The organism is Ruegeria jejuensis (genome assembly GCF_041537905.1).
GTDB lineage: Bacteria > Pseudomonadota > Alphaproteobacteria > Rhodobacterales > Rhodobacteraceae > Ruegeria_C.
In genome coordinates this window covers 1-55,655 of sequence record NZ_JBGRUO010000027.1, presented here as the reverse complement: position 1 = coordinate 55,655, position 55,655 = coordinate 1, and the positions used below count along the sequence as shown (strand labels likewise).

Here is a 55,655-nt window from a genome sequence, read left to right as displayed (position 1 = left end):
GCTTCCGAAAGGCAGTCCGCGATCCAGTCGATACGTTCTTTCAGTTCCAGTTCAGGAAGCCGCGCCATGACGCTTGCCTCGAACCTGTCTCGCTCAAAACGCGTGGACGCGCTCTCGAAAAGGCCTGCGAGGTAGGCGACCTTGTCGGCATTGAACAGCTGATCCTTCAGCGAAAAACCCTGTGCCATGGCTCAGATGGTCGCGTTGACGTTGCCACCATCAAGCAGGATGTTCTGCCCAACGATGAAGCCCGCATGCTGCGAACACAGGAAGGCACAGGCGGCCCCGAACTCTTCGGGCTTGCCGTCACGCCCGGCGGGGATCGAAGACTGGCGGGCAGCACGCGCCTGATCAAAGGATATCCCTTCCCGCGCGGCGGTGGATTGATCCAGCGCATCGATCCGGTCGGTGGCATGGCTGCCGGGCAGCAGGTTGTTGATATTCACCCCATGGGATGCCACCTGCCGTGATGTCCCGGCGACATAACCGGTCAGCCCGGTGCGGGCCGAATTGGACAGGCCCAGAATGGCAATCGGTGCCTTGACCGATTGCGAGGTGATGTTAACCACCCTGCCCCAGCCCTTGTCGATCATGCCCGGCAGCAGCGCCGTCATCATCGCAATCGGCGTCAGCATATTGGCATCCAGCGCTTTGAGGAAATCCTCACGTCCCCAGTCCGACCAGAGCCCCGGCGGCGGGCCGCCCGCATTGTTGACGAGGATATCCACACCCTCAGCTGCCGCGATCACCTGCGCCTGACCCTCGACGCTGGTTACATCGCAGGCGACGGTGTCCACCGACACGCCATGGGCGGTGCGGATCATCTGCGCCGTCTCTTCCAGCGCCTCTGCGCCACGCGCGTTCAGGACGAGATCGACGCCCGCCGCAGCCAGCGTCTCGGCACAGGCGCGGCCCAGCCCCTTGCTGCTGGCGCAGACAAGCGCACGTTTGCCCGCAATTCCAAGATCCATCATTCTCTCCTTATGCCAGATCGTTCGGACCCTACGTCACCTTGAGGAGCGTTGATGAAAATGCCCGCAACCTGACCTATCTGTGCCACATTCTCGCACTAGCCAACATGTAGTGTGAAAGTTACCAGTACGAATCCTTGTTCGAGTAGAAGACCCGTTATGCATCTGACCATCAACAGCCCTGTTCAATCTCTTCTTGTCTACCCTGCCGACGCCTTCACGGTGATCGAGGGCGTCAATCAGGGGGATGCGCTGTCTCCCGCAGATGATCTGGTTCTGGACGATGTCTACCGGTTGCATCCGAGTGGCGAACAAGACCGGCTTGCGATGCATCTCGACCATGATGGCGGCTTCACCGTCGCGCTGGATACCAGGCTGGGGCAACCCGGTGGCACAGTGCATCTGGACAGCGCCCTGAGCCTTGTCTCGTCCGAGGGGATAAGCGTCGATGCGGTGCTGCTGGTCGAGGTTGATGCCGCCGGACTGATCGCTGAAATCTATCTGCTTCCCCTGACCCCCTTGCGCACGCAGAGCACGTATACGCTGGTGGGCGTGAACCGCCGCGCGGCGCGCGAGACGCTGGCGCGGGTGCCATCGATCGCGTTCACACGCGGCACCCATATCACGCTGGCCACCGGCGCGCAGGCGCGGATCGAAACGCTCAGAGCCGGTGATCGCGTCCTGACCCGTGACCAGGGTCCGCAGCAGGTGCTCTGGGCGGGCCGCACCACAGTGGGCGCTGTTGGCGATAACTCCCTGGTGATGATCCGCAGCGGTGCGTTGAACAATGAAAACGATCTGATCGTCAGCCCGAACCACCGGTTGGCCGCCCCGCAGCGCACGGATGCGCCCGAAGCGCTTGTCAGCGCCCGCCATCTGATCGATGGCGAGTCTGTCTTTGCAATCGAAGGTGGCCGTGTCGAATATTATCAGATCCTCTTCGCGCGCCCGCATCAGGTCTATGCCGAAGGGATCGCCGCCGACCTGTTGCCAATCGACCCGCGTGTCAAACCCGCCCTGCCACATGACCTGCCGGATCAGGTCAGCCTGCTGCTGCATGCCCGCAACAGACGCGAGCAGGACATGGCACAGGCGCTGCTGCACCGGCCCGATGCCATGGACCTCTTGCGCCGCGCCGCTATCGGCTGACCTGGCACTGATCCAAAGTCCGGCGCTATCGGCACCTAACAAAAGAACTCTTCCCGCACGATCTTGCCCCCGGCCACGTGATAGATGGCAACCTCGCGCCGGTCGAAAGATTCGCCGGTATCCTTGCGCTTGCCCCGAGCCTCGTAAACCACCGCGAACCGGTCGTCGCCATGCAGGAACGGCCCCATGACGCTGCCCATAGAAACCTCGGTCGCACGCGCACGCCATTCATGTTTGCTGCGGATCGCATCAAGGCCGCGCAGCGTGCGGCCAAACCCCCAGGCATCAGCGGCATCGACCGATACCGCCCCCGGCGCATAAAGCGTTTCCAGGTTGCTTTTGCAGCTATTGCGGCGGCAGCCCGAAACCAGTTCTTCGGCGATTTCCTGCAATGTCATGTCACTCTCTCCGCCGCAAATGTTCACTTAATGTTCTCATAGCTGATCTGCCTGAGTCGGTAAAGCGGTGGATCGTGGAATCGACTGCAAAAAGCCGCGCGCGGAGCCTTTTTCTTGCACCCGGTCAGAGCGTCACCTATACGCCCGCTCATGTTGGACACCGCCACAAACCGCCCCGCTCTGCCGCCCGAGATCGCGCGCCGCCGCACATTTGCGATCATCTCGCATCCGGATGCGGGCAAGACCACGCTGACCGAGAAATTCCTGCTCTATGGTGGTGCCATCCAGATGGCTGGCCAAGTGCGCGCCAAGGGCGAGGCGCGGCGCACGCGCTCCGATTTCATGCAGATGGAGAAAGATCGGGGCATCTCGGTCTCGGCCTCGGCCATGTCCTTTGACTATGGCACCTTCCGGTTCAATCTGGTGGACACGCCCGGTCACTCGGATTTCTCGGAAGACACCTATCGCACCCTGACGGCGGTGGATGCGGCAGTAATGGTGATCGACGGCGCGAAGGGCGTGGAAAGCCAGACGCAGAAACTGTTCGAGGTCTGCCGGTTGCGCGATCTGCCAATCCTGACCTTCTGTAACAAGATGGACCGCGAAAGCCGCGATACGTTCGAGATCATCGACGAGATTCAGGAAATGCTGGCCATCGACGTGACGCCCGCCGCCTGGCCGATCGGCGTGGGCCGCGACTTCATCGGCTGTTACGACATGCTGCGCGATCGTCTCGAACTGATGGACCGCGCCGACCGCAACAAGGTCGCCGAAAGCATCGAGATCAACGGGCTCGATGATCCGAAACTGGCCGAACACGTCCCCGCGCACCTGCTGGACAAGTTGCTGGAAGAGGTCGAGATGGCGCGTGAATTGCTGCCCAAACTCGACCCGCAAGCGGTGCTTGAGGGGCATATGACACCGATCTGGTTCGGCTCGGCCATCAACTCGTTCGGGGTCAAGGAACTGATGGAGGGGATCGGGGATTACGGCCCGCAACCGCAGGTGCAGACCGCCGAACCACGGCAGATTTCACCTGAAGAAACAAAGGTTTCCGGGTTTGTCTTCAAGGTGCAGGCCAACATGGACCCCAAGCACCGCGACCGGGTGGCCTTTGTCCGGATGGCCAGCGGCCATTTCAAGCGCGGCATGAAGCTGACCCATGTGCGGTCGAAAAAGCCAATGGCAATCTCAAATCCAGTCCTGTTTCTCGCGTCCGACCGCGAACTGGCCGAAGAGGCCTGGGCCGGGGACATCATTGGCATTCCCAACCACGGCCAGCTGCGCATCGGCGACACGCTGACCGAGGGCGAGGCGCTGCGGGTGACCGGTATTCCCTCCTTCGCGCCGGAACTGCTGCAAGGTGTGCGCGCAGGCGATCCGATGAAGTCCAAGCATCTGGAAAAGGCCCTGATGCAATTTGCCGAGGAAGGTGCCGCCAAGGTCTTCAAGCCCTCGATCGGATCGGGCTTTATCGTGGGCGTGGTCGGCGCGCTGCAATTTGAGGTTCTGGCCAGCCGGATCGAGATGGAATACGGCCTGCCCGTCCGCTTCGAAAGCTCGCAATTCACCTCGGCCCGCTGGGCCAGTGGCGACAAGCAGGCGTTGGACAAGTTCATCAACGCCAACAAACAGCACATCGCTTATGATCATGATGGCGACGTGGTCTACCTGACCCGCCTGCAGTGGGATATCGATCGGATTGAGCGCGACCACCCCGACGTGCGCCTGACCGCAACAAAAGAAATGATGATCTGAGGGCTTTGGATTTGCGCTGCCAACGGGCCTGTGCAATGACAAGAAATGCGGCGCGTTTACGTGACATATGAGGGCGGATTGTCCGCCATGCTGGAACGGTATAACGGCCGCCGCAAGCCGTTCTCGCCGGAGGCGGACCTGCCTCCTCTCACGGCGGATTTGACCGCGCTCACCCACCAGCCCGTAACCGAGGATGATGCCCGCCATAATCCGAAGAATGAGTCCGTCTGGGCAGTCAAACGCCGGGCCCTGGCACGGGAGTTCGTTGGAAACAGCCAGCTTGCGCTGCTGAACGGCCTGCTCATTTCACTCCTGCGAAAATCCAGCGCGCCCGATCACGCCCCTGCCCTGTTTCAAAGGCTTTGGAACGAACAGCACACCCACCTGATCGACGCGCTTGATCTCAGATGGAAGATATCCTCGGTCAACGCCTTTGCCGATCATGGCGTCAACGACACACAGCGCCAGGTCGGTCAGGCGCTGCGCATGCTGTTCGGCGTCATGAAGCTCTATGAATTCGAGCGTCTCTACAGTGGCGTCGCACCAACCAAACCTTTTGGCTTCCGCAGGAAATCCAGGCGCGCCCTGCCGTTATCCATGGGTACCTATTCGCTGCAGAACGGCGGTCTAGACATCAACATTCTGACGCCGGTCTGGGAGCTGGCGCTGACCGATGCCACGATGGCCCCACTGGTCGATCACCTGATGAACCGGTTGAACGATGATCCGGCGACCGTGTTCCGGCGACTTTCCTATATGCGGCAAAAGATTCAGGACAGAAGCTGAACCGCTTGCTTTACCACGCTTTAGCGCCGACTGGGATCGTCCCGGTCGAGGATTTTCTGACCGGCTGAGCGGAGCAATTGCTGCCGCCTCAATCGCCATCCATAAATACCGACGCTAAACTACGGGCCGCAGATTTGCGTCGGGCTGGGGTGCGGCCAAACCTGCAAGCATCAGAGACGGCAAAGTGCCAATGCAGCCTGCGCGGCAGCGACGAAAGAAAGGATGACCTAGGCGGCAAAGCCGGTTAGCTCTCGGGGCATGGACGATGACGCGATATACCCTGACGGCTTCATAAGCCTGCTGCAGAGCTTTGAGCGCAAGCTCGAACCCTATAAGGGGGTCGAGGCCGTGTTGCCCGATCCGGATGTCGATCTCGACCAGTTTCACCGCGACCGCGTGAAAGCCCCGGTGCTGCCGTCTTCGTTCGATCACCGATATGAGGCGGCGCGGAAATACCAGATTCTTCTGCAGGAGTTCGACGGAAACAGCATCCTATGGGCGGTGCATGCGATGTGCATCGCGGTTCTGCGCCGCCGCGACCCGCCCGACGCGGTGCGCCGCCTGTTCCTGCGGATCTGGCGCGAAAAGGGCGACCAGCTTGTGCAGGAGTTGCCGATACGCTGGCTGATTTCGGCCGCGACCACCTTTGCCGATCAGGGCGAAACCCCGGAGCAACGGGCGGGCGGGATGGGCCTGTCGGTGCTGTTTGACATGATAAAGCTGCATGACAGCGAGCGCCGCGTTTCAGGCTGGCGCAACGACATGGCCTTTCCGCGCCGCGACGGCGGGCTGCGCCACAAGTTGGCCTTCGGGATGGAGGGGTATTCCCTCATCAGCGGCGATCTGGACCGCAACATGCTGGCACGGCTCTGGCGACTGGCCGAGGCGGATGACGCGCTGCGCCCATTGGGGCTGCATCTGCTCGGGCGTGTTGTCTCTGACCCGAACACGGTCTTTGCGCGCGTGCGCGACTACCGGGGCGAGAAACCCCTGGCCGAGGCCCCGACCGACAGTTGGGCCGTCTGCACGACCACCGATGCGCCTACACCGGACATCCTGCGCTTTGTCGCCCATCATCTGGAACTGGGCGCAAAACGGGTTCACGTCTATCTCGACGATCCCCATTCTCCGGCTTTCGATCATCTCGACCCGCACCCGCAGGTCGCCGTGATCAGATGCGACGAGGATCATTGGCGCAGGTTCGGGCATGGGCGCCCTTCACGCCCGCTTATCCGCCAGAGCGCCAATAACGACCTGGCCTATTACGCCTGCGATGCGCATTGGCTTTGTCATCTGGAAGTGGATGAGTTCCTGTGGTCCGAAACCCCCATCTGCGACAGTCTGCGCGCCCTGAGCGGCGATGTGCACTGCGCCCGCATCCGCCCGCTGGAGGCGCTGTCCGGAGACGGGTCAGCATTCAAGGCTTCGGTGCCGCAGGGACCCGACCGCGCTGAACTGACCGCCCGCGCCTATCCCGACCATGGCTGGATGACCCATGGCGGTCTGGTAAGCGATCCGACGGGCAAGCTGTTTGCGCGCACCGGGTTGAAGAACATCAATTTCAGGATACACCGCTTCTATGACGCGGATGAGCGGCCGCTAGCCTCTGTCGAGCTTGATGGTATGAATATTTGCAACCTGGCCTCGGCGCAGCGCGATGCCTGGGTGAACAAGATCAGCGAGCGCCTGAGACAGGCGCCGCGTCGGCGCAACATGTCGGCGGAAGCCGCGCGGAAATCCGTGCATGAACAACTCAGAACCCTTGAAGCCGAAAATGGCAGGGCCGGATTGGAGGGGTTTTACGACGAAGTCTTCGCCACAACCCCGGCAACCCGCGACCGGCTGCGGCATCTGGGCCTGATCCGGTATCGGGACCTGAACCTGGATCACGCGGTACAGACACATTTACCCAAAGGGGACCAAACCCGCAGCGATTTCTAACGGATGTATTATCGGTTTGAGCGAGACGAAAGAAATGATGACCCCACCACTGCCATGCCCCAGCCTGCGCCAGATGGGGCCGCTGGCCGCTTGCCAGAAGCGGAGACTCCTTCAACATGTCTGAGGGCAAGGACAGCTGGGGCGTTGTCACCACGATCAGGGCACCGGCAGAGGACATCTTGAACTTCGCCGCCTATCATATCGAGCTTGGTGCGAAGATCATCTATATCCATCTCGACACGCCCTGCCCCGAGGTCATGGACCTGCTGCGCGCGCATCCCAGGACACGGGTGACGGTCTGCTCTGAAAACTACTGGCGAAAACGGATCGGCAAAAGCAAGCGCCCGGCCACCCATCAGTTCCGCCAGTCGCTCAATGCGACACGCGTCTATGGCACCCGGCCTCGGGTGGACTGGCTGGCGCATATCGATGTGGATGAGTTCCTCTGGCCAGACGCGCCGCTGGGTGACGCCCTCGGCGCGCTTCCGCGTTCCGTCAAGGGGGCGCTTGTGCGCCCGAATGAACTGATTGACGGCGACGGCACCCAGTTCAAAAGCTATATCCCGTCGGGCTCCGAGCGCGGCCCACTGGTCCAGCGCCTCTATCCCGAATTCGGATATTACCTGAAGGGCGGATTTCTCAGCCATGTGGTGGGAAAGGTGTTTGTGCGCACGGGGTTCGACAACATCCGGATCGGCCTGCACAGCTATGTCATAGACGGGAAACGCAATCCGGACATGATCGAGCTTGAGAATGTCGTGCTGTGCCATCGCCATGCAACAGGATGGGATGACTGGCTTGGGCATTATCGCTACAGGCTGGAAAACGGATCGTACCGCGCTGATCTTTCGCCCGCGAGATCGCGGGAGAAGGGCGGCGTCACATTGCATGAGTTGCTGAGCGCGCTGGAAGAAGAAGAGGGTGAGGCGGGCCTCCGGCGGTTCTATGATGAGGTATGTGGCGATACCGACCGCTTGCGCAATGCGCTGGCCGCCGAAGGGATGCTCAATACCCGCGATCTAGGCCTTGACTGGAAGCGACGGAAACATTTCCCCGGCTAGTTGCGGGATTGCTGCGCCACAGAGGACAATCCCGCCCGTGTCAGGTGCCGCAGCTTGTTTGTTTGACGCTCGCTCGCCTTTTTGTTATCCCCCGCGCAAGCCGTTGCGCGCGAACTGCGCTGGTCATCCGGACCCGGCACCCAACGTAAGACGCGCGGGCCAGGTTTAGTGTCCGCATATATCGGACGCATATGACAAAGTTTAACGATCTGAACCTGAACCCGAAGGTCCTCAAGGCTATTGCCGAGGCGGGCTACGAAACCCCCACCCCGATCCAGGAAGGCGCGATTCCCGCAGCCCTTGAAGGGCGCGATGTTCTGGGCATCGCCCAGACCGGCACCGGCAAGACCGCCAGCTTCACGCTGCCGATGATCACGCTGCTGGCGCGCGGACGCGCACGGGCGCGGATGCCGCGTTCCCTGGTGCTCTGCCCCACGCGGGAACTGGCCGCACAGGTGGCCGAGAACTTCGACACCTATGCCAAGCATGTCAAACTGACCAAGGCGCTGCTGATCGGCGGTGTCTCGTTCAAGGAGCAGGATGCCCTGATCGACCGGGGCGTTGATGTGCTGATCGCCACGCCGGGCCGTCTGCTGGACCATTTCGAGCGCGGCAAGCTGCTGCTGACCGGCGTGCAGATCATGGTGGTGGACGAGGCCGACCGGATGCTCGACATGGGGTTCATTCCCGATATCGAACGCATCTTCTCGCTGACGCCCTTCACCCGTCAGACACTGTTCTTCTCGGCCACCATGGCGCCCGAGATCGAGCGGATCACCAACACCTTCCTCAGCGCGCCCGCGCGGATCGAGGTGGCGCGACAGGCCACCGCCTCGGAGAATATCGAACAGGGCGTGGTGATGTTCAAAGGCTCGCGCCGCGACCGCGAGGCCAGCGAAAAACGCAAGCTGCTGCGCGCCTTGATCGATGCCGAGGGCGAGAAATGCACCAACGCGATCATCTTCTGCAACCGCAAGACGGATGTGGATATCGTCGCAAAATCGCTCAAGAAATACGGCTATGATGCGGCGCCCATCCATGGCGATCTGGATCAGAGCCAGCGGACCAAAACACTGGACGGCTTCCGCGATGGGTCCTTGCGGATTCTGGTGGCCTCCGACGTGGCGGCCCGCGGGCTGGATGTGCCCAGCGTCAGCCATGTGTTCAATTTCGACGTGCCCGGCCACCCCGAGGACTACGTGCACCGGATCGGCCGGACCGGCCGCGCGGGCCGCGACGGCAAGGCGATGATGATCTGCATCCCGCGCGACGAAAAGAATCTGGGTGCCATCGAAAAGCTGGTCCAAAAGGACATTCCGCGTATCGAGAGCCCCCTGAAAACCGAGGCCCCGAATGCCAAGGAAGAAACGGCCAAGCCCGAAACAGAAAAGGTCGCGGAGAGCGAGTCGCGCAGCAAGGAGCGCAGCTCTGACGCCAGAAGTAAGAGATCCGGTGATGGCAAAAGCCGCAGCCGCAGCCGCGATCACAAGGGGCGTGACAAGGTTGTCGGCATGGGCGACCACATGCCCAGCTTCATCGCATTGAGCTTTGCGGAACGGCGCGACCAATCGGTGGCCTGAGCGTCACCTAAATTGCCAGAACCAGAACAAGTATAGACAGCGCGAGAATGCCGATCCCGGCGATCTCGCGGCGGCTGATGCGTTCGCGAAAGAACAGCGTCGAGGCAAGGATACTGAAGGCCAGTTCGACCTGGCCCAACGCCTTCACATAAGCCGCGTTCTGCAGGGTGAAGGCCAGAAACCAGCAAAACGACCCGCCCATGCTGGTGAGCCCGACAAAAACTCCGGTCCGGCGCGTCTCCCAGACCGCCCGCAACTCGGCCCGGTCCCGCCAGGCCAGCCACAGCGCCATGCCGATCATCTGCAGGCTGGTAACCGCCGCCAGCGTGACACCCGCACGAAAGGCCGGATCGAGATCGCCCAGATCCAGCGAGGCGCCGCGATAACTGACCGCCGAAAAGGCGAACAGGATACCCGAGCCCAAGCCCAGCACCGAGGCGCGGTTGCTCAGATGTCGCCACCAGGGCCCGTCGCCACCGGGCGTTTTTGACAACAGGAACACTGCCGCAAGCCCCAACAGAATGGCCGCAAACCCGCCCGCGGACACGCTGTCACCCAGGATGATCAGCCCAACCAGCGCGGTCTGGATTACTTCGGTCTTCTTAAAGGTGATGCCAACCGCAAAGTTGCGCTGTTTGAACAGCGCCACGACACAGATCGTGGCCAGGATTTGCGCCGTACCGCCAATGGCGGCAAACATCCAGAACCGCGCCGAAAGCGCCGGCAACGGCGTGTCGGTGATCGCCAGATAGGTCACAAGGCCCAGCACCACCAGCGGCGCGGAATAGGCAAAGCGCGCAAATGTCGCCCCGGCAGGCGTCAGCCGCACGGTGCTCAGGGTTTTCTGCAGCATGAAGCGCACGGTCTGAAACAGCGCGGCCACGATTGTGACGGGAATCCAAAGGCTCATGCCGACCCGTATGGCGTGAAATCAGCCCTTCGGCCAGAGCGGATGCGGCACCGGGTCCTTGGCCCGCAGGAAATAACGGCGAAAGATATCGCCATAGGAGCGATAGACATAGGCCTCGTTACTGGCCTGATACCGGTCGCGTGCCTCTTGGTACAGCGCGGGTAATTGATACCACGCGGCCTTGGGGTTCATGTGATGCACCACATGCAGGTTGTTGTTGAGAAACAGCAGGGCGAGCGGGCCCCGATCCTCGATGATCACCGTGCGGCCCCGCGCCTTTTCATGGGCGCGGTGTTCCAGAAAGGTGCGGATCTTGAGCAGCGACAGCCCCATATAGGCCGAGATCAGGTAGGCCCAGACCGGCATCGGCGACAGCACCACCAACCACAGGACGAGTGCGACCCCCGGCAGATGCTGCGCCCATGCACGCCAGATCGCGCCATCGCCTCGCAGCGCAGCGCGCCATTCATCGGCAAGAAACACGGCCTGCCCAAGAGCGGGACCAACCAGCATCCGCCCCAGCAGCGTGTTATTGACCCCGTACAGAACCTTCAGCCAAGCAGGCAGCGTCACCCACCTAGACGGGTCCAGATAGTTCGATTCCGGGTCGTCATAGGGATCGGTCAGATTGGCGTCGCGGTGATGGGCCAGATGCAGGTCGCGAAAGCGGTTATAGGGGATGCACAGGTTCAGTGGCAGCGCCATCAGCGCCTCGTTGAGTGCCTGCCTGCGAAACGGATGGCCGTGCAGCACTTCATGGGTCAGCGAAGCGTGGAACGCCACCAGAACGCCCGCCGCGAGGATGGCCAGCACCGGTGACCAGGCCGAGAGCCAGAAAACCGCCGCCACCCAAAGCAGATAACAGATCACGATCAGGCCAAACGTGCCCCATTCAGGCTTCGTGGCCGCACGCGGGTCAGACATTGCGACCCCACCGGATACCGGCCCAGACCCGTTCGTAAAGGATATACATGGTCAGCCCAATCGCTGTGTTCACAAGGGCCAATGTGCCACCCACAGCTGCCGACCCGGTGGCGACCAAACCTACCAGGGTCATCATGGCCAAACCCATCAGGTTCCACACCAACGCCTTCACAACAGATCGCTGTCGCGTCTCCATTCCGTTCTCCGTACCCAATTTCTTGTTTTGTGCAGAAAGGCTACAGGTTGGGCGCGGCGTGGAGAATTCTGAATATGATTAACATTTATCTGCGAGCGTGATATTTATCACCATATGGTTGATAAAATCGACAAACGCGACCGCGCTGCCCAGTTCAGGCGCCGTCTGGCCCGGGCGATGGAGGAACGCCACGTCAGTCAAAGCGCGCTATCCCGGTGGATTGGCGTTGATCGCTCGACAATCTCGCAACTGCTCACCGATGAGGGCGCGCGCCTGCCCAACGCACATGTGGTGGGGGCCTGCGCCACCGCACTCGGGGTGTCCTCGGATTGGCTGCTGAGCCTCTCGGAACGGCCCGAAAGCGCGGCCGAGTTGCTGGCCGGTGCGCTTAGCCTGACCGAAGCGCCGCGCGCGTTGGTGGATGAGCGCATCTTCCAATGGCATCAGGAAACTGCGGGGTACAAGATCCGCCATGTGCCCGCCGCCCTGCCCGACATGCTGAAAACGCGCGCGCTGCTGGAATGGGAATATGCCCCGCATCTGGGCCGGACCGCCGATCAGGCCATCGGGGCCTCCGAGGACCGGCTGAGTTTCATGCGCCGCGCCCAATCGGATTATGAGATCGCGCTGCCGCTCTATGAGTTGGACAGCTTCGCCAGCGCCACCGGCTATTACGAAGGCCTGCCCGCAGACATCCGACACCAGCAGATCGACCGCTTTCTGGAGCTATGCGAACAACTCTACCCGCGCCTGCGTCTTTACCTGTTCGACGCCAAGCGGCTTTATTCAGCCCCGATCACCATCTTCGGCCCGCTGCTTTGTGTGTTCTATGCTGGCGGACATTATCTCGCCTTCCGCGACCGTGACCGGATCGAGACCTTCACCACCCATTTCGACACCTTGATCCGCGAAGCCGAACTCACCGCCCGCCAGTTCCCGGATCACCTGCGCGCGCTCCAGAAGGGCATAAAAATGTGATATGAAACCGGCCCTCACATAAGGTTTCGCGTCGTCCGAAATGCGGCTAATTCCGCGCAGCAAGCGTCAAGCAAACTGCTTCAGATAGACCCAGCTTCGACCATGTAATTGTTGGCCGTGCACATCGCCGCGTCGTCCGAGGCAAGGAACAGCACCATCCGCGCGACATAGACAGGATCGATCAAATCGGGAAGGCACTGGCGTTTGCGATGCGCTTCAAGCCCTTCGGGTGTTGCCCACAGCTCCTTCTGGCGTTCTGTCATGATCCAACCCGGGACCACGGTGTTCACGCGAATGCGGTGGTCGCCAAGATCCCGTGCCATCGTGCGGGTCAGCCCATGGACGGCGGCCTTGGCCGTTGTGTAGGCCGGAAAGCCGCCCCCCGCCTCCCACCATGAATTCGACCCCATATTGATGATCGAGCCACCTCCATTTGCGATCATTCCGGGTGCGACGGACTGGATCGCGAAGAACATATGGCGGATGTTGGTGGCTTGGCGTTCGTCCCAATATTCTGGTGTCACATCCTGCCAGACATGGCGATCGTCGCGGGCGGCATTGTTGACCAGCACATGAGCAGAACCGAGACGCTCGGTCAGTTTCTCAAGGGCCGATTGCATCGCAGCGATATCGCGGAGGTCACAGATTTCGTACTCGACACCTTCGGCGCGCTTCGCCAATGCGGCGCTATTGGTTTCGTCGAGATCGAGGAAACCGACCCGAGCGCCTTGTGCGGCAAATGCCGAGACGATTTCGGCGCCGATGCCTTGGGCACCGCCAGAAACGATGACCGTTTTGTTTTTCAGACTGGGATAAACTGCAAATTCTGGCATGGGTTTCCTGACCTTGGAAGCAAGGGACGTTTCGACCACTTGGAAATCAGGGGACCGGAAAGTGCTCTTGTTAACTACTAGGCCCGCGCGCGATCCCGGGCAATGGTTTCAACCTCCTCGTCAATCAAAATTGATCAGGCAAAAGGTATTTGAACGGCTGCCAGTTCGGCCTGAGACCGACATCGCGCAGATTGTTTTTCGACATGAGGATCGCCTAGACCTGCGGGTCGGGGTTCACCGTATGCCCGTCAACAGCGATCACCTGACCGGAGACCATACGTGCCGCATCCGAGGCCAGAAAGACCGCCATGTCGGCGATGTCGCGCCCCTCAATGAACCGGCCCATCGAGGTGCCCGAGGCATAGCCCTGATAAACCCGATCGCGGGTCATGCCCTTGGCCTGCGCTTCACGGGCAAGCACCTGCTCCATGCGCGGGCCTTCCACCGCGCCGGGACAGATCACGTTGGCACGGATGCCGTGGGGGCCAAGCTCCATCGCCAGTGTTTTGCCCAAGCCCACAACCGCCCATTTCGACGCCGCATAAGGTGCCCGCCTTGGGTAGCCATATTGCCCGGCCGTCGAGGCGGTCAGCAGCATGACACCCGACCCTTGCGCCTTCATCATGGGCGCCGCGTATTTGGAGCAGAGGAAGACACCGTCCAGATTGACCGCCAGGCAGGCGCGCCACTCCTCAAGCGCCACATCCTCGACCAGGGCGGTTGGCCCGGCAATCCCGGCATTGGCGCAGAGCACGTCCAGACCACCCCAATGCGCGGCGATGTCATCGAACATCGCGGCAATTGCAGCCTCATCCGACACATCGAGCCGGGTTGTCTGCCAGTCCGACGGGCACTCTCCCAGTGCCTTGCTATCCAGATCCGCAACCCAGACCTGCGCGCCCGCCGCCGCAAAAGCGTCGGCCACAGCGCGCCCGACGCCCGAGGCACCAGCGGTGATCAGAACCCGCTGGCTCATCCCGGCTTCCGGATCGCGCTGCCTGCCCCTTCTGGATAGGGCAGATCCGCCTGCGCCTGCGCGACCTTGGCCATCGCCGCCTCGATCGCGGCGGATGGCGCGCAGGGCCGCCGTGTCTCAAGATCGACATGCAGCAGGAAGCTTTCGCCCGTGGCCAGCAGGGTGTCGCCCTCATACATCCGGTGGAACAGATGCAGTTTCTTGCCCTGCCCCAGCAACATCTGCGTGCGGATCTCGATCCTGGCACCCGCACGGGTCTCGTCGAGATGCCTTATGTGAGTTTCGGCGGTAAAATAGCTACCGCCCGAAGCGATGTAATCCGCGTCACAGCCGATCAGTTCCATGAACCGGTCGGTGGCATTGGCAAAGGCGTCGAGGTATCTCGACTCGGTCATGTGGCCGTTATAGTCGGTCCAGTCCAGCGGCACCGCGCGCGACAGCGTCAGGATCGGCTGCGACGGATCTTCAATCTCATCGACATGAGCGGACATCGCCGATTTGATCCGCTGGTCATGTCGGTTCAGCACCTCACCCGCGCCCCAGTTCTGATGCTTGAGCGCGCGCATCATGCCCACAAGATTGTTGTCGCGGATGCGTTCCAGATGGCGAATCTCGTGATGACCCGACTGCGCGTCGGATTGTTCGGCGATCAGATCGACCAACTCATCGGTGAACTCGGGCACATCCATCAGTTTGGTCCAGGGCCATTCCAGAGCCGGGCCGAACTGCGCCATGAAATGCCGCATCCCGGCCTCACCACCGGCCACGCGATAGGTCTCGAACAGACCCATCTGCGCCCAGCGGATGCCAAAGCCCATACGGATGGCCTCGTCGATCTCATGGGTGGTGGCGATCCCGTCCTTGACCAGCCAGAGTGCCTCGCGCCAGACGGCCTCCAGAAAGCGGTCGGCAATATGCGCGTCGATCTCTTTTTTCACATGCAGCGGGTAGAGGCCCAAGCCGGTGAGGATGTTCTTGGCGCGTTCAATATGGCCTGGATCATTCGCCGGAGAGGTCACCAATTCGATGAGCGGCAGCAGATAGACCGGGTTGAACGGATGCGTGACCACGATCTGTTCGGGGCGCAGCGCGCCCTCTTGCAACTCCGAAGGTTTGAAACCGCTGGTCGAAGACCCAATGATGGCGGCAGGATCACAAACATCCTGCAACTGCCTGTAAACACGCAGTTTCAACTCCAGCCGCTCGGGCACGCTTTCCTGTATCCAGACGGCCCCCTGCACGGCTGCACCCAGATCGTCATGAAAGCTCAACTGTCCTTCGGGTGGCAGCGGCACATCGCTGAGCCCGGGCAATGAACGCCGGGCATTATCCAGCACCTCGCCGATCTTGCGTTCGGCTTCGGGATCGGGGTCGAACACCCGCACATCCCAACCATTGAGCAGGAACCGCGCCGCCCAGCCGCCGCCAATAACACCGCCGCCAACGATCGTGGCGGTATCGGTCATTGGACTACCCTATTCAGGTGAATGCGTTGAAGGTCAGCAGGCAAAAGCTCAACACCCAGCCGCCCAAAAAAGTCACCTTGGCAATCTCGCCGGGCGATAGTCGGCGCTGCAGCAGCAAACCAAGAATCCAACCGCCTCCGACAAGGGCAGCGCACAGCCATGCGCCGACAAACAGAAACAGGGCCGGGCCAGGCTGTTCGTTCGGTTGCTCCGGAACCATGGCGAACAATACAACGACCCCAAATGCCAATAGCGCGACCGTCGCCACCAACCCTTTCCACCATTCCGCCTCGGACTGCAGAAAAGCAGTCAATGAGAGCATTGCGGAACCGAGAAAAGACACAATTAGAAGAGTAAGCATAAATCATGCGACTGCCCTTATTCGAGTTTCTTGTCAATTCGCGATCTAGGCCGCCACCGGGGCCTGCTTCACCAGACCCAGCTTCTCGCGCACCTCCGCTGGAGTGATCACGCGCGCGCCCATGTTTTCGATGATGCTGCCCGCCCGCTCGACCAATTGCCAGTTCTGCGCCAGCTCGCCCTTGCCAAGCCATAGATTGTCTTCAAGCCCAACCCGCACATTGCCGCCCGCCAAAACAGCAGCGGCTACATAGGCCATCTGATTGCGCCCCAGCGCAAAGGCGCTGAAGGTCCAGCCTTCGGGCACGTTGTTCACCATCGCCATGAACGTGTTCAGATCATCCGGCGCGCCCCAGGGCACCCCCATACACAGCTGCACCAGCGCGTTGGGTTCCAGCACCCCATCCTTGACCAGCTGCTTAGCATACCACAGATGACCGGTATCAAACGCCTCGATCTCGGGCTTCACGCCCAGATCGGTCATCATCCGCCCCATCGCCTGCAACATACCGGGCGTGTTGGTCATCACGTAATCGGCCTCGGCAAAGTTCATGGTGCCGCAATCCAGCGTGCAGATCTCGGGCAGGCATTCGGCCACATGGGCGACGCGCTCGCTCGCACCCACCATGTCGGTACCTGCAACCGTGGGCAGCGGGCTCTCGACCCCGCCGAAAACCATGTCGCCGCCCATCCCGGCGGTGAGGTTCAGCACCACGTCGACATCGGCGTCACGGATGCGGTCGGTCACCTCGCGATAGAGCGCCAGATCGCGCGACGGCACACCGCGCTCGGGGTCACGCACATGGCAATGCACCACGGCGGCGCCAGCCTTGGCAGCGGCAATGGCGCTCTCGGCGATCTGGGCAGGCGAGCGCGGCACATGCGGGCTGCGATCCTGGGTGCTGCCCGAGCCGGTCACGGCGCAGGTGATAAAGACGTCTCGGTTCATGGTCAGAGGCATTTTGCGTTTTCCACAGGTTTTACCGGGTTGGCCCGGGTCATATCCCCAGACTTCTCCCCGGATTCCGATTTGATTTCGCATCCAACTCTGGCGCAGCCTGTCCAAAGCCACTTGTCACTATGCGAATCGAACTTGATGAAACCCGCAAAAAACATCCTCCAACCCGAACATCGCGCCCTGAAAACGGGTGTGCTGGTGCTGGACGAATGCAACACGCTCAGCTTTGCCGCTGCGGTCGATCCGATGCGCGCCGCCAACCGGCTGGCCGACCGCCCGGCTTTCGACTGGGATTATGTGACCGCTACGCCAGAGCCTGCGGAACTGACCAGCGCCCTGCAGGTGCCGGGTATTCCGCTGGCGCGGTTTGAAGGTTGCGATTTGCTGATCGTGGTGGCCGGGTTCCATCTGGCCCGCCATGCCACGCCCAGCCTGCTGGCCGGCCTGCGCCGGATCGCACATGGCGGGGCCGCGCTGGCCGGGATCGATGGTGGACCCTGGCTGCTGGCCGAGGCCGGGTTGCTGGACGGACACGCGGCCACCACCCATTGGGAAGATCTTGAGAATTTCGCCAGTCGCTTCCCCGAGGTCGATGTCCGCCCCGACCGCTTCGTGATCTCGGATCAGCGCCTGACCAGCGGCGGCGCTGTGCCCGCAATCGAGATGATGTTGCATATCATCGCCGCCCGCCACGGCGCGGGCTTTGCCTCTCGCGTGGCGGGCCTCTTCCTGCATGACGGGCCGCAACCGCAAAGCCGCCCGCAGACACGCATCGCCACCATCAAGCACAACGCGCTGACCGCAAAGACGCATGCGCTGATGGAGGCGGCGCTGGACGACCCGCTGCCCCTGGCCGAGATCGCCAGGCAGCTCGGCACCTCGCCGCGCAGCCTGCAACAGCAATTCCGCCTGCGCCTGAACACCACGCCGCAGGATCACTATCTGCATTTGCGCCTGGCCGAGGCGCGGCGGCTTGTCACCGACACCGATCTGCCGCTGCTGGAGGTGGCGCTGGCCACCGGTTTCTCCTCACAATCCAGCTTCGCCCGCGCTTTCCGCACCGCGCACGGATTGTCTGCCCGCGACCTGCGCCAAAGCCGCGCGACAGCCGCCGAATAGACCCGCCTGCTTCATCCGGTCCAAAGGAATCGCTCGAAGGATGGCGGGCCTTCCCGGCCTCTCAATACGGCATCGGATGAGACCGATGCGCTTCATTCAAGGCTCGAACAAGCTCGTCCGACAGCGCCAGATCGGCACCGGCCAGCACATGCTCAAGCTGCGCCATGGTGGTCGCGCCAAAGATCGCCGACATCATGAAGGGCCGCGTCTTGCACCAGGCCAGCGCCATGTGCACAGGGTCAAGGCCATGTTCCGCAGCAATCGCCAGATAGGCATCCACCGCATCATAGACCCGATCGGAGTGCCGCCCGCCCAGCCCCGGTGATATCGACCGGCGCGAGCCTTCGGGCACCGCCCCGTTCTGGTATTTGCCGGTCAGCAACCCGGTGCCCAGCGGCGAAAAGGCCATCAGCCCGACATCCTCCAGCACGCTCAACTCGGCCAGATCGGTGTCATATAGCCGGCAGAGCAGCGAGTATTCGTTCTGGATCGAGGCCACCCGCGGCCCCAGCCCCTGTTCGGACAAGCGCAGCCATTGCGCGGTGCCCCAGGCGCTTTCGTTGCTCAGACCAAAGGCGCGGATATTGCCCTTGTCCACCTCACGCTGGAGCGCGCCGAGGCAATCCTCCATATCGGCAATCACCTCGGGATGGGCATTGCCGGACGGGTCATAATGCCAGTTCTGCCGGAACATGTAGCTGCCGCGATTTGGCCAGTGGAACTGGTAGAGGTCGATATAATCGGTCTGCAAGCGCCGCAGCGAGCCTTCGATCGTGGCGGCAATGGTCTGCGACGAGATCGGTGCGCCCTCGCGCACATGGCCCAGCCCTGCGCCCGAATGCTTGGTGGCCAGAACATAATCGGCCCGTCGCGCCGGGTTGGCCGCGTTCCAGGTGCCCAGGATTTCCTCGGTCCGCCCGATCGTCTCTTTTGAGACCGGGTTCACCGGATACATCTCGGCGGTGTCGACAAAGTTGATGCCAGCGCCCAGCGCAACATCCATCTGCGCGTGAGCTTCGGCCTCAGAGGTCTGGGTGCCGAATGTCATCGTTCCCAGACACAGTTCCGAGACCTGAATGCCTGTCCGGCCTAGCGGATTCTGTTTCATAACCTGTCCCCAATTCCAAAAACACTCCGGCAGAACCTAACTGTCCAGACCGGCACGGCAAGCCCCATCTCAGCCCAGCGCCAACAGGACGACACCGCAAAGGATGACACAGGACCAGAACAGCCGCGTTCTCAGATGGCCCTCCCCCAACAGAAGGCTGCCCATCAGAACCGTCAGCAAGACGCTGACCTCGCGCAGGGGCGCGACATAGATCACCGGTGTGAAGGTCAGCGCGACAAGGACAAGGATATAGGCCAGCGGGCTGAACACCGCGATCGCCAGAACCTCGATCCGATGCGCGGACCAGAGCCGCGCCACCGCCTGTCTGCGCCGCAGGGCCACCGGCGCCAGCAGTACAATTCTGGCAATGCTTGAGGCGTAATCCAGCAGCAAGGGCGGGACCAGCAATACCGAGACCGCATAGGCATCCCAAGCGGTGTAGCTGCCGATCAGCAGACCGGCCCCGACACCAAAGCCGACAGAGACAAGCGCTTTGTCCCCACCGCGCCCGAACCCGCCGGTCAGCATCAGAACACCGAAGATGATGGTGACCCCGCCCAGCACGGTCTGCGCCGTCGCCACCTCGCCCAGAAACAAAACGGCAAAACAACTGGCCAGTAACGGCCCGGTGGATCGCGCAGTGGGATAGACCAGCGACAGGGCGCCATGCCGGTACCCGGTTTGCAGCAGCAGAAAATATCCCAGATGAATCAACGCGCTGCCCACGAGGAACAGGATCTGCATGCGATTGAACCCGTCGATGCCGGACAGGACATAAAGCGTAAGGGGGAAATAGATCACGGCGGCAGCGACCGAGAACAGCCAGACCAGTTCCGCCCCAGCATTCAAACGTTTGACAAAGAAATTCCAGGTGGCGTGACAAAAAGCGGCTGACAGGACCAGCGCAAAGCCAAGGATGGACATGGATCACCTCAAAGACGGTTTCGACAAGACGTGCAAAAGCACGCCCGTCCATCCCCCCTGGCTTTTTCGTCTTTTGGGTGTCCGCCCGTACACGGGCTCATTACGGCGCTCGGTCCAGACCTGCAAAGCAGCGGAACCCTAGCCGCACATGGATAGGCATCTCGACTTTAGACAGCACCAGCCCGGAAATCAAATCCGGCCGGATTTAGCTCAGCGCCGTAACCGCGTGCGGATAGTCCTCGGCGACGACCTGCTGGATCACATCGCGGAACAGGTGAAAGGCGCGTGGATTGCCGCTGTTCTTGCGCCATGCCAGTCCGACGGTGCGATGCAGGTCGGGCTGCATGCGCAGGACCGAGACGTCTCCGTCGCGCTGCCGCACCTCGGACTCGACATAAAGCGAGGGCAACAGGGTAACCCCCATATCCAGCGAAACCATCTGGCGCAGCGCATCCAGACTGGTACCTTCGAAGTCCTCCACCAAGGTGGCGCCGGTGGTCTCGCACAGATCCGCGATCTGGCGATGTAGCGCGTAGGCCGGGCTGAGGCTGAGCATGGCCTGCCCGGCCAGATCCGCCCGCCTGAGCTTGTGGCGGCCAGCCAGCGGATGCGAGTGACCCACCGCCATCAGCAAAGGCTCGCGAAACAGCGACTGCATCTGGACCTCGTCACTATGCACCGGCAATTGCGTCAGGATGATATCGTGGCGCCCCGCGACCAGATCCTCGGTCAGGTCGCGCAGCGCGCCGTCGCGGATGACCAGCTTCAACTCCGGATAGGCCGCGTGCAGCCGCCGCAGCACGCGTGGCAACAGGTAGGGGCCGATGGTGGGCGTCGAGCCCAGCCGCAACGTGCCGCTGAGGCTGGTCTGCAGCGGGCTGGCATAATCCTCGATCTGCGCCACCTCGCGCAGCACGCGGGTTGCCAGATCGGCGATGTCACGCCCCTCGGGCGTCAGGATCAACCCGCTGCGCCGACGCTCAAGCAACCGCACGCCAAGCGTCTCTTCCAATGCGCCGATCTGCAGGCTTAGCGAGGGCTGGCTGATGCCCAGTTGCCGGGCCGCGCGCCGGTACTGGCCGGCGGTCGCAAGCGCGGCGAAATAGCGGATCTGGCGCAAGGTGATGTCGTTGGGCATGAGCCGCTCTGCTCCATGATATTGGTTTTTCCTATTCTACTTAGTCATACCATTGCCTTCTTTCGAGGTTCGTCCACCCCATATCGAACGGGAAGGCCGGGGAAAGCCACCGGCCCGTTTGCCAACAGGAGGACCCACATGAATAAATCCCCACGCGTCAAAGCCCCTTCTCTCAGAGTCCGCATGGCCGAGCTCAAGAGTCGGCATCACGACCTGAAGGCGCGTATTGCCACGGAACTCAAACGCCCCCTGCCCTGCAGCGATCAACTCCGGAAACTGAAGCGTCGGCGTTTGATGATAAAAGACGAACTCGCTCGCCACGAAGGCTTGCTGCGCATGCTCGATTCAATGCCGATGCCCGGCAAACTCGGCAAACCCGCCTGAAGCATAGGAGAGGACATGTTCGGATTTATTGATGTGAACAAGAGCGTCCGCATTCTGCACAGCAGCGACCTTGACGATATGCGCGACGCGATCCTGAGCGATGACGAAGACGGGCCCGATGGCGGAACCCCCTGCGCCCGTTCCAAAGAGGCACAAATCCAAGGAAAGCGCATCCAGCATATTGATATGCCGCTCTGTGCGTGACTAGATGGGAGGAGCACTCCGGGCGGAGGTACACTCACGGACCATCCAGCCTTCGCCCTTCCGCCGCTCGATGCCTTTGGGTGTCACTTCCCGGTTATCCGGTCCCGAGAGGCTCTGAGCGTGCAGCCCGGCGTTACCCCCCAGACAGGACGGCAACGCCGGGCAGTGCTTTGCCCTCCATCCATTCCAGAAACGCCCCGCCCGCAGTCGAGATATAGGTGAAATCCGCTGCTGCGCCCGCCTTGTTCAGGGCCGCAACCGTGTCACCGCCCCCGGCAACCGAAATGAGCGATCCGGCGCGGGTCAGCTCTGCCGCCTTGCGCGCCGCTGCATTTGTTGCGGTATCAAACGGTTCGATCTCGAAGGCGCCCATCGGGCCGTTCCAGATCAGCGTCTTCGCACCTGCCAGTACCTCTGACACGCGGGCCACGGTCTCGGGCCCGGCATCGAGGATCATCGCATCTTCGGGGCAGGCATCCGCCGCGACGGTTTCGTTTTCGGCGCCCGCCCTGAATTCGCGCGCCACCACCACATCGCTGGGCAGCAGGATCGCGCAACCGGCCTCCGCGACTTTGGCCAGAATCTCGGTGGCGGTGCCGGTCATGTCGTGCTCGCAGAGCGATTTTCCCACTGAAATGCCTTGCGCGGCGAGAAAGGTATTCGCCATGCCCCCGCCAATGACGAGGTGATCAACCTTGGCCACCAGATTGCCCAGCAGTTCCAGCTTGGTTGACACCTTGGCCCCGCCGACAACCGCCACCACCGGGCGCTGCGGCTTGCCCAGCGCGCTTTCCAGCGCCTCCAGTTCGGCCTGCATCAAGCGCCCGGCGCAGGCGGGCAGCAGCCGCGCCAGCGCCTCGGTCGAGGCATGGGCGCGATGGGCGGCGGAAAACGCATCGTTGCAATAAATATCGCCCAGCGCGGCCATTCCGGCGGCAAGCTCGGGGTCGTTCTTTTCCTCGCCGGGATGGAAACGCGTGTTTTCCAGCAGCAGCACGCTGCCTTGGGCCAGGCTCTCCACCGCTGCCTGCGCCGCCGGGCCCCGGCAATCGGCGCAGAAGGTGACCGGCGCACCAAAGGCAGCCTCGAGCGCTGGTACCAGCGGGCGCAGCGACATCTCGGGGACCACCTTGCCTTTGGGGCGTCCGAAATGCGCCAGCAGGATCGGCGTTCCGCCCGCCTTCAGAATGTCGGCAACCGTGGGCGCGATGCGGCGGATGCGGGTGTCGTCAGTGACCTGCCCGTCTTCGACCGGAACGTTGATGTCGACACGAACAAGTACGCGTTTGCCCGACAGGTCCATGTCGTCCAGTGTTTTCCAAGTCATTCCCGGTCTCCGCGATAATTGGCCAATGGTCAGGGCTTGTTTTCCCGGAAACCGCCGTCAGGTCAATGCACGACTTGGCTTTCGCGCGGCTCGCGCTTAGGTATGCGTCCATATCCAAGAACAGGAGGGCCAGATGGCCGAGATCAAGGACCCGGAGAACACGATCATCATCGAGCTGAAAGACGGCAATGTGATCATCGAATTGTTGCCTGATGTGGCGCCCCAGCACAGCGCACGGATGAAGGAACTGGCCCGCGGTGGCGAATATGACAACGTGGCCTTCCACCGGGTCATCGACGGCTTCATGGCCCAGACGGGCGATGTGGAACATGGCGACATGGAAGACGGGTTCAACGTGGGTCGCGCAGGAACCGGCGGATCTTCGCTGCCCAATCTGCCTGCAGAATTTTCCAAGCTGCCCCATGATCGTGGCACCCTGGGCGCGGCGCGGTCGCAAAACCCGGATTCGGCCAATTCGCAGTTTTTCATCAACTTCAGCGACAACCATTTCCTCAACGGTCAATACACCGTCTATGGCCGCGTGATCGACGGGATGGAACATGTCGATGCCATCGTGCGTGGCGAGCCGCCCGCAAGCCCCGACCGCATGATCAGCGTCAAGGTGGCCGCAGATGCGTAAGCTGGCCGCGATGTTTGCCCTGATGGCCAGCCCCGCGCTGGCCACAGGCCTGGAAATCGAGGTCGAGGGCGAAGGCGCCAATGGCACCATCACCATCGATCTGCTGGATGATGTGGCGCCCAAACATGTGGAACAGATCGCGGCCCTGGCCAAGGACGGCCAGTATGACGGCGTGGTGTTCCACCGGGTGATCGACGGCTTCATGGCGCAGACCGGCGACGTGCAGTTCGGCAAGATGGGCGGCGACATGCGCCGGGCAGGCACCGGCGGATCGACCCGCGACGATCTGCCGGCCGAGTTCTCGGACCTGCCCTATGAGCGCGGCGTGGTCGGCATGGCCCGCGCGCAGGACCCCAACAGCGCCAATTCGCAATTCTTCATCATGTTCGAGCCGGGCCCGTTCCTGAACGGTCAATACACAGTCGTGGGCAAGGTGACGGACGGCATGGATGTGGTTGACGCGATCAAGCGCGGCGATGGTCCGAACGGTGCCGTCACAGGCCAGCCCGACGTGATGAAAAAGGTCACCGTGACCGAGTAATCGCCCTGATCGGGACAGCTTCGATCCGCGCGGGGACATCCCTGCGCGGATTTTTTGTGTGTTGGGTATAGGGGCTGGGCCGCGACACGCAGTGCCATGCAATCTATCGAGGTTGCATGCCGTGGTGCCGCCCCCCTGGTTATCGGTTCTCTGTATGGATCGAGAGTGTCACCATCGAGGCAATATAAGGCCCGGCAAGCGACAGGATACAGACCGGCGATGTGCCTCCCTGGGCGTCCATCAGATCACGGTCCGAGATTTCCCTGGCCGCCGGGGCCGCAGGGATGTGCAGATATTTCACCTTGTCGGTGTCCATCACGCACCTGAGGTTCACACCGTCTGGAACAGTGCCACCTATCTCAGCGAGCGCAGCCCTGGGGTCTGCCTGCAAGCGCGCGCGATAGGCGTCATCGCTCCAGACTTTGTCCAGAAAGCGGGCTTTCTGAATTTCCTTGTTTGTCGGTGCCATGGTTTGGCTCCTTTCCGTCTTCGATAGCTGCTCAGGTAGCCAGATTTGCCGCGGGAAGAACGAACAGTTGCTCAGCCACGTGGCCTATCTGCGTTTCTTTTCGCTCTCACTAGGCCTGATTTGTCGTGACACTGACGCTGGCAATAGTAGCCAAGGAGATTGATGTTGCGACGCAAACGACTGTCGTTCCGCCCTGCGCGTCCACGAGATCCTTGTCAGAGATTTCACCCTGCGGCGGTGCTGCAGGGATGTGCAGGTACTTCACCTTGTCGGTGTCCATCACGCATTCAATGTTCACGTCATCTGGAACATCAGCCCCAAATTCAGCCAGCGCGGCTTTCGGTTCCTCCTGCAAGCGCGCGCGATAGGCGTCGTCATTCCAGACCTTGTCCAGAAAGCGGGCTTTCTGAATTTCGTTGATTGTCTGTGCCATGCTTGGCTCCTTTCTCTGAGGTCGTGCTGCGGTTGGCGCGCCGCTTTAATCCTTGGCGATGCTGTAGGTCATGGAACCGATCATGATGGTCAGCGTGGCGACCGCAGTAACGCAGAAAGGTGATGTACCGCCCTGCACGCCCATCAGATCGGCCTCCGTTACCTCCCCTTCGGCGGGCGCGACCGGGATATGCAGGTATTTCACATTGCGGGTGTCGCGAACGACGCGGATATCCACGTCGGCTGACAGCGCATAGCCACTTTCGGCCAATGCAGCGCGTGGGTTGGCTTCGAGTGCCCGCGCAAATGCCTCATCCCTCCACACCCGCTGGAAAAGCGCATGTTTCTGCGCCTGTTCGTCGCTCTTGTCAGGGATATGCACATTCATCCTCTGGTCCTCCTCACCTCTGCCGTAAAAGGTGAGCGTCCAATCTGATGCTGCGCTTGAGCGCATATTAAGCTGGCTTTATGTGTGCCCCAAACAGCGGGACCGGCTGGCGCTGAACTTTGTTCACATCCCCGTGCCGGGACTTTGCGGCGCACCTTCTCAGGATCATCATGTGGCATCCGAAGGGGTCCTGAAATGCGCAGCTTAATCTTGATCCTTGTGCTTTTTGCCGCTGGCCCCGCGCTGGCCAACCCCGAGCGCTGGCGCGCTGAATGGCCGGAGACCGATTTCAGCCGCTCAAGCGTGGCTGACTGGGCCGAGATACAATCGGGCGGCCCGCCCAAGGACGGCATTCCGGCGATCAGCGACCCCACCTTCCTGCGCGCCTCGGATGAAACCCGTCTGGGCGCGCGCGAGCCAGTGATCACGGTCGAGATCGACGGGGCCGACCCGCGCGCCTATCCGATCCGCTATCTGATCTGGCATGAGATCGTGAATGACAGCATTGGCGGTATCCCGGTTGCGGTCACCTATTGTCCCTTGTGCAATTCCGGTCTGACGTTTGACCGGCGCACGGCGGCGGGTACGCTCAGCTTTGGTGTCTCGGGCAAGCTGCGCCATTCCGATATGGTCATGTATGATCGCGAGACCGAAAGCTGGTGGCAACAGGCCATCGGCAAGGCAATTGTCGGCAGGCTGACCGGCACCACCCTCACCGCCCTGCCCGCCTGGATGGAAAGCTGGGAGGAGTTCCGCACGCGGCATCCCGACGGGCTGGTGATGAATGAACCCGCTCACAGGCGCGACTATGGCCGCAACCCCTATCGCGGCTATGACAGCTCGCCCCGCCCGTTTCTGTATTCCGGCGAGGACCCGCCACATGGCATCCACCCGCTGGCCCGCGTCGTTCGTGTAGGTGACAGCGCCTGGACGCTGGAACGGCTGCGCGCCGAGGGCGAGATCACCGAAAACGGCGTGACGCTGATCTGGCGCGCCGGACAGGCCTCGGCGCTGGACAAGGCCCGGATCGCGCAGGGCCGCGATGTGGGCACGGTGCGGGTGCGGGATGCCTCCGGGCGAGACCTGACCCATGACGTGATGTTCGCCTTCGCCTTTCACGCCTTCTGGCCCGATGGCACCTGGAGGCTCGCCCGTTGACCCGGACAGGACCGGGCTGATAAGGCTTGCCCACGGTCGGACACCCGACCGGATGATGGAGCGTTTATGTCTACGATTGCGGGAAACCGCTAAGTCCTGACCAGCAGGACAACCGGGCCGACCAGACTGCCGCGCGTTGCGGCAAACACTTTTAGCTGGGCGGTTCCTGTTTCCCCTACATGATTGCGATCGAGGCGACAGCCTTGCACGCCGCATCGGCAAAGCCCGATCAGCGGTGCCATCAGGAAAGACTTATGACCAATGAAAATCAGACCAACACGACCCGAAGATATCCCCTCCCTGCAACGCGTTCTGCAAGAGACCGGGTTGTTTCCACCCGAGATGTTGCCCGAGATGATAGAAGGGTTCTTTTCGGATGCTGACCCCTCTGACCTCTGGCTGACCTGCGAGCAAGACGAGACGCCCGTAGGCCTGTGTTATGCGGCGCCCGAGGAACTCGCGGACGGCACCTGGAACATGCTTGCCCTGGCGGTCCTGCCCGTCTCACAAGGCAAGGGGTGCGGTGCGGCCATCGTCACGCATCTGGAAGAAACTCTGCGCGCGCGTGGTCAGCGTATCCTGATCGCGGATACCTCAGGAACTGAGAGCTTCGCCAGAACACGGGCATTCTATGCCAGGCGGGGCTATGAGGAGGAAGCACGGATCAGGGATTTCTGGGCGCCGGGCGACGACAAGGTGACATTCCGCAAAGCCTTGACCTGAGGCTAACACGGGCGGGTGGCCCTGTCCCCGATAAGGCCGCCCACCTCTTCTGCGCTGGTCAAGTGCGGCATGGCGCTCTAGCGTGCGCGCATGACCGCCTCCATTCGTGACAGCCGCTATTCCTGGTTCCGTCTGCTGATCACCATGCTGATCGGCACGGTGGCCAATGTCGGCATCTGGGCGGTGATCGTCATCATGCCGGCGGTCGAGGCGGAGTTTGGCGCAAGCCGGGCGGATGCCTCGCTGCCCTTTACTCTGACCATGATCGGCTTTGCCTTTGGTAACCTGCTGCTGGGCCGGATGGTGGATCGGCTGGGCGTCACGCGCGCGCTGATGGGGGCCGCCTGTGTGAGTGCGGCCTGTTACGGGCTGGCCAGCCTCGCGCCATCGATTTCTATCTTGTCGCTGGTTCATCTGGGGTTGGGATTCGGCACGGCGGTCGGGTTTGGCCCGCTCATCGCCGATATCTCGCACTGGTTCGTGAAGCGGCGCGGGATCGCGGTGGCGCTGGTGGCCAGCAGCAACTACCTGTCCGGCGCGATCTGGCCCACACTGCTGTCGGACATGCTGCGCGACAGCGGCTGGCAGCAGGTCTATCTGGCGCTGGCACTGGTGACGTTGATCATAGTCATCCCGCTCTCGCTGCTTTTGCGACGGCAAGTCCCCGAAGAAGACCTGGCCTCCGCCGCCTCCGAGGCGAAGATCAACGCCCAAAGTGCCGGGATGTCGCCCCGTGTGCTGCAATTCGTGCTGGGGCTGGCGGGCATCGGGTGCTGTGTGGCGATGTCGATGCCGCAGGTTCACATCGTGGCCTATTGCGTGGGGCTGGGATACGGACCTGCAGTGGGTGCCGAGATGTTGTCGCTGATGCTGCTGGGCGGCGTTGTCAGCCGAGTGATCTCGGGGATGGTGGCAGACAGACTGGGTGGCCTGCGAACCCTGCTGATCGGCTCGGCCTTGCAGGGCACCGCGCTGTTCCTGTTCCTGCCTTATGACGGGCTGGTCCCGCTTTATGTGGTCAGCGCGCTGTTCGGGCTGTCACAAGGGGGTATCGTACCCAGCTATGCGCTGGTGGTGCGCGAATACATGCCCCCGCGCGAGGCCGGTGCGCGGGTGGGCTTTGTGATGATGATGACCATCTTCGGCATGGCGTTGGGTGGCTGGATGTCGGGATGGATCTATGACGTCAGCGGCAGTTACACGGCGGCCTTCATAAACGGCATCGTCTGGAACGGGATGAACCTGGTGATCCTGCTGGCGCTGCTGCACCGCAGCCGCCCGCGCCCGCTTGCGGCCTGAGTCTTTGGCGTCACACATGCGCTGACATTGCGGTGACCATGGCCTGAATCTGCGGGAAACGGTGCTAGGCTTTGATCATCCGGGGTCTTCAGGAGCCAAAATGACACCGCTATCCCGCCGCACATTCCTTGTCACAGGCGCCGTCTCGCTCGCCGCCCCCGCCCTGGGGGCCGAGCCACAGCCCTATCTGCTGGACAAGGCAGCCTCGAAGGTTGGGTTCATCTTTACCCTGGGCGGGAACGCCCAGCGCGGCACCATGCCGGTGACATCCGCCGACATTCAGATCGACACCGCCGATCTGGCCGCAAGCAGCGTCGATGTCAGTGTGGATGCCGCAGGCGCACGCACCAACCTGTTCTTTGCGGCCCAGGCCATGAAAAGCCCTGAGGTCCTGGATGCCAAAGCCTACCCGACGATCCGCTTTGTCTCGAAGCAAGTGACGTTAGGCGCAAGCGGGCGGCTCTCCGATGGTGCCAAGCTGCACGGCGATCTGACCCTGCGCGGGGTCACGAAACCGGTCGACTTCGAAGCATTCCTCTATCGCAAACCCGGCAGCGAGCCATCTGACCTTGATGAGTTGAGCATTCAACTGCGCGGGCAGATCAGCCGGTCGGCCTTTGGCGCAACCGGTTATCCCGATCTGGTGCCTGATCCGATTGTACTGGACATATACGCGCTGATCCGACGCGCGCCCTGAGCGGGCGAAACCTCCAAAACCGACCTATCAAAGTCGAGAAACCGCGCGCAGTGGTGCGCCGAACCGGCATCTTGGAGCATTATGCGCCTGATCATTTCGTTTGCCTCCCTGTTCCTGTCCGTCATCCTGCTGCAGCTCTCGACCGGTGGGGTCGGACCGCTGGATGCGATCTCGGGTCTGACGCTGGGTTTCACCACAGCCGAAATCGGCATGTTGGGGTCAGCGCATTTCATCGGGTTCTTCGTGGGTTGCTGGTGGGCGCCCAGACTGATGGGCAGCGTCGGCCATTCGCGCGCCTTCGCGGTCTGCACCGCATTGGGCGCAATGGGGCTGATCGGGCACACGCTGACAGAGGATCCGCGCATCTGGGCAGCACTGCGGATCGCGTCAGGCACCTGTGTTGCAGGGTGCTATACCGTGATCGAAGCCTGGCTGAACGCCAAGGTCACCAATGAGAACCGGGGCCGCGCCACCGGCACCTACCGGATCGCCGATCTGAGCGCCTCGCTGGGCGCGCAGCTGATCATCGCGGTGCTGCCGCCTGCCTCCTATATCTCCTACAACCTGCTCGCCATCCTCTGCTGCGCCTCGATCCTGCCGCTGATGCTGACACGGGCGAGCCAGCCGCAAACGCCGGATGCGCCGCGCCTGCGCCCGAAATTGGCCTGGCACTGTTCGCCGCTGGCCGTGGCAGGCGTGATCGTGGCCGCGCTCAGCTCTGCCTCGTTCCGCATGATCGGACCGGTCTATGGTCAAGAGGTCGGGCTGGACATCAACCAGATCGCCTTTTTCCTGGCGACCTTCGTGCTGGGCGGCGCGCTGGCGCAGTACCCCATAGGCTGGCTGGCGGACAAGTATGACCGCCGCTGGGTGCTGATCTGGCTGTCCGGCGTGGCGATCCTGAGCTGCGGCATCACCATGATCGCCAGCGGCACCGGCACCGTTGGCATCATGCTGAGCGCGGCGTTTTTCGGTTTCACCACCTTCCCGATTTTCTCGATCTCGGCAGCCCATGCCAATGACTTCGCCACGTCAGAGCAGCGGGTCGAACTGTCCGCAGCGCTGATGTTCTTCTATGCGTTAGGGGCTATCGCCAGCCCCTATATCTCATCCAATCTGATCGGCGCTTATGGCCCCGGCGCATTGTTTGCCTTTGTCGCGGTGGGGCACCTGTTTCTGATCCTGTTCGGCCTCTATCGCATGCGCAGCCGTCCCGCACCCGAGGATCGCACCCGCTATGTCTATGCGCCGCGCACCTCGTTCACCATCGGGCGGCTGACCCGCAGGCAGCGCGATCAGGCATTACGCACGGAAGAGGCAGACGCGCCGGAGCAGACAAAGCCGGACCGGAACGTCTAAGCTCAACCGAAAGGCAGCAAGGGACAGGCACATGCGCAAATACAGACCGGGCGATGATGTGGGTGTGTTGGAGCACTGGCCCTTCGACAATCCTGAGAGTGGCTATGTCATCCGGCGTGGCGCGCCCCGCACTTCGGGGCGGATTGATCAGGGAGGGCCGGGCCATACCAGCCGTTTCGGAATCTGGCGCTGCACAGCAGGCGCATTCGAGTGTACCGAACAGGGCGACGAGTTGATGACGGTGCTGTCGGGGCGCTGCCGGATCACCGATCATGGCAGCGGTGAAACCGTGGACCTGTCGGTGGGTGACAGCCTGTTCATCCGCGACGGCAGCCGGGTGACATGGGACGTGATCGAGGATGTGACGAAAGTGTTCTTTGGTCAGAAACCCGGCGGGTATTGAAAAAGGGGCCGAAAACCCGGCCCCTTCCCTGTTTCGCTCTTCGGCTTAATGCTCGATGCGGTCGTCGGTTTCTGTTTCGGCCTCTGCCGCTTGCACCTCTTCCGGTGCGACCAGCGCCCCGTTGGCCAGACCGCCGACACCGTTTTCCATCGACAGGCCCAGCTCCTCGCCCAGCTTCTTGAGCGCGGGCATCTGCACCGCCATGCCCATAATGGAATCGAGCGCCTGGTTCACCACCGGCTTGTCGCCGTTGGCGGCGGTGCTGCCGGACGTCCCGGCCCCACCAATGCCGCTGACCTGATGGATTTTGATCGAGTCGATCTTTTCGGCAGGCTTGACCATCTGGGTGATGATCTCGGGCATGGTGTCGATCCGGGCCATATCGACCTTCATGCGGATCAGTTCCGGCGACAGCACATTCTCGGCCTCGACAATGGCGCGTTTACCTTCAGCTTCAGCCAGCATGTCATTCTTCTTGGCCTCGGCGCGGATATTGAGCGCGTCAGCCTCGGCCTGCGCCTCTTCGCGGCGGGCCTGGGCGTGATCGGCGGCAGCATCCTTGGCAGCCTCGGCAGCCAGACGGATCGCAGTTGCCTGACGCTCGGCCTCGCGGGTCGCTTCGATCAGCACGATCTGCTTTTCACGCTCGGCCTCGGCCACCTGACGGGCGGTTGCAACCGCTTCGGTCGCCTTGGTCGCTTCGGCACGGGCCAGATCGGCGGATGCGCGGGCGCGGCTTTCCTCTTCGGATTTTTGCGCGATGATGATCTGGCGTTCTTGTTCCGCCACTTCCAGTTCGCGTTCCTTGGAGATCTCGGCATCACGGATCTTGCGCTCACGCTCGATCTCGGCCGAACGGATCGCTTCTTCGCGGGCAATCCGGGCGCGCTCGGTTTCGCGCACCGAGTCCTCGGTCCGGGCGGCGATTTCGGCCTCTTGGGCCACGCGCAGCGTTTCGACCTTTTCCACCTGAGCGATGCGGGCCTGTTCTTCGTCCTGTTCGATCAGCAGCTTCTGGCGTTCCGCTTCCATCGCGGCACGGCGCACTTCAACCTCGGCCTCGGCATCGATCTGGGCGCGCTCTTTCTTCGAGGTGGCAATCACCTCGGCCAGTTTGCGCATACCAACGGCGTTGAAGGCGTTGTTCTCATCCAGCGCCTCAAACGGCGTCTGATCGAGAGCGGTCAGCGAGACCGATTCCAGCGACAAGCCGTTCTTCAGCAGGTCCTCAGAGACCGCATTCTGCACTTCCTGCACAAAGTCGGCGCGGTTTTCATGCAGCCCGTCCATGGTCATCTGTGCGGCCACGGCACGCAGGCCGTCGATCAGCTTGCCTTCGATCATCTCGCGCAGCAATTCCACATCGAATGTGCGGCTGCCCAGCGTTTGCGCGGCACGCGCGATGCCTTCGTCGGTGGCCATGACCGAGACGTAGAATTCCACGCCGACATCAACCCGCATACGGTCCTGGGTAATCAGGGCCGCCTCGCCACTACGTTGCACTTCAAGGCGCAGGGTCTTCATGTTGACCGGGCTGACCTCATGCAGCAGCGGCACGACGATTGTACCGCCATCCATGATCACTTTCTTGCCCCCGGCGCCGGTCTTGACCAGGCTCACCTCGCGGGTGGCGCGGCGGTACAATCGGCCAAGGACCAAGCCAATGAACAACAGGAACACCAGAACGGTGAGCACGGAAATCAACAGGAATTGTAATTCCATAAATACGTCTCCTCTTAGAGTTTTTATTGAGTTATTCGGACATGCCGATCAGTACAAAACCACCGCTGCGCCGATCGCGCAGCACCAGAACCTCGGTGCCTTGCGACAGGCTCACGCCGTCGCGCATAGGCTCAGCGCGCAAGTAGTGGGCATTGCCGAAGCGGTCGATGACACGCACCTCGGCCGGTCGGCCTTTACTGGCGGTGCCCTGCGTGATCACGCCACGGCGGCGGGACAGGCGGCGCTCGGAGGTCGACTCGGTCTCGGTGCGCGGCAGAAGCCGGGCAAAGACCGCGCCAAAGCCGCGCGCGAACCAGATACCAAATGCACCCGCCGGGATCGCAGCCAGCCAACCCGGCAGGTTGAGACCGATGAGATCACCTAGCATCAGCTGCAGACCCATGCCGCTCAGGCCAAAGCCCATCAGCAGCGTGGCAAGCCAGATCATCGTGGGAATCTTGCCCAGACCCAGCCAGCTTGCCGGGCCGAGCGCATCAGCCGCGGGGGCCTCCAGGTCAGCCTCGGCCAAATCGAGCGGGTCCAGATCGGCGTCAACATCCAGATCGAACCCGTCCAGGTCCGGCACCTCACCAACATCCAGATCAACCTCTCCTTCGCCCGCCATCAGGCTGCCGCCCACCATCAGGGCCACCAGTTCAAGAACCAGCAGGCCCAACAGCAAGGCAAGCGCCATCGTAAAGGGCGCAAAAGCACCCTCGAGCAGAAAGTCAAACATCAACAGATGTCCCTCATTTTTGTATGCGGTGGTATACAGTGAATATGGGTACTCACACCAAAATTTCAAGAACTTGTGATTCCAAGCCTCAACCTCTGGTTAAGTTAAGACCAAATTGCGGCGCAATGGCGAAGTTTTGCGGGGCAACGTCGCCTCCGTCACGTCAACTTGCAAAGCGCGGGTCCAAAAGCTGCCCTTTTGCTGGCGCGCCACATGGGGTAGACGGGCGCGCAGACAGACACGCGGACTGGGTATATGGCACGAATCCTCATCACCTCGGCGATCCCCTATATCAACGGGATCAAACATCTCGGCAATCTGATCGGCTCGCAATTGCCGGCCGATCTTTATGCGCGCTATCTGCGCGGCCGGGGCAATGAGGTCATGTTCCTCTGCGCCACGGATGAACATGGCACCCCCGCCGAACTGGCCGCCGCCAAAGCCGGTCAGCCTGTGGCCGAGTATTGCGCCCGAATGTACGGAATCCAGTCCGATATCGCCAAGCGGTTCGGTTTGAGTTTCGATCATTTCGGCCGCTCATCCAGCCAGCAGAACCATCACCTGACCCAGCATTTCGCGGGGCGGCTGTCCGATGCCGGGCTTATCCGCGAAGTGGTTGAGAAACAGGTCTATTCCAACGCCGATGGCCGCTTCCTGCCGGACCGCTATATCGAGGGCACATGCCCCAATTGCGGCTATGAGCGCGCGCGCGGTGATCAGTGCGAGAACTGCACCAAGCAGCTTGATCCCACCGACCTGCTCGATCCGCGCAGCGCGATCAGCGGGTCCAACGATCTGGAGGTGCGCGAGACCAAACACCTCTACCTGCGCCAGTCCGCGATGAGTGACCAGTTGGACAAGTGGATCGACAGCAAATCCGACTGGCCGGTGCTGACCACCTCCATCGCCAAGAAGTGGCTGCATGACGGCGACGGGCTGCAGGACCGCGGCATCACCCGCGATCTGGACTGGGGCATTCCGGTCAAGAAGGGCGATCAGGACTGGCCGGGGATGGAAGGCAAGGTCTTCTACGTCTGGTTCGACGCGCCGATCGAATACATAGCCTGCGCGGCCGAATGGGCCGAAGCCAATGGCAAGTCTGACGCCGACTGGCAGCGCTGGTGGCGCACCGACAAGGGCGCGGATGACGTGCGCTATGTGCAATTCATGGGCAAGGATAACGTTCCCTTCCACACGCTCAGCTTCCCGGCCACGATTCTGGGGTCAGGCGAGCCATGGAAGATGGTCGATCACCTAAAGAGCTTCAACTATCTGAACTACGATGGCGGCCAGTTCTCGACCTCGCAGGGGCGCGGCGTCTTCATGGATCAGGCGCTGGAGATTCTGCCGGCGGATTACTGGCGCTGGTGGCTGCTCAGCCACGCGCCCGAAAGCAGCGACAGCGAGTTCACCTGGGAGAACTTCCAGCAATCGGTCAACAAGGATCTGGCCGACGTACTGGGTAATTTCGTCAGCCGGATCACCAAGTTCTGCCGGTCGAAATTTGGCGAAGAGGTGCCCGCGGACGGTGAATATGGCGAACAGGAAGAAGCGCTGATCGCCGACCTGACCACACGGGTGCGCGCCTATGAGAGCCATATGGAAGCGATGGAGGTGCGCAAATCGGCGCAGGAGCTGCGAGCGATCTGGGTCGCGGGCAACGAATACCTGCAAAGCGCCGCGCCTTGGGCAACGTTCAAGACCGAGCCCGAGAAGGCCGCAGCACAGGTCCGTCTGGGTCTGAACCTGATCCGGCTCTACGCGGTGCTCAGCGCGCCCTTCATCCCCTTCACCTCGGCGCGGATGCTTGAGGCGATGGGCGTCAGCGACACAGCATGGCCCGAGGATGTGGCCACCAGCCTGTCGATGCTGGCGCCGGGTCACGGTTTTGCCGTGCCCGAGGTGCTCTTTGCCAAGATCACTGATGAGCAGCGCGAGGATTGGGAAACACGTTTCGCCGGAACGCGCGACTGAGACCCCGCGTTCGGTTGCGCAAAGGCGACAAGGCACTTGTTGCGCGATGTCGAAACCGCGTGACCAAACCCGTTCGAAGGGGTGTGGTCCGGTGGCATAGCTACATATTCAGAACCTGATCGATCGCCGCCGTCAGCCGGTCGGCAATCAGGTCCGCATCGCTCTCTGCCATCACAAAGGGCGGTGCCAGCAACACGTGATCCCCCTGCCTGCCGTCGCGGGTGCCCGGCATCGGGTAGCAGATCAGCCCCTGGCCCATTGCCGCCGCCTTCAGCTTGCCCGCCAGCCCCAGCGCCGGGTCGAACGGGGCCTTTCTGGCGCGGTCCTGCACCAGTTCCACGCCCCGGAACAAGCCGCGCCCGCGAATATCGCCCACATGCGGATGCTGGCCCAGCCGGTCGTGCAGGGCGGCGTCCAACTGGGCTCCACGCTCCTGCACCTGTGGCATCAGGTCCCGCTCCAGCATCTCGGACAGCACTGCATGCCCGGCGGCGGTGGCAACCGGATGGCCGATATAGGTGTGGCCGTGTTGAAAAAAGCCCGACCCATCCGCAATCGCCCGATAGATATCTGCCGAGCACAACATCGCGCCAATGGGCTGGTATCCGGCCCCGAGCCCCTTGGCGATGGTCAGGATGTCAGGCCGCACATCTTCCCCCTTGCAGGCAAAGAGATGTCCGGTCCGGCCCATGCCGCACATCACCTCATCAAGGATCAAGAGCACGCCGTAAGTATCACATATCTCACGGATACGCGCAAAGTATCCCTCGACCGCAGGCACCGCGCCAAGGGTGGCACCAACCACCGGTTCGGCGATGAAGGCCATGACGGTTTCGGGGCCGAGGCGCAGGATTTCTGCCTCCAGCTCATCCGCGACACGGCGTCCGTATTCGGCTGGCGTCTCAGTCTCGCGGCGCTCGGCATATTCGTAGCAGGGCGCGATATGGCTGACGCCGATCAGCAACGGGTCGAACTGTTGCCGCCGCCACGCATTGCCGCCCGCCGCCAGCGCGCCCAGCGTGTTGCCATGATAGCTCTGCCGCCGTGCGATCAGGTTGCGCCGTTCGGGCTGGCCGATTTCAAGATAATATTGCCGGGCCAGTTTGATCGCGGCTTCGACCGCCTCGGAGCCGCCAGAGACGAAATAGGCGCGCTCGATCCCCTCGGGTGCCTGCGCGATCAGCAGATCGGCCAGTTGCTCGGCGGGTTCGGAGGTGAAGAAACCGGTATGAGCAAAGGCCAGTTGGTCGACCTGGTCCTTGACCGCCTGCCGCACCCGCGCATTTGAATGGCCCAGACAGGACACTGCGGCACCGCCCGAGGCATCGAAATAGCGCTTGCCCTGCCCGTCGATCAGATAACAGCCCTCGCCCGCGACGGCCGTGGGCAGGTCTGCGCGGCAATGGCGCGGGAAGACATGGCTCATGGAAACTCCCTTTCCAACTCGGCCCGCAGCGCGGCGACCGCGGCTGCATTGTCGGGCCATTCACTTCCATCCGGCGCGTGCAGGTTGTTTTCGAACCCGACCCGCAGATACTCCGCCCCGGACCGGGCGGCGGCGATCAGGCATTCCTGTTCCTGCGCTCCAAAAGCGCAAAGGCTGAACCGCAGACCGGCCAGTTTTGGCAAGAGCGCCGCAAGCTCCTTGCGATGCCCGGGTCGCGCTGGGGCATAGGCGCCCAGAACGCAAATCACCTCATCCTGTTCGGGCCGGACAATCCCCATGCTGCGCCAATCGCGCAGCAGCGCAAGGTCATCTGCGTCATAGAGGATATGCTGCACGCGCGTGTTCTGCGCGGCGCAGAGCGCATAGAGCGGCGCGGCGATCTCGGGCGCGCGTTTGATCTCGCGCACCGAGACACTGGCCCAAGATGGCGCCAGCGCCTCAAGGCAGGCAAACTGCGCCTCTGGCGCATAGCGCCCGGCCGCTTCGGTGGTGATCTGCAGCTCCAACCCGTCCACCTCGCGCAACGCGGCGAGCGCCTCGCGATAGAGGCCTGCATCCAGCGAATGCCCGCCCGAGGCGTCGCGCACATGCAGGTGCAGCGCATCTGCCCCGGCGGCGCGACAGGTCCGGGCCGTGTGTTGAAGGTCAGCAGGCGTCAGCGGCAAAGCCGAGTGATCGGATTTGCTGCGGCGCGCGCCATTGGGCGCAACCATGATGCGGGGTCGTGTCATGTTGGGTTCTCTCTTTCACCAGAGAGCTAAGATATGGCGCGGCGCCACACCTGAGCGAAACCGACATGTACCGGGTGGGGTTACGACATCGCCCGCTTGCGGTCATCAGATGGAAGAACGCCGAACAACCGCTTGTAAACACGTGAAAATGTCACCGGCTTAAAACCATAATCCAGGGCGATCTCGGTCAGCTCGCGGCGGCCTGACAACACATCGAGCCGCGCATCCTCAAGGCGAAGCTGGGAATAGACCCGCCCCGGCGGCTGGTCGAACTCCTGCTCGAAAAGCCGTTCCAGCTGGCGTTGGGAAATGCCCAGCTCCACCGCTATCTGCGCGATGGAAAGCGGCGCAAAGAGGTTGGCCCGCATCCGGCGCAGCGCGGCAAAGACCAGATGATTGGCGGTTTCGAACCGCATCTCGGAACTGCGGCGCTGCGGCGCGCGCCCATCGCGCACCGTGTCGATCACCAGCCGCGCGGCGATCTCATCGGCGGTCTCAGCCCCGTATTCGTCGCGCACCAGATGCAACATCAGATCGCTGGCCGCGCCGCCGCCCGCGCAGGTCGCGATCTGCGTGTCATGGGTAAACAGCGCGGCGGTCAGATCGATCTGGGGAAATTCCTGCCGCAGATAGGGAAAATCTTCCCAATGGGCGCTGACCGAGCGGCCATTCAGCAGCCCCGCCTGCGCCAGCCGCACCACGCCCGAAGAGACGCCCCAAACCGGGTAACCGCGCCGCGCCCAATTGCGCAGGCGCGCCGTCAGCTCGGGTTCGGGTGCCTTGCTGGCACGGGTGCCCGCCACAACCACCAACGTCGCACGCGGCGGGATATCGCAGAACTTGAGGTCAGGGATCAGCGCAAACCCGTTCGAGGCATGAACCGGGGCATCACTCAGGCTGCACGCCTTGTATCGCAGCCCGGCATCGGACCGCACACGGTGAAGCAGGCGCAGAACCTCGACCGCCGAGGAAAACGCCTGCATCGTAAAGCCTGCGTCCAGAACGAACACAAAAAGCCGCTCAGTCGCCGCGCCCATCTTTGCTGTTTCATCCATCACCGGCTCAGGTTAACCGCGCCGCGTTCCGGCGAGAAAGCCAAAAAACACAGCAGTGCCAATATTTAACTTGGCAATCTGGCGCTTGAGATATTCCCGGAATGCGGCCATCCTGCGAGGGATTGCCAGTGACTCGGGCTGCCACCCAAGGCAGAGCGTCACTGATCCAGATTGTCTAAATCAAGCGAGGCTCGTTGCATGCCGCCCCTTTCCTCCTGCACCTTTTCCCACGCGCGTGCGCCGCTTTCGCTGCGGCATTTCCTGAGCGGGATCGCCCTTGCCGGCACCCTCTGGACCGCGCCAGCCCATGCGCAGGAGACCGAAGCCGCCCCGCCGAAAGTGTCAATCGCCGCAGCCTATACGCAGGAAATCACGGATGAGGCCGTGTTCATCGGACGTGGCGAAGCGATCGATCAGGTCGATATTGTCGCCCGCGTCAGTGGTTTCCTTGAGGCGCAGAAGGTCGAGGATGGCGCGATTGTCGAAGAGGGCGAGCTGCTGTTTGAGATCGAGCCGGACCTCTATGAGGCAACGCTTGAGGCCCGCAAGGCCGATCTGGACAAGGCAGAGGCCAATCTGGAACTGGCCAAGCTGGAACTGGCACGGAAGGAAGAACTGCTGCGGCGCGACGCGGTGCCCGTCTCGGAACGCGACGTGGCGCGCGCCAACGAGCTTGAGGCCGAAGCCCAGATCAAGGCCGCCAAGGCCGCAATCCAGCAGGCAGAGCTTGATCTCAGCTATACCAAGATCGACGCGCCCTTCCCCGGCCGACTGGGCCGGGTGACCACCAGCGTCGGCGACATTGTCGGCCCGTCCAACCCGCCGCTGGTGACGCTGGTGCGCGAGGCCCCGATCTATGTGAGCTTTGCGATCAACGAGAAACTGCTGCTCAACGTGTTGCAGCAATCCGGCGAAACCACCGCCTCGCTTGCCACCTCGGATCAGAAACCGGATGTGTTCGTGGAACTGCCCAACGGCACCAAAATGGACGAAACCGGCCGCATCGTCTTTGTCGACAACCGGATCGACCCGCTGACCGGCGCGATCACCCTCCGCGCCGAGTTTGACAATACCAATCGCCTGCTGGTGGACGGGGCCTTTGTGCATGTCAGCATCCAGGCGCTGGAGCCGACCCAGAAGCTGCTGATCCCGCAGGCCGCGCTGCAGCGCGACCAGCGCGGCGATTTTGTGCTGGTGGTCAATGACAAGCAGATGGTCGAGCAGCGCTATATCGAGACCGGCGATGTAGTGGATACGGCGATCATCGTGACCGAAGGCCTTGTCGCAGGCGAGAGCGTGATTGTCGAAGGACTGCAACGGGTCCGGCCCGGCGTGGCGGTGGATGCCGTCGTCGCCTCTGACACGCCGGGGGAATAACACATGTTCTCAGCCCTGTTCATCAGCCGGCCCAAGCTGGCGCTCGTCATTTCGCTGGTGCTGACGATCATGGGGGGTATCGGCTATCTGGTGTTGCCGGTGGCCCAGTTCCCCGACATCACGCCGCCCGTGGTCAGCGTGACCGCCAACTATACCGGCGCCAACGCGGAAACCGTTGAAAACACCGTCGCCGCCCCGATCGAGGCGCAGGTGAACGGCGTGGATGACATGATCTACATGACCTCCACTTCGGCCGATAACGGGTCCTATTCTCTGAACGTGACGTTTGAGGTGGGCACCGACCCCGATATCGCCTCGGTCAACGTACAGAACCGGGTGGCGCAGGCGATGGCCTCGCTGCCGACCGAGGTGACCTCTACAGGCGTCGTGACGCAGAAATCGTCGACCAACATGCTGCTTCTGGTAACGCTGACGTCGCCAGAGGGAACCTATGACAGCGTCTTTCTGTCCAACTACGCCTCGATCAACATCAAGGATGCGCTGGCGCGGATACAGGGCGTCGGCAGAGCCGATGTGCTGACCAATTTCGAATATGCCATGCGGATGTGGATGGACCCGGACAAGATGGCGGGCCTGTCGATCACGCCGGGCGATCTGATCAACGCCATTCGCGAACAGAATATCGAGGTGTCCGCAGGCTCGATTGGGGCACCGCCCGCCCCAGACGGGCAGACCTTTCAATACACGATCAAGACCAAGGGTCGCCTGACCTCTGCCAAGGAATTTGGAGAGATCGTGGTGCGCACCGGCGATGCCGGGGCGATTGTGCGCGTCCGCGACATCGCCCGTGTCGAGTTGGGGGCGGCCTCCTACACCGCGTCCGGTTATTATGAGGGCACCCCGGCGACGGTTTTGGCGATCTATCAGGCCCCCGGCGCCAATGCGCTGGCCGTCGCCGAGCGGGTCGAGGCCGAGATGGAACGGCTCTCGCGCGCCTTCCCCGATGACGTCGATTACCGGGTGCCGTTTGACTCCACGAAATTCGTTGAACAGTCGCTGAACGACGTGGTCACGACACTGATGCTCACCTTCGTGCTGGTGATCTCGGTCGTGTTCATTTTCCTCGGCAGTTGGCGCGCGACGATCATCCCGGCAGTGGCGATCCCGGTCTCACTGATCGGTACATTTGCCTTCTTGCTGGCCTTTGGCATGTCGCTCAACACCATCTCGCTCTTTGCGCTGGTACTGGCCATCGGCATCGTGGTGGATGACGCCATCGTTGTGGTCGAAAACGTCGAACGCATCATCGCCGAAGAGGGTCTGAGCCCGCCCGAGGCCACACGCAAGGCTATGGGGCAGATCACCGGACCGGTGATCGCCACCACACTGGTGCTGCTGGCGGTGTTTGTGCCCGTCACTTTCATGCCGGGGATCACCGGGCGGCTCTATTCGCAGTTTGCGATCACGATCTCGACCGCGGTGGTGATCTCGTCGATCAACGCGCTGACCCTGTCACCGGCCTTGTGCGGTCTGGTGCTGCGACCACGTTCGGGACCACCCAAGGGCCTGCTTGCCGTGTTCGAAGGTTTCATCGGTGGCGCCCGTACCGGCTATGTCGGCATCGTGCGCCGCATGCTGCGCCTGCCGATCATCGCGCTGGTCATCATCGCCGCAATCGGCGCGGGGGCCGGGACAATCTTCACCAATACCTCCAAAGGGTTCATCCCGCTTGAGGATAACGGCTATCTTTTCGTCGACATACAATTGCCGGATGCGGCGACGCTGTACCGGACCGAAGAGGTCACGGCGCGGTTCGATGAAAAGGTGCGGAATATCCCCGGCGTCGCCAACACCGTTCTGGTGAATGGTTTCTCACTCTTGAACGGGGTGACGCCGAACGGGGCCGCGATCTTTGTGAACCTGACCGGCTGGGACGAGCGCCAGACCGACGAGTTGAGCGCCGACGGTATTCTGGCGCAGGTTCTCGCGCTGGCCTATCAGGAATCCGCCGCCTCGATCATCGCGTTCAACCCACCCCCGATTCAGGGTCTGGGCATGTCGGCGGGCGTTGAGATGGAGGTTCAGCAAACCGGCGGCGGCACACCGCAGGATCTGGCCTCGGCCGTCGGCTCCTTTGTCTATGCTGCCAACCAAAGCCCGGAAATCGCACAATCCTACACCACGTTCCGCGCAAATGTGCCGCAGCTTTTTGTCGATCTGGACCGCGAAAAGGCCAAGACGCTGGAAGTGCCAATCTCCGAGGTGTTCCAGACCATGCAGGCCTATCTGGGGTCCTACTATGTGAATGACTTCAACCTGTTCGGGCGGGTCTATCGCGTGATGATCCAGGCCGAAGGCGAATATCGCGACAAGGTCGAGGATATCGGCAACCTCTATGTCCGCTCCAGCGTGGGCGAGATGGTGCCGCTTGGCACGCTGATCGATGTCGAGAACGTGCTGGGTCCGGTGCTGCTGAAACGGCACAACCTGTTCCGGTCTGCCACGGTCACGGCGGTACCCGCGCCCGGCCTGTCCAGCGGCGATGCGATCCGGGTGATGACCGAGACCTCCACCACCGCCCTGCCCCCCGGATATGCCTTTGAATGGACCGGCACCGCCCAGCAGCAGCTGGCCACTGGCGGGCTGGTACAGGTGATCCTGGTGCTGGCGATCATGTTCGCCTACCTGTTCCTGGTCGGCCAATATGAAAGCTGGTCGATGCCGGTCTCGATCCTGCTATCGGTGATCGTGGCCCTGTTCGGAGCGGTGGCGGCGGTCGCCGTGGTGGGCAGCGACATCAACCTCTATACCCAGATCGGGATCATCATGCTGGTGGGGCTTGCCTCGAAAAACGGCATTCTGATCGTCGAGTTTGCGATGGAGCAGCGCGCCAACGGTCTCAGCATCCGCGAAGCCGCTGCAGAAGCCGCCAGCCAGCGGTTCCGCGCCGTGATGATGACAGCGCTGTCCTTCCTGTTGGGCGTTGTGCCCTTGCTGGCCGCAAGTGGCGCGGGCGCGGCCAGCCAGAAGGCAATCGGTATCGCTGTCTTTGGCGGCATGCTGGCAGCGACACTGATCGGCGTGATCCTGGTGCCGGTCCTCTATGCGGTGATGCAGGGCATGCGCGAATGGCTCAAGGGCTCCAAGGGCAAGGACCCCGATCCTCCCGAAGACGCCGAAGCCACCGCCGGATAACACGAGCGCCCCGCCATTGGCGGGGCGTTTTCGTTCCGGGTCCGATGCTCTGCCGCGCAAGCAATCCCGGTTGCGCTTACCGCCGCTGCTGCGCGCTGCTGGTGCAGCGCATCAGACCCGAGTCAGCCGAGGGTCCGGAGCAGGTTTTCGACGGTTTCCCGCGCAGGCATGGAAGGGGCCGTTCCGGCTTTGGTGACCGACAGGCCGGCGGTCGCACAGCCATATCTCGCGGCCTCCTCTGGCGTGTTTCCATCCGACAATGCTGCGGCAAAGCCACCGTTGAAGGCATCGCCCGCGCCGGTGGTTTCAACAACTGGGCCTGCATTCACCGCGGGGATTATCCCGTGACCATCCAGATGTACCCCATGCTCTCCGAGCGTGATGATTGGTGTTTTGACACCGAGGGACCGCAACGCCTCGCAGGCTTTGGCGGCGTCGTCTTCGGTTTCGACCGCGAGGCCCGTCAGCGCCTCGCATTCTGTTTCATTCGGCGTGACATAGTCACACAGGGCAAGCATCCCTTCGGGCAGCGCGGCGGCAGGGGCCGGGTTCAGAATCGTTGTGACACCGGCAGTGTGGGCAATCTCCAACCCGCGTAGCGCCGCGTCCATCGGTTGCTCCAGCTGCGTCACAAAAACATCTGCGCTGACAATCAGGTCCGCATGCGCTTCGACCGTTTTCACGTCAATCAGAGCGGCAGCGCCGGGTGCGATGATAATGGCGTTGTCGCCGGTCTTCTCCTCGATGAAGATATGCGCGGCCCCGGTGTAGCTGTCCGCGATCTGGTCAACATGGGGCGTCACCCCCGCGCCCGCCCATGTCTCAAGGGCGAGCTTTGCAAAATCGTCCTGCCCGAGTTTGGAGATAAAGTGCGTGTCTGCCCCCATGCGCGCGCAGGCAACCGCCTGGTTCGAGCCCTTGCCACCGGGCCCCAGCGCAAAGGAGTTGCCCATGATGGTCTCGCCCATCTTCGGCATGCGGTCGGCCCGATAGGCGGTGTCGGCGACAAAGACGCCCAGAATGACAACCTTGCCCATGGCTTACTCCTCTTCCGGCGGCACGACGCCTTTGCGAAAGGCGAAACAGCCATAGAACCTGCGCTCGCCGGTCTGGATGACCGCATAGGCCTGTTTTGCCCGCTCATAAAACGCATAGCGTTCGATGCCGATCATTGTTGGTCCCCCAACGGCGCTGACCTGCGCCTGCATCTCTTCCATCACCGGCAGGATCGTGTCGGGTTCGTCAACCACCTCCATCCGTGCAGCCGCATCGTCCACAAACGTGTCGAGCGGATAGACCGACAGAACCGCTTTGGCGACCTCGGCGGCGGGGCGATCGATGCGCAGCACCTCGCCCAGCACGGTTTCGCGCGCGACACTGTCAGAGGGGAAATTGGTATCGGCGATGATCAGGTCATCCCCATGTCCCATGGCGCGCAGCGCATAGAGCACATCGGCATTCAGAATCGGGTCAATACCTTTGAGCATTTTGGCCTCTCAACAATTGGGTTTCACAATCTCGCACCGCTATCGGCATCAAAGACATGCAGGTGATCGGGGTCGGGCTTCAGATGGATGGTCTGGCCCGGTTCGAATTCGTGACGCTCGCGGAAAATAGCGGTCACGTCCTGGTCCTGGAAACGGGCGAAAACCATCGTTTCCGCACCGGTTGGCTCGACCACCTTGACCTGCATGGGCAGGCCATCCTCGGCCAGGATCAGGTGTTCTGGCCTGACGCCGAGCTTGACGCGCCCCGCCCCGGTCGGCCCACCAAACTGAAACCCGCCGACGCGCACTGTGTCGCCCGACAGATCTCCGGACAGCAGGTTCATCGATGGGGCACCGATGAAGGTGGCCACAAACTCGTTGCTTGGATTGTCATACAGGTCCAGCGGGGTACCGATCTGTTCGATGACGCCATCTTGCATCACCACGATCCTGTCCGCCAGGGTCATGGCCTCGATCTGATCGTGGGTCACAAACACCGTTGTCGTCTTCAGACGCTGATGCAATTCCTTGATTTCGGTGCGCATCTGAATGCGCAGTTTGGCGTCGAGGTTGGACAGTGGTTCGTCAAACAGGAAGACCTGCGGATCGCGCACGATGGCGCGCCCCATGGCGACCCGTTGCCGCTGGCCACCGGACAGGTGGCGCGGCTTGCGGTCGAGATATTCGGTCAGGCTCAGTATCTCTGCCGCTTCCTTGACGCGCCGGTCGATCTCGGCCCGGTCCGCCTTGGCCACCTTCAGCGCAAAGCCCATGTTTTCGGCCACGGATTTGTGCGGATAAAGCGCATAGGTCTGAAACACCATGGCGATGTCACGCTCGGACGGTGGCAGGTTGTTCACGACCCGATCACCGATGGCAATCGTGCCGCTATCGATCGGCTCCAGCCCGGCGATCATGCGCAAAAGGGTGGACTTGCCGCAACCAGACGGGCCGACCAAAGCCACAAATTCCCCATCCGCGATTTCGACATTCAGCCCGTGAATGACCTCTGTCGCGCCATAGGACTTGCGCACTTCAAGAATTTTGACGTCTGCCATGCCTGCCTGCATCCCCCTCAGAACCCGGAGGTTAGACAAAGGAAATTGAGCTGTCCACGCCGGGCGGCGGGTTTTGTTGACTCAACGTCAATCTGGACCATACTGGCGCGATGCGGGGAGCTCATGTCAGCACAGCCTGTTCTTTTACCGGTGTAATTTTCTGCGACTGCATCCCTGCAGATAAGAATAACCATACGTTTTCTTGGGAGGATTGTCGTGAAGGTTGAACTCTACAACTACATCAAGGCCGCGCAAAAAATGAACCGGCGCCAGATGCTCAAAGGCTCCGCCGCGCTTGGCGCAGTGGCGATGATGCCAAAGTCAGCTATGGCACAGGACAGCGGCAATATCCGCGCCGAGATCCTGAAGATACCCGGCGTTGGGGCTGGCTCTCCGACCGATGGCGATTGGCAAAAAGTCGGTGAGATGTGCCTGGGCGCGACAAAAACCAATGTCGCCGAGGGCGAGTTTGACGGTGTTGAACTGACCTTCATGGGCCTCAACAATCAGAACCTGCACAACTTCCTGTTCCGCGGTTTTCTGAAACCGTGGGAGGCCTATACCGGCGCCAAGATCAACTGGATCGATTTGGCGCAGGCGGACTATAACGCGCGGCTGCAGCAATCCATCGCAACCGGGACCGTGGATTTCGACATTATCGAAATGGGCGCCCCGTTCGAGGGCGATGTTCTGGGCAAGGGCCTTGCCTCCGAGATGCCCGATTGGGTGAAAGAGCAGATCGACATGGACGATTATGTCGACTACCTCAAGGCGCCCGTAGGGACCTGGGATGGCAAGACCTATCGCGTGTCGATTGATGGCGATTGCCACACATTTGCGTATCGCAAGGACTATTTCGGCCCCGATTCAATCACCGGGCGCGAGGTGCCGAAGACCTGGAAAGATTTGAATGACATCACCAAGGAGCTGATCGGCAAGGAAGACCCGCTGACCGGCCTTCCGGCTCACGGGTATCTCGATCCACTCAAAGGCTGGGGTGGGTTTGGTTTCTATTTCCTCGAAAACCGCGCCGCGGCCTATGCCAAACATCCCGACAACCCGGCCTGGCTGTTCGATCCCGAGACAATGACGCCGATGGTCAACAACCCGGCATGGGTGCAGGCCATTCAGGACGTGATGGACCTGATCGAGGCCGGTGCCTATCCGACCGACCAGATCAACGCAGACCCCGGCACCACTGCGTTCCAGCAGTTTCTGGCCGGAACCGGCTCGATGCTGATGTGGTGGGGCGATGTGGGCTCCAGCGCGCGAACCTCGGATACATCCGTGGTGGGCGACGTGGTCGGCTTTGGCATCAACCCGGGCGCTGACAAGGTTTACAACGCCAAGACCAGCGCATGGGAAGAGACCTATAACGAAGCGCCCAACATGGCCTATATCGGCTGGGGCGTTTACGTGATGGCCACGGTCGAGGGCGACGAGAAAAAGAAGAAGGCCGCCTGGTCGGCTGCGGCGCATCTGGGCGGCAAGGACTTGTCGCTCTGGGCCTCTGCCTACCCGTCCGGCTTCCAGCCCTACCGCAACTCGCACTTCCGCTTCGAGGAATGGGAAGAGGCGGGTTATGACCGCGACTATGTCGAGGATTATCTGGGATCGAACGCGGATAGCTACAATCACAAGAACGCTGCGATCGAACCGCGCATTCCGGGCATCTTCCAATACTATTCGGTGGCCGAAGACGAGCTGGCCAAGGGCTATGCCGGGCAACACGGCTCGGCGCAGGAAACGGCGGATGCAATTGCCGCCGCCTGGGAGAAGATCACCGACCAGATCGGCCGCGACAACCAGATCGCCGTCTACAAGGCCTCGCTGGGTCTCTAACTCGGGTCGGATAAACTCCGAGCGGGCGGCACCGGAGCGCCGCCCGCCCTTTCATCAACCCCATGGTCCGAGGCCAGATTTGCCATCCTTTTTTGCGTATCAAGACCACGTCGCTAGAGCTTTCGCATGACGTCAGAGGGCGACCTTCTTCATACCGTGACCGCCGAAAACATCTCGGACAGCCGAAAGCATCTGGGCAAGCTGCTGGTCTGGGGCACCGCCGGACTGTTTCTAGGGCTGGCGATCTGGCAGGCCCTGCACGAGGCGGGGCACATCGCTGCCGGGTTCGAGACCTGGCGTCCGGTGCTTTATGCCTACATGCTCTGGGCGACTTCGCTGTGCGTCGCGCAGGTCATCGTCAACGGCGAGAAAGGTAAACGCACCTTGTTTGTGCTGCCGGCCGCGCTGTTTGTGATCAGCCTTGTCGTCTTTCCGCTGCTGTTCGCGCTCTATATCTCGTTCACCGACTGGAACCTGGCCTCGCCCGCCGGTCCGCAGCCAAACGGCTGGGACAACATGGTTCAGATGTGGAATGACGGGTTCTACTGGAACGCGCTGAAGAACATGGTCTACTACGTGCTTGCAGTCAGCGTGGAATATGTCATCGCCTTTGGCCTTGCCTTACTGCTGAACGCCCAGATCCGGGCGCGCAAATTCTTTCGCGTCGTCTTCCTGCTGCCCCTGATGCTCAGCCCGGTGGCCGTGTCCTGGATGATCGGCAAATCCATGCTGGAGGTGCGCTTCGGCCCGATCTCGCGGATCATCCGCGAACTGGGCGGCGAGCCCAGCTTTTTCAGCAATCCCGAGATTGCACGTTTCATGATCATGGCGATGGATGCCTGGACCTTCATCCCCTTCATGATGATCATGCTGCTCGCCGGGCTGCAGGCCTTGCCCAAAGAGGTCATCGAAGCGTCCAAGGTCGACGGCGCGACCGGGTGGCAGAGCTTCAAGGAGGTTATCTTTCCCCTGATGCTGCCGGTCTCGGTGACCGCAATTGTGATCCGCATCATCTTCAAGCTGAAGCTGGCCGACATCATCATCAATGTCACCTCCGGCGGGCCGGGCGGTGCCACGGACAGCGTGACGAGCTTCATCTTCCGTGAATATCGCGACCGCTCCAATGTGGGATATGGCACGCTGCTGGCGATGATCTATCTGGTGCTGATCGTGATATTCGTCACCGCGCTTCTGAAGCTTGTCAGCCGTTGGATGGAGCGACCGGCATGAGCGGCGCGATTTTCAAGGATCACGATGCGGATCGGCGGGTGAAAGCCAAATGGTGGGCCAGCCGTTTTGCGATCTACGGGGCCTTGCTGGTGTGGACCGTGGTCTGCCTGTTTCCGATTTACTGGACGATCACAACCTCGTTCAAGCTGGCGCCTGATGTGATGAAAGGCAATGTCGTTCCCTGGTGGGATTTCACGCCAAGGTGGAAAGGCTGGGAATCCATCGGCATCTCGCCGCGGCTGATCGGCGAGGTGTCCACCGTGCGCGAAGAGTTCCTGAAACGCTTCTGGAACAGCGCTGTCGTGGCGATCTCGGCCTCGACCTTGGCCGTGGTGCTGGGCTCTCTCGCCGCCTACGGGCTGTCGCGGTTCAACTATCGGTTCGGCTTCATGAGGAACTCGGACATCTCGTTCTTCTTTCTCAGCCAGATGATCCTGCCGCCGGTCGTGCTGGCCCTGCCCTTTCTGGTGCTCTACAAGTCGCTCGCCCTGCTCGATAGCCGGATCGGGCTTATCCTGCTCTACACATTGATGGTTCTACCGATTGTCATCTGGATCATGCGAGACCAGTTCCAGGGCATTCCCATTGAGCTGGAAGAGGCCGCGCTCGTCGATGGGCTGGGGGTCTGGGGGGCGTTTCTGCAGATCGTGCTGCCCATCGCGCTGCCCGGCATGGTGGCGGCCTTTATCCTGTCGCTGGTCCTGTGCTGGAACGAGTATTTCTTTGCCGCGCTTCTGACCGCAACCAATGCAACGACTTTGCCCGTCATGGTCGCCTCGCAGACCGGATCACAAGGGATCAACTGGTGGTCGATGGCCGCCCTGTCATCGGCAGCAATTCTGCCCCTGATCATCGTGGCGATCTTTCTGGAGAAATACATCGTCAAAGGCATGGCCGCAGGTGCGGTGAAGTAGGCCCCTCGCCCAGCCTTCAGGGCGTGTCAAGCTCTGCCGCGATATCCTTGGTTTGCTCATAGAGCCTGCGGAACAAGCCATATGCCTTGTCGTAGGCCGCATTGGGCCGCGCCGTGATCTCTTTCACCGGAGGGTTCCAGGCGGCAATATCGCCGCGCTTGACCAAGCCCACCGCAAGAGCGGCCAGAAACGCGTCGCCATAGCTGGCTCCGGTCGATTTTTCGCACACCACCTGATCAATGCCGGTGATATCCGAGGTCGCCTGTAGCCAGAGCGCGTTCTTTGTCCCGCCGCCAACGGCCAAGAGTCGTTTGGGCGACTGGCCAAGCTCGGCGAATGTATCGGTGACATGCCGTGTGCCATGGGCGATGCCCTCGATCAGGGCGCGGTAGATATCGCCACGGGTATGGGTCAGGTTCAACCCAAACACCGTGCCCTTGGCGTGCACGTCATGGATCGGCGTCCGCTCGCCCGAGAAATAGGGCAAGACCAGCAATCCTTTCGCCCCCGGAGGTGAGGTGGCAGCTTCTTGGGCTAGGACCGAAAACGCCTCGTCCGCGGCCAAGTCGCGCGCGATCTGATCGCGAAACCAATGCGTTAGCGTGCCCGATGTGGCGAGTCCCGCCATCGAGGCGTGTTCGCCCTCAAAGAGCCACGGGGCATACCAGATACGCGGGTCCGAGACCTGTGTGGCGGCGCGCAGAATGATGAAAATGGTCGAGCCATACATCATCATCATATCGCCCGGCTGATCGACGCCAACGGAAAACGCCTCTGCGGCGGCGTCGATCGTGCCCGCTGTTACTGGCGTGCCCTCTGCCAGTCCCGTCTGTTCGGCTGCGGATCTGGTGATGTGGCCCGCGATCTCGTTTGACCACATCAGACGCGGCAATCTATCGAGCCCAATGATGTCATCCGCCAGATCGTCAACCCAGTCCTGCTTCGCCACATCATAAAGCGGTGAGAAATTCGCCGCCGTATAATGATCGATCAAGACCTCGCCCGTCAGGCGCTGCACAAGAAAGCTGGTCGAGGTGAGGATATGGGCGGTCCGTGCAAAAATCTCCGGCCGCTGCCTTTTGAGCCAAAGGATCTTGGGGCCCACCGATTGCGAAGTCAGGGCATTACCGCAGCGGGCAATGATCTTGTCTTCTCCGATCCGCTCGGTCAGCTCGCGCACTTCGGCTTCGGCGCGGGTGTCGACACCGTAGAGAACCCCGTTCATCAGCGGCGATCCATCCGCGTCGACCGGCAACATGCAAGGGCCGATTGCGCTGCAGGCCACCGCCTTGATCTCGCGCGCCTCGATACCGCTTTCGCGCAGGAGCGCCTGGCTGACATGGGTGAAATCACCCCACCAGTCTTCCTCTGGCCGATGTTCGGCCCAGCCGGGTTCGGGCACCAGCATTTTATGCGCGCGGTTGGCCTGGGCGTGGATCACACCGTCAGTGTCCACGAGAACGCCCTTGGTTTCATAGGTGCCGATGTCAATGCCCAGCGTATAAGCCATCAGGTATACTCATCCCGATCAAACGAGAAGTCCGGCCCGATACCCGCAAGACCGGCTTCGAGAAGATCGGCAAGGGCGACCAGATCACCCAGATCACAAACTTCTCTGGCGGAATGCGAATAGCGCATGGGATAGCCCAGGTCGATCGCAGCCACGCCAGCGCCGACCAGTTGCACATAGGACAGGTCGGTCAAGATGCCGGTCTGAGCACTGCGTTGCAGCGGGATGTCGTTTGCCTGCGCCACCCGATCAAACAGTTCGGTCAGCGCCGGATGCGGAATAACCCCGTTCAACGTCCCCCGCCCGTGAAAGGAATAGAGACTCATCCCCGGCCCCTGACCGAGCGCCATGTCCCCGCGCGCGGCCATGTCTGGCGTGTCGGTTGCAAGCATCAGGTCGATCTGGATGGCAATGTCGGGCTGCAATTGCTGCGCCAGCGGCTGCGCGCCACGCAGATTGAACTCCTCCTGCACCGTGAAGGCCAGGTGCACCGGCGGTCCGCTCTTGCGCGCTGACAGACGCCGCGCGACCTCCAGCAGAACGGCGCAGCCCGCGCGGTCGTCAACACTGGTGCCCGCGATCCGGTCATTGGCCAGCGAACGGGCATGCGGCGCATAAACAACGGGCGTGCCGATATCGATGCCTGCGGCAACCACCTCGGTGGAGGATCCAAACCCGGCGTCAACATAGAGGTCGGCATAGGGCAGCACCTTGTATTTCTCATCCGGTGCCGTCGCATGGTGGCTTTTGTTGGCGATGATGCCGGCAACATCGCGCCCCTCAGCGACGCAAAGCAAGATCTCCTGCGCCGCCAGGGCGCGCTCGGGAACGCCGCCGAGCCGTTCGAGCCTGATGCTCCCATCCGCCTCGATCCGGCGCACGACAAAGCCCAGCTGGTCCATATGCGTAAACAGCATCACGCCAGGACCCTCGCCCGGAAAATGCGCAACCAGATTGCCAAGCCGATCCGACGTGCAGGCAACACCGATCTCATCCAGACGCTGCCGGATCGCCCGCCGCACGCGGTCCTCGTGCCCCGACAGGCCCGGTATCACCATCAGATTCAGAAGATCGCGCTTGATCCGGTCTTTCATGCGCGGGCCTTTCGCGCCCGCGCCATGAAATCGCTGGCCCGATCAGGATCAACCGGGTTCCAGGTGTTGCCATCCACCTTCAGCGAAGACCCCACGATGCAGCCATCCGCAACGGCCAGCACATCTGCTACCGTCTCATGTTTGACCCCGGTATTGGCCATCACGGCGATATCGGGCAGCACCGCCTTAACGGCCTCAAGGTCGGACAGGGCGGCGGCCTCTCCGGTGATCTGGCCAGAGACCAGAACCGCGTCCGGGATGGAGGAGAACACCGCGCTGCGGGCCCGATCCGGTAAAGACCGCTGATCAAGGGAATGGGCGAATTCAGCCGAAATATTGTAGAGCATAACCATATCGGGCCGGTTCAGCCGGTCACGATAGCGCATCGCCCTACCGGCATCCGGTGTCCATGGCCCCATATCTGACGCATAGGTTCCGGTGAAAATCTCGCGCACAAACGCGGCCCCGGTGGCTGCCCCCAGCGCCACGCTCGACATCGGATCCCACAGAACGTTCACGCCGAATGGAACTCGGATTTCGGGTTTGAGCTGACCGATAATGGCGGCCATCGTCGCGGTCGAGGCCGTATCCACCTGAAACTCGTAGGGCCGGTCATTTTCATTGCCGAACATGACCGCGTCAAACCCAGCCTCCTGTAGCGCAACCAGATCTGCATGCGCCGCCGCAAGCAGATCAAAGGACGGATCAAAGAGCGGCGTTCCCGGCAAAGCCCCGATATGGACCATGCCGATCACTGGTTTGATCTTGCCGAATACGCGTTCAAAATTCTGTGTCATGCCGCCCTCCCTCGCAAGACTAAGTCCATGGGTCTGTTTACGTAAAGAAAAATTGGGTTAGGTTTGCGACATCGGAGAGGGAGAGTTCGATGGCTTTGAAGACACGGCACTGGGACCGGCTGGGTAATGGTGGTCTGACGTTCACGGAATTGGGCTTTGGCACGGCGCCACTGGGAAATCTCTACAAGGCGATCTCGGAGGAGGAAGCCCGCGCCACTCTGGACGCTGCCTGGGACGGAGGGGTGCGTTACTATGATACCGCGCCGCTTTATGGTCTGGGACTAGCGGAAACCCGGCTGAACCCGTTTCTGCGCGGCAAGCCCCGGTCGGACTATGTGCTCTCTTCCAAGGTCGGTAGGCTGATCCAGCACTGCGCGCCAGAACATCGCGCCGGTGTTGGCAAATGGTTCGACGTCCCGCTGCGACGCGAGCATTACGACTATAGCTATGACGGCGTCATGCGCTCGTTCGAGCATTCATTCGCGCGGCTTGGCGTCGATCAGATCGACATCCTGTATGTGCATGATCTGTGTATCTTCTCGCATGGCTCCAAAGAGGCCTCCGATACCCGCATTGAGGAGTTCTTTGGCGCGCGCGGATATGACGCCATGATATCGCTGCGGGATCAGGGGCTGATCAAGGCAATCGGCGGTGGCGTCAATGAATGGGAGGTCTGCCAGACACTGGCAGAGCGCGGCGATTTCGACCTGTTTCTGCTGGCCGGTCGATACACGTTGCTGGAACAGGATGCGCTGGACGGTTTCCTGCCGCTCTGCGAGGCGCGCGGCATCGGGATCGTGACGGGGGGCCCCTACAACTCTGGCATATTGGCAACCGGAGCCAAGCCCGGCGCTTATTACAACTATGAGGCGGCCCCGAAGGACATCCTGGATCGTGTGTCCGCGATCGAAGACGTGTGCCGCGATCATGGCGTCCGGCTGGTCGATGCGGCGTTCCAGTTTCCGCTGCTCCATCCGGCGCATGTGGCCGTCATCCCCGGCGGGCAACGCGCAAGCGAAACGGCCGACAATCTGCAAGCCGCACAGGCCGAGATACCGGGCGCATTCTGGGCAGACCTGAAGACCAGGGGCCTGATGCGAGAGGATGCGCCGACGTGAAGCTCGATGCGCATCAGCATTTCTGGCAACCCCTACGCGGGGACTATGACTGGATGCCCAAGGACAATCCGACGCTGAACCGCGCGTATGCGCCTTCTGATCTGGCCCCGCATCTCAAGGCACATGCCATCGAAGGGACGGTGCTGGTGCAGGCCGCCGCCAGTCTGGAAGAGACGGAATACCTGCTGGGCCTTGCCGATGCGACGCCGTTCGTGAAGGGCGTCGTCGGGTGGGTGGATTTCGAGAACCCAGATCATCACCGGCATTTGACCCGCTTGGCCTCACATCCGAAGTTTCTTGGCGTCCGGCCGATGATTCAGGACATTGCCGACGTGAACTGGATGCTGCGTGATGACATTCAATGGGCGTTTCGCGCCCTGATGGATCTGGACCTGACATTTGATGCCTTGGGCTTTCCCAGACATCTGCCGAATTTCCTGACACTCATGACCCGCTTCCCCGGTCTGCGCGTCGTCTATGATCACTGCATGAAACCGCAAATCCGCGATCAGCGCGCAGGACAAGACGCCTTTGCGAGCTGGGCGGAGGGCATATCTCGCCTTGCCGAGCAAACATCCGGGTTCTGCAAGCTCTCAGGCCTCGTGACTGAAGCGGATGCGGATTGGTCGATCGAGGACCTGCGTCCCTTCGCGCGGCACGTACTCGATGCCTTTGGCGCAAATCGCGTCATGTTCGGTAGCGATTGGCTTTGTTGCACAAATCTGGGTTTGAGGGCACTTCCCCCTTCCCCGGACGGACTTATCCTACCGGTTCCGTGACGGGTATGCCAAGAGCGGTGTAGCGGTTGAGCACCGCGATCCGGATCTGGAGCTCAGCGACTTGCCGATC

The 55,655-nt window shown here is 61.8% G+C and carries 55 protein-coding genes (1 of these 55 running past the window's edge); 26 read left to right on the top strand and 29 right to left on the bottom strand.

Annotated elements, in window-relative coordinates:
- Together AB1E34_RS22885 and AB1E34_RS22880 are read right to left on the bottom strand one after the other, a co-directional pair.
- Window positions 1-188, bottom strand: partial view of a YhaZ family DNA alkylation repair protein gene (locus AB1E34_RS22885; RefSeq protein ID WP_372574627.1) — the beginning only. The gene continues 931 nt to the left of window position 1, outside the view; 188 of the gene's 1,119 nt are visible here — the first part of the coding sequence; the start codon lies at window positions 186-188; its stop codon lies beyond the left edge, outside the window.
- Between the two features lie 3 nt (window positions 189-191).
- Window positions 192-971: an SDR family oxidoreductase gene (locus AB1E34_RS22880; RefSeq protein WP_372574626.1), complete on the bottom strand. Its 780-nt coding sequence runs from the start codon at window positions 969-971 to the stop codon at window positions 192-194.
- A 159-nt stretch (window positions 972-1,130) separates the two neighbouring features.
- On the opposite strand from AB1E34_RS22880, the gene AB1E34_RS22875 reads away from it, so the two are divergent.
- Window positions 1,131-2,120 (top strand): Hint domain-containing protein, encoded by a 990-nt coding sequence (locus AB1E34_RS22875; protein WP_372574625.1) that lies wholly within the window; start codon window positions 1,131-1,133, stop codon window positions 2,118-2,120.
- A 35-nt stretch (window positions 2,121-2,155) separates the two neighbouring features.
- On the opposite strand, the gene AB1E34_RS22870 is transcribed toward AB1E34_RS22875, so the two are convergent.
- Window positions 2,156-2,518: a nuclear transport factor 2 family protein gene (locus AB1E34_RS22870; RefSeq protein WP_372574624.1), complete on the bottom strand. Its 363-nt coding sequence runs from the start codon at window positions 2,516-2,518 to the stop codon at window positions 2,156-2,158.
- Between the two features lie 150 nt (window positions 2,519-2,668).
- Here AB1E34_RS22870 and AB1E34_RS22865 point away from each other — a divergent pair, with 150 nt between their 5' ends.
- From AB1E34_RS22865 to AB1E34_RS22845, 5 genes are all read left to right on the top strand, one after another.
- Window positions 2,669-4,276, top strand: coding sequence for a peptide chain release factor 3 (locus tag AB1E34_RS22865; RefSeq protein WP_372574623.1), 1,608 nt, complete (start codon window positions 2,669-2,671; stop codon window positions 4,274-4,276).
- A gap of 45 nt (window positions 4,277-4,321) precedes the next feature.
- The gene (locus AB1E34_RS22860) at window positions 4,322-5,062 is read left to right on the top strand and encodes a hypothetical protein (protein ID WP_372574622.1); all 741 of its coding nucleotides are present in this window, start codon (window positions 4,322-4,324) and stop codon (window positions 5,060-5,062) included.
- A gap of 258 nt (window positions 5,063-5,320) precedes the next feature.
- The gene (locus AB1E34_RS22855) at window positions 5,321-7,003 is read left to right on the top strand and encodes a glycosyltransferase family 2 protein (protein ID WP_372574621.1); all 1,683 of its coding nucleotides are present in this window, start codon (window positions 5,321-5,323) and stop codon (window positions 7,001-7,003) included.
- Between the two features lie 116 nt (window positions 7,004-7,119).
- Entirely contained in the window at window positions 7,120-8,064 is a 945-nt protein-coding gene (locus AB1E34_RS22850; protein WP_372574620.1) for a glycosyltransferase family 2 protein, read from the top strand.
- Between the two features lie 191 nt (window positions 8,065-8,255).
- A complete protein-coding gene (locus AB1E34_RS22845; RefSeq protein WP_372574619.1) occupies window positions 8,256-9,644 on the top strand; it encodes a DEAD/DEAH box helicase in 1,389 nt (462 codons plus the stop codon).
- A gap of 7 nt (window positions 9,645-9,651) precedes the next feature.
- Here the strand turns inward: AB1E34_RS22845 and AB1E34_RS22840 are convergent, their stop codons facing one another.
- From AB1E34_RS22840 to AB1E34_RS22830, 3 genes are read right to left on the bottom strand one after another with little or no spacing between them, the layout of a single operon-like run.
- Complete coding sequence (locus AB1E34_RS22840; RefSeq protein WP_372574618.1) at window positions 9,652-10,554, bottom strand: EamA family transporter; 903 nt, start codon at window positions 10,552-10,554, stop codon at window positions 9,652-9,654.
- A 21-nt stretch (window positions 10,555-10,575) separates the two neighbouring features.
- Complete coding sequence (locus tag AB1E34_RS22835) at window positions 10,576-11,478, bottom strand: fatty acid desaturase (protein WP_372574617.1); 903 nt, start codon at window positions 11,476-11,478, stop codon at window positions 10,576-10,578.
- Window positions 11,471-11,674, bottom strand: a complete 204-nt coding sequence (locus AB1E34_RS22830; RefSeq protein ID WP_372574616.1) for a DUF2061 domain-containing protein — start codon at window positions 11,672-11,674, stop codon at window positions 11,471-11,473. Before AB1E34_RS22830 ends, AB1E34_RS22835 begins: the two co-directional genes overlap by 8 nt.
- A gap of 114 nt (window positions 11,675-11,788) precedes the next feature.
- On the opposite strand from AB1E34_RS22830, the gene AB1E34_RS22825 reads away from it, so the two are divergent.
- Window positions 11,789-12,652: a helix-turn-helix domain-containing protein gene (locus tag AB1E34_RS22825; RefSeq protein ID WP_372574615.1), complete on the top strand. Its 864-nt coding sequence runs from the start codon at window positions 11,789-11,791 to the stop codon at window positions 12,650-12,652.
- A gap of 80 nt (window positions 12,653-12,732) precedes the next feature.
- On the opposite strand, the gene AB1E34_RS22820 is transcribed toward AB1E34_RS22825, so the two are convergent.
- The 5 genes from AB1E34_RS22820 to bcoG form a co-directional block, all read right to left on the bottom strand.
- Window positions 12,733-13,485, bottom strand: a complete 753-nt coding sequence (locus AB1E34_RS22820; RefSeq protein WP_372574614.1) for an SDR family NAD(P)-dependent oxidoreductase — start codon at window positions 13,483-13,485, stop codon at window positions 12,733-12,735.
- Window positions 13,486-13,699: 214 nt separating this feature from the next.
- The gene (locus AB1E34_RS22815) at window positions 13,700-14,461 is read right to left on the bottom strand and encodes an SDR family oxidoreductase (protein WP_372574613.1); all 762 of its coding nucleotides are present in this window, start codon (window positions 14,459-14,461) and stop codon (window positions 13,700-13,702) included.
- On the bottom strand, window positions 14,458-15,927 hold the full coding sequence (locus AB1E34_RS22810) for a carnitine 3-dehydrogenase (RefSeq protein ID WP_372574612.1): 1,470 nt from the start codon (window positions 15,925-15,927) through the stop codon (window positions 14,458-14,460). Before AB1E34_RS22810 ends, AB1E34_RS22815 begins: the two co-directional genes overlap by 4 nt.
- A gap of 13 nt (window positions 15,928-15,940) precedes the next feature.
- A complete protein-coding gene (locus AB1E34_RS22805) occupies window positions 15,941-16,195 on the bottom strand; it encodes a hypothetical protein (protein ID WP_372574611.1) in 255 nt (84 codons plus the stop codon).
- 138 nt (window positions 16,196-16,333) lie between these two features.
- Window positions 16,334-17,248, bottom strand: coding sequence for a 3-dehydrocarnitine:acetyl-CoA trimethylamine transferase BcoG (bcoG, locus tag AB1E34_RS22800; protein WP_372574610.1), 915 nt, complete (start codon window positions 17,246-17,248; stop codon window positions 16,334-16,336).
- Between the two features lie 135 nt (window positions 17,249-17,383).
- Here bcoG and AB1E34_RS22795 point away from each other — a divergent pair, with 135 nt between their 5' ends.
- The gene (locus AB1E34_RS22795) at window positions 17,384-18,364 is read left to right on the top strand and encodes a GlxA family transcriptional regulator (RefSeq protein WP_372574609.1); all 981 of its coding nucleotides are present in this window, start codon (window positions 17,384-17,386) and stop codon (window positions 18,362-18,364) included.
- Between the two features lie 61 nt (window positions 18,365-18,425).
- Here AB1E34_RS22795 and AB1E34_RS22790 read toward each other — a convergent pair whose 3' ends face one another.
- The 3 genes from AB1E34_RS22790 to AB1E34_RS22780 all read right to left on the bottom strand — a co-directional run bounded on the left by AB1E34_RS22790 (window position 18,426) and on the right by AB1E34_RS22780 (window position 21,534).
- On the bottom strand, window positions 18,426-19,472 hold the full coding sequence (locus AB1E34_RS22790) for an aldo/keto reductase (protein ID WP_372574608.1): 1,047 nt from the start codon (window positions 19,470-19,472) through the stop codon (window positions 18,426-18,428).
- A 69-nt stretch (window positions 19,473-19,541) separates the two neighbouring features.
- Window positions 19,542-20,396, bottom strand: a complete 855-nt coding sequence (locus AB1E34_RS22785; protein WP_372574607.1) for an EamA family transporter — start codon at window positions 20,394-20,396, stop codon at window positions 19,542-19,544.
- A 205-nt stretch (window positions 20,397-20,601) separates the two neighbouring features.
- Window positions 20,602-21,534, bottom strand: coding sequence for a hydrogen peroxide-inducible genes activator (locus tag AB1E34_RS22780; RefSeq protein ID WP_372574606.1), 933 nt, complete (start codon window positions 21,532-21,534; stop codon window positions 20,602-20,604).
- Between the two features lie 138 nt (window positions 21,535-21,672).
- Between AB1E34_RS22780 and AB1E34_RS22775 the strand changes: the two genes are divergently transcribed.
- Both AB1E34_RS22775 and AB1E34_RS22770 read left to right on the top strand, forming a co-directional pair.
- Window positions 21,673-21,918, top strand: a complete 246-nt coding sequence (locus tag AB1E34_RS22775; RefSeq protein ID WP_372574605.1) for a YdcH family protein — start codon at window positions 21,673-21,675, stop codon at window positions 21,916-21,918.
- A 15-nt stretch (window positions 21,919-21,933) separates the two neighbouring features.
- Window positions 21,934-22,122, top strand: a complete 189-nt coding sequence (locus AB1E34_RS22770) for a hypothetical protein (RefSeq protein ID WP_372574604.1) — start codon at window positions 21,934-21,936, stop codon at window positions 22,120-22,122.
- 133 nt (window positions 22,123-22,255) lie between these two features.
- Here AB1E34_RS22770 and AB1E34_RS22765 read toward each other — a convergent pair whose 3' ends face one another.
- Window positions 22,256-23,449 carry a phosphoglycerate kinase gene (locus AB1E34_RS22765; RefSeq protein ID WP_372574603.1) on the bottom strand — a complete coding sequence of 398 codons (1,194 nt, stop codon included), beginning with the start codon at window positions 23,447-23,449 and terminating at the stop codon, window positions 22,256-22,258.
- Between the two features lie 133 nt (window positions 23,450-23,582).
- Here AB1E34_RS22765 and AB1E34_RS22760 point away from each other — a divergent pair, with 133 nt between their 5' ends.
- Both AB1E34_RS22760 and AB1E34_RS22755 read left to right on the top strand, forming a co-directional pair.
- Window positions 23,583-24,089 carry a peptidylprolyl isomerase gene (locus AB1E34_RS22760; protein WP_372574602.1) on the top strand — a complete coding sequence of 169 codons (507 nt, stop codon included), beginning with the start codon at window positions 23,583-23,585 and terminating at the stop codon, window positions 24,087-24,089.
- On the top strand, window positions 24,082-24,630 hold the full coding sequence (locus AB1E34_RS22755) for a peptidylprolyl isomerase (RefSeq protein ID WP_372574601.1): 549 nt from the start codon (window positions 24,082-24,084) through the stop codon (window positions 24,628-24,630). Before AB1E34_RS22760 ends, AB1E34_RS22755 begins: the two co-directional genes overlap by 8 nt.
- A gap of 139 nt (window positions 24,631-24,769) precedes the next feature.
- On the opposite strand, the gene AB1E34_RS22750 is transcribed toward AB1E34_RS22755, so the two are convergent.
- From AB1E34_RS22750 to AB1E34_RS22740, 3 genes are all read right to left on the bottom strand, one after another.
- Window positions 24,770-25,099 carry a nitrile hydratase subunit alpha gene (locus tag AB1E34_RS22750; RefSeq protein ID WP_372574600.1) on the bottom strand — a complete coding sequence of 110 codons (330 nt, stop codon included), beginning with the start codon at window positions 25,097-25,099 and terminating at the stop codon, window positions 24,770-24,772.
- Window positions 25,100-25,208: 109 nt separating this feature from the next.
- Entirely contained in the window at window positions 25,209-25,532 is a 324-nt protein-coding gene (locus tag AB1E34_RS22745) for a nitrile hydratase subunit alpha (protein WP_372574599.1), read from the bottom strand.
- Between the two features lie 45 nt (window positions 25,533-25,577).
- Window positions 25,578-25,919 (bottom strand): nitrile hydratase subunit alpha, encoded by a 342-nt coding sequence (locus AB1E34_RS22740; RefSeq protein WP_372574598.1) that lies wholly within the window; start codon window positions 25,917-25,919, stop codon window positions 25,578-25,580.
- Window positions 25,920-26,114: 195 nt separating this feature from the next.
- On the opposite strand from AB1E34_RS22740, the gene AB1E34_RS22735 reads away from it, so the two are divergent.
- The 6 genes from AB1E34_RS22735 to AB1E34_RS22710 all read left to right on the top strand — a co-directional run bounded on the left by AB1E34_RS22735 (window position 26,115) and on the right by AB1E34_RS22710 (window position 31,558).
- Window positions 26,115-27,077 (top strand): DUF3179 domain-containing protein, encoded by a 963-nt coding sequence (locus tag AB1E34_RS22735; protein ID WP_372574597.1) that lies wholly within the window; start codon window positions 26,115-26,117, stop codon window positions 27,075-27,077.
- A gap of 261 nt (window positions 27,078-27,338) precedes the next feature.
- Entirely contained in the window at window positions 27,339-27,800 is a 462-nt protein-coding gene (locus tag AB1E34_RS22730) for a GNAT family N-acetyltransferase (RefSeq protein ID WP_372574596.1), read from the top strand.
- A 90-nt stretch (window positions 27,801-27,890) separates the two neighbouring features.
- Entirely contained in the window at window positions 27,891-29,099 is a 1,209-nt protein-coding gene (locus AB1E34_RS22725) for an MFS transporter (RefSeq protein WP_372574595.1), read from the top strand.
- Between the two features lie 100 nt (window positions 29,100-29,199).
- The gene (locus AB1E34_RS22720; protein WP_372574594.1) at window positions 29,200-29,796 is read left to right on the top strand and encodes a YceI family protein; all 597 of its coding nucleotides are present in this window, start codon (window positions 29,200-29,202) and stop codon (window positions 29,794-29,796) included.
- A gap of 81 nt (window positions 29,797-29,877) precedes the next feature.
- On the top strand, window positions 29,878-31,155 hold the full coding sequence (locus tag AB1E34_RS22715) for an MFS transporter (protein WP_372574593.1): 1,278 nt from the start codon (window positions 29,878-29,880) through the stop codon (window positions 31,153-31,155).
- Window positions 31,156-31,186: 31 nt separating this feature from the next.
- The gene (locus AB1E34_RS22710) at window positions 31,187-31,558 is read left to right on the top strand and encodes a cupin domain-containing protein (protein WP_372574592.1); all 372 of its coding nucleotides are present in this window, start codon (window positions 31,187-31,189) and stop codon (window positions 31,556-31,558) included.
- Between the two features lie 45 nt (window positions 31,559-31,603).
- Here the strand turns inward: AB1E34_RS22710 and AB1E34_RS22705 are convergent, their stop codons facing one another.
- Both AB1E34_RS22705 and AB1E34_RS22700 read right to left on the bottom strand, forming a co-directional pair.
- A complete protein-coding gene (locus AB1E34_RS22705; RefSeq protein ID WP_372574591.1) occupies window positions 31,604-33,280 on the bottom strand; it encodes a flotillin family protein in 1,677 nt (558 codons plus the stop codon).
- Between the two features lie 31 nt (window positions 33,281-33,311).
- Window positions 33,312-34,016: an OB-fold-containig protein gene (locus tag AB1E34_RS22700; protein ID WP_372574590.1), complete on the bottom strand. Its 705-nt coding sequence runs from the start codon at window positions 34,014-34,016 to the stop codon at window positions 33,312-33,314.
- Window positions 34,017-34,271: 255 nt separating this feature from the next.
- Between AB1E34_RS22700 and metG the strand changes: the two genes are divergently transcribed.
- On the top strand, window positions 34,272-35,990 hold the full coding sequence (gene metG / locus AB1E34_RS22695) for a methionine--tRNA ligase (RefSeq protein WP_372574589.1): 1,719 nt from the start codon (window positions 34,272-34,274) through the stop codon (window positions 35,988-35,990).
- Between the two features lie 100 nt (window positions 35,991-36,090).
- On the opposite strand, the gene AB1E34_RS22690 is transcribed toward metG, so the two are convergent.
- The 3 genes from AB1E34_RS22690 to AB1E34_RS22680 all read right to left on the bottom strand — a co-directional run bounded on the left by AB1E34_RS22690 (window position 36,091) and on the right by AB1E34_RS22680 (window position 39,223).
- Window positions 36,091-37,416 (bottom strand): aspartate aminotransferase family protein, encoded by a 1,326-nt coding sequence (locus AB1E34_RS22690; RefSeq protein ID WP_372574588.1) that lies wholly within the window; start codon window positions 37,414-37,416, stop codon window positions 36,091-36,093.
- Entirely contained in the window at window positions 37,413-38,168 is a 756-nt protein-coding gene (locus tag AB1E34_RS22685) for a beta-keto acid cleavage family enzyme (protein WP_372574587.1), read from the bottom strand. The genes AB1E34_RS22690 and AB1E34_RS22685 overlap by 4 nt, the downstream gene beginning before the upstream one ends.
- Window positions 38,169-38,248: 80 nt before the next feature.
- On the bottom strand, window positions 38,249-39,223 hold the full coding sequence (locus tag AB1E34_RS22680; protein ID WP_372574586.1) for a GlxA family transcriptional regulator: 975 nt from the start codon (window positions 39,221-39,223) through the stop codon (window positions 38,249-38,251).
- A gap of 198 nt (window positions 39,224-39,421) precedes the next feature.
- On the opposite strand from AB1E34_RS22680, the gene AB1E34_RS22675 reads away from it, so the two are divergent.
- Window positions 39,422-40,600, top strand: coding sequence for an efflux RND transporter periplasmic adaptor subunit (locus AB1E34_RS22675; protein ID WP_372574585.1), 1,179 nt, complete (start codon window positions 39,422-39,424; stop codon window positions 40,598-40,600).
- A gap of 3 nt (window positions 40,601-40,603) precedes the next feature.
- Entirely contained in the window at window positions 40,604-43,756 is a 3,153-nt protein-coding gene (locus AB1E34_RS22670; RefSeq protein ID WP_372574584.1) for an efflux RND transporter permease subunit, read from the top strand.
- 122 nt (window positions 43,757-43,878) lie between these two features.
- On the opposite strand, the gene AB1E34_RS22665 is transcribed toward AB1E34_RS22670, so the two are convergent.
- The 3 genes from AB1E34_RS22665 to AB1E34_RS22655 are packed head-to-tail and all read right to left on the bottom strand — an operon-like array spanning window position 43,879 to window position 46,301.
- Entirely contained in the window at window positions 43,879-44,793 is a 915-nt protein-coding gene (locus AB1E34_RS22665) for a ribokinase (RefSeq protein ID WP_372574583.1), read from the bottom strand.
- Between the two features lie 3 nt (window positions 44,794-44,796).
- Window positions 44,797-45,243 (bottom strand): RbsD/FucU family protein, encoded by a 447-nt coding sequence (locus AB1E34_RS22660; RefSeq protein ID WP_372574582.1) that lies wholly within the window; start codon window positions 45,241-45,243, stop codon window positions 44,797-44,799.
- A gap of 23 nt (window positions 45,244-45,266) precedes the next feature.
- The gene (locus tag AB1E34_RS22655) at window positions 45,267-46,301 is read right to left on the bottom strand and encodes an ABC transporter ATP-binding protein (RefSeq protein ID WP_372574581.1); all 1,035 of its coding nucleotides are present in this window, start codon (window positions 46,299-46,301) and stop codon (window positions 45,267-45,269) included.
- A gap of 216 nt (window positions 46,302-46,517) precedes the next feature.
- On the opposite strand from AB1E34_RS22655, the gene AB1E34_RS22650 reads away from it, so the two are divergent.
- The 3 genes from AB1E34_RS22650 (at window position 46,518) to AB1E34_RS22640 (ending at window position 50,287) form a co-directional block, all read left to right on the top strand.
- Window positions 46,518-48,143, top strand: coding sequence for an extracellular solute-binding protein (locus AB1E34_RS22650; RefSeq protein ID WP_372574580.1), 1,626 nt, complete (start codon window positions 46,518-46,520; stop codon window positions 48,141-48,143).
- Between the two features lie 126 nt (window positions 48,144-48,269).
- The gene (locus AB1E34_RS22645) at window positions 48,270-49,373 is read left to right on the top strand and encodes a carbohydrate ABC transporter permease (protein WP_372574579.1); all 1,104 of its coding nucleotides are present in this window, start codon (window positions 48,270-48,272) and stop codon (window positions 49,371-49,373) included.
- A complete protein-coding gene (locus AB1E34_RS22640) occupies window positions 49,370-50,287 on the top strand; it encodes a carbohydrate ABC transporter permease (RefSeq protein WP_372574578.1) in 918 nt (305 codons plus the stop codon). Before AB1E34_RS22645 ends, AB1E34_RS22640 begins: the two co-directional genes overlap by 4 nt.
- 16 nt (window positions 50,288-50,303) lie before the next feature.
- Here AB1E34_RS22640 and AB1E34_RS22635 read toward each other — a convergent pair whose 3' ends face one another.
- The 3 genes from AB1E34_RS22635 to AB1E34_RS22625 are packed head-to-tail and all read right to left on the bottom strand — an operon-like array spanning window position 50,304 to window position 53,688.
- Window positions 50,304-51,797 carry an FGGY-family carbohydrate kinase gene (locus AB1E34_RS22635; RefSeq protein ID WP_372574577.1) on the bottom strand — a complete coding sequence of 498 codons (1,494 nt, stop codon included), beginning with the start codon at window positions 51,795-51,797 and terminating at the stop codon, window positions 50,304-50,306.
- Complete coding sequence (locus AB1E34_RS22630) at window positions 51,797-52,891, bottom strand: M42 family metallopeptidase (RefSeq protein ID WP_372574576.1); 1,095 nt, start codon at window positions 52,889-52,891, stop codon at window positions 51,797-51,799. The genes AB1E34_RS22635 and AB1E34_RS22630 overlap by 1 nt, the downstream gene beginning before the upstream one ends.
- Window positions 52,888-53,688 carry a BtpA/SgcQ family protein gene (locus AB1E34_RS22625; RefSeq protein WP_372574575.1) on the bottom strand — a complete coding sequence of 267 codons (801 nt, stop codon included), beginning with the start codon at window positions 53,686-53,688 and terminating at the stop codon, window positions 52,888-52,890. The genes AB1E34_RS22630 and AB1E34_RS22625 overlap by 4 nt, the downstream gene beginning before the upstream one ends.
- 89 nt (window positions 53,689-53,777) lie before the next feature.
- Between AB1E34_RS22625 and AB1E34_RS22620 the strand changes: the two genes are divergently transcribed.
- Window positions 53,778-54,806 (top strand): aldo/keto reductase, encoded by a 1,029-nt coding sequence (locus AB1E34_RS22620; RefSeq protein ID WP_372574574.1) that lies wholly within the window; start codon window positions 53,778-53,780, stop codon window positions 54,804-54,806.
- Entirely contained in the window at window positions 54,803-55,585 is a 783-nt protein-coding gene (locus AB1E34_RS22615; protein WP_372574573.1) for an amidohydrolase family protein, read from the top strand. Before AB1E34_RS22620 ends, AB1E34_RS22615 begins: the two co-directional genes overlap by 4 nt.
- Window positions 55,586-55,655 lie beyond the last annotated feature (70 nt).

Bases quoted from the DNA above. Each gene is read 5' to 3' on its own strand.
- AB1E34_RS22880 (WP_372574626.1), bottom strand. From the start codon at position 971: ATGGATCTTGGAATTGCGGGCAAACGTGCGCTTGTCTGCGCCAGCAGC.
- AB1E34_RS22875 (WP_372574625.1), top strand. From the start codon at position 1,131: ATGCATCTGACCATCAACAGCCCTGTTCAATCTCTTCTTGTCTACCCT.
- AB1E34_RS22870 (WP_372574624.1), bottom strand. From the start codon at position 2,518: ATGACATTGCAGGAAATCGCCGAAGAACTGGTTTCGGGCTGCCGCCGC.
- AB1E34_RS22865 (WP_372574623.1), top strand. From the start codon at position 2,669: ATGTTGGACACCGCCACAAACCGCCCCGCTCTGCCGCCCGAGATCGCG.
- AB1E34_RS22860 (WP_372574622.1), top strand. From the start codon at position 4,322: ATGCGGCGCGTTTACGTGACATATGAGGGCGGATTGTCCGCCATGCTG.
- AB1E34_RS22855 (WP_372574621.1), top strand. From the start codon at position 5,321: ATGGACGATGACGCGATATACCCTGACGGCTTCATAAGCCTGCTGCAG.
- AB1E34_RS22850 (WP_372574620.1), top strand. From the start codon at position 7,120: ATGTCTGAGGGCAAGGACAGCTGGGGCGTTGTCACCACGATCAGGGCA.
- AB1E34_RS22845 (WP_372574619.1), top strand. From the start codon at position 8,256: ATGACAAAGTTTAACGATCTGAACCTGAACCCGAAGGTCCTCAAGGCT.
- AB1E34_RS22840 (WP_372574618.1), bottom strand. From the start codon at position 10,554: ATGAGCCTTTGGATTCCCGTCACAATCGTGGCCGCGCTGTTTCAGACC.
- AB1E34_RS22835 (WP_372574617.1), bottom strand. From the start codon at position 11,478: ATGTCTGACCCGCGTGCGGCCACGAAGCCTGAATGGGGCACGTTTGGC.
- AB1E34_RS22830 (WP_372574616.1), bottom strand. From the start codon at position 11,674: ATGGAGACGCGACAGCGATCTGTTGTGAAGGCGTTGGTGTGGAACCTG.
- AB1E34_RS22825 (WP_372574615.1), top strand. From the start codon at position 11,789: ATGGTTGATAAAATCGACAAACGCGACCGCGCTGCCCAGTTCAGGCGC.
- AB1E34_RS22820 (WP_372574614.1), bottom strand. From the start codon at position 13,485: ATGCCAGAATTTGCAGTTTATCCCAGTCTGAAAAACAAAACGGTCATC.
- AB1E34_RS22815 (WP_372574613.1), bottom strand. From the start codon at position 14,461: ATGAGCCAGCGGGTTCTGATCACCGCTGGTGCCTCGGGCGTCGGGCGC.
- AB1E34_RS22810 (WP_372574612.1), bottom strand. From the start codon at position 15,927: ATGACCGATACCGCCACGATCGTTGGCGGCGGTGTTATTGGCGGCGGC.
- bcoG (WP_372574610.1), bottom strand. From the start codon at position 17,248: ATGCCTCTGACCATGAACCGAGACGTCTTTATCACCTGCGCCGTGACC.
- AB1E34_RS22795 (WP_372574609.1), top strand. From the start codon at position 17,384: ATGAAACCCGCAAAAAACATCCTCCAACCCGAACATCGCGCCCTGAAA.
- AB1E34_RS22790 (WP_372574608.1), bottom strand. From the start codon at position 19,472: ATGAAACAGAATCCGCTAGGCCGGACAGGCATTCAGGTCTCGGAACTG.
- AB1E34_RS22785 (WP_372574607.1), bottom strand. From the start codon at position 20,396: ATGTCCATCCTTGGCTTTGCGCTGGTCCTGTCAGCCGCTTTTTGTCAC.
- AB1E34_RS22780 (WP_372574606.1), bottom strand. From the start codon at position 21,534: ATGCCCAACGACATCACCTTGCGCCAGATCCGCTATTTCGCCGCGCTT.
- AB1E34_RS22775 (WP_372574605.1), top strand. From the start codon at position 21,673: ATGAATAAATCCCCACGCGTCAAAGCCCCTTCTCTCAGAGTCCGCATG.
- AB1E34_RS22770 (WP_372574604.1), top strand. From the start codon at position 21,934: ATGTTCGGATTTATTGATGTGAACAAGAGCGTCCGCATTCTGCACAGC.
- AB1E34_RS22765 (WP_372574603.1), bottom strand. From the start codon at position 23,449: ATGACTTGGAAAACACTGGACGACATGGACCTGTCGGGCAAACGCGTA.
- AB1E34_RS22760 (WP_372574602.1), top strand. From the start codon at position 23,583: ATGGCCGAGATCAAGGACCCGGAGAACACGATCATCATCGAGCTGAAA.
- AB1E34_RS22755 (WP_372574601.1), top strand. From the start codon at position 24,082: ATGCGTAAGCTGGCCGCGATGTTTGCCCTGATGGCCAGCCCCGCGCTG.
- AB1E34_RS22750 (WP_372574600.1), bottom strand. From the start codon at position 25,099: ATGGCACCGACAAACAAGGAAATTCAGAAAGCCCGCTTTCTGGACAAA.
- AB1E34_RS22745 (WP_372574599.1), bottom strand. From the start codon at position 25,532: ATGGCACAGACAATCAACGAAATTCAGAAAGCCCGCTTTCTGGACAAG.
- AB1E34_RS22740 (WP_372574598.1), bottom strand. From the start codon at position 25,919: ATGAATGTGCATATCCCTGACAAGAGCGACGAACAGGCGCAGAAACAT.
- AB1E34_RS22735 (WP_372574597.1), top strand. From the start codon at position 26,115: ATGCGCAGCTTAATCTTGATCCTTGTGCTTTTTGCCGCTGGCCCCGCG.
- AB1E34_RS22730 (WP_372574596.1), top strand. From the start codon at position 27,339: ATGAAAATCAGACCAACACGACCCGAAGATATCCCCTCCCTGCAACGC.
- AB1E34_RS22725 (WP_372574595.1), top strand. From the start codon at position 27,891: ATGACCGCCTCCATTCGTGACAGCCGCTATTCCTGGTTCCGTCTGCTG.
- AB1E34_RS22720 (WP_372574594.1), top strand. From the start codon at position 29,200: ATGACACCGCTATCCCGCCGCACATTCCTTGTCACAGGCGCCGTCTCG.
- AB1E34_RS22715 (WP_372574593.1), top strand. From the start codon at position 29,878: ATGCGCCTGATCATTTCGTTTGCCTCCCTGTTCCTGTCCGTCATCCTG.
- AB1E34_RS22710 (WP_372574592.1), top strand. From the start codon at position 31,187: ATGCGCAAATACAGACCGGGCGATGATGTGGGTGTGTTGGAGCACTGG.
- AB1E34_RS22705 (WP_372574591.1), bottom strand. From the start codon at position 33,280: ATGGAATTACAATTCCTGTTGATTTCCGTGCTCACCGTTCTGGTGTTC.
- AB1E34_RS22700 (WP_372574590.1), bottom strand. From the start codon at position 34,016: ATGTTTGACTTTCTGCTCGAGGGTGCTTTTGCGCCCTTTACGATGGCG.
- metG (WP_372574589.1), top strand. From the start codon at position 34,272: ATGGCACGAATCCTCATCACCTCGGCGATCCCCTATATCAACGGGATC.
- AB1E34_RS22690 (WP_372574588.1), bottom strand. From the start codon at position 37,416: ATGAGCCATGTCTTCCCGCGCCATTGCCGCGCAGACCTGCCCACGGCC.
- AB1E34_RS22685 (WP_372574587.1), bottom strand. From the start codon at position 38,168: ATGACACGACCCCGCATCATGGTTGCGCCCAATGGCGCGCGCCGCAGC.
- AB1E34_RS22680 (WP_372574586.1), bottom strand. From the start codon at position 39,223: ATGGATGAAACAGCAAAGATGGGCGCGGCGACTGAGCGGCTTTTTGTG.
- AB1E34_RS22675 (WP_372574585.1), top strand. From the start codon at position 39,422: ATGCCGCCCCTTTCCTCCTGCACCTTTTCCCACGCGCGTGCGCCGCTT.
- AB1E34_RS22670 (WP_372574584.1), top strand. From the start codon at position 40,604: ATGTTCTCAGCCCTGTTCATCAGCCGGCCCAAGCTGGCGCTCGTCATT.
- AB1E34_RS22665 (WP_372574583.1), bottom strand. From the start codon at position 44,793: ATGGGCAAGGTTGTCATTCTGGGCGTCTTTGTCGCCGACACCGCCTAT.
- AB1E34_RS22660 (WP_372574582.1), bottom strand. From the start codon at position 45,243: ATGCTCAAAGGTATTGACCCGATTCTGAATGCCGATGTGCTCTATGCG.
- AB1E34_RS22655 (WP_372574581.1), bottom strand. From the start codon at position 46,301: ATGGCAGACGTCAAAATTCTTGAAGTGCGCAAGTCCTATGGCGCGACA.
- AB1E34_RS22645 (WP_372574579.1), top strand. From the start codon at position 48,270: ATGACGTCAGAGGGCGACCTTCTTCATACCGTGACCGCCGAAAACATC.
- AB1E34_RS22640 (WP_372574578.1), top strand. From the start codon at position 49,370: ATGAGCGGCGCGATTTTCAAGGATCACGATGCGGATCGGCGGGTGAAA.
- AB1E34_RS22635 (WP_372574577.1), bottom strand. From the start codon at position 51,797: ATGGCTTATACGCTGGGCATTGACATCGGCACCTATGAAACCAAGGGC.
- AB1E34_RS22630 (WP_372574576.1), bottom strand. From the start codon at position 52,891: ATGAAAGACCGGATCAAGCGCGATCTTCTGAATCTGATGGTGATACCG.
- AB1E34_RS22625 (WP_372574575.1), bottom strand. From the start codon at position 53,688: ATGACACAGAATTTTGAACGCGTATTCGGCAAGATCAAACCAGTGATC.
- AB1E34_RS22620 (WP_372574574.1), top strand. From the start codon at position 53,778: ATGGCTTTGAAGACACGGCACTGGGACCGGCTGGGTAATGGTGGTCTG.